We start from the raw sequence: 56,628 nt of genomic DNA on the forward strand, positions 1-56,628 counted from the left end.
ACCTCGGTCGCACCCGGCGGAGGAGGATCCGTGTCGATCGCGCGGCTGAGCTGCCACTGTCCGAGCCAGGCGAACACGCCGGCGACGACGAGGCACAGCAGCAGCATCGCGATCCACCGCGGACGCAGCATGACCTCGCGCAGCGTCGGAGGAAAGACCTCGGAGGCTTCCGGAGCGGCAGACGGGCTGGTCATCCGCCGTTGTAGGGCGCGACGACGACCTCTACCCGCTGGAACTCCTTGAGGTCGGAGTAGCCGGTCGTGGCCATCGACTTCTTCAGCGCGCCGATGAGGTTGGCCGTGCCGTCTGCGACGGGTGCGGGGCCGTAGAGCACCTCTTCGAGGGGCGCCACCTGCTGCACCCCGACACGACGGCCGCGCGGCAGCTTGGGGTGGTGCGCCTCAGGGCCCCAGTGGAAGCCGCGACCCGGAGCATCCGTCGCCCGTGCGAGCGCGACGCCGAGCATGACGGCATCCGCCCCCATCGCCAGCGCCTTCACGATGTCGCCCGACGTGCCCACGCCGCCGTCGGCGATGACGTGCACGTAGCGCCCGCCCGACTCGTCGAGGTAGTCGCGGCGCGCGCCCGCGACATCGGCGACCGCCGTCGCCATGGGAGCGTGGATGCCGAGGGTCGCGCGGGTCGTGGATGCCGCTCCCCCGCCGAACCCGACGAGCACGCCCGCGGCACCCGTGCGCATGAGGTGCAGCGCCGCCGTGTAGGTCGCCGCTCCGCCGACGATCACCGGCACGTCGAGGTCGTAGATGAACTTCTTGAGGTTCAGCGGCTGCTCGCCCGACGACACGTGCTCGGCCGACACCGTCGTACCGCGGATGACGAAGAGGTCGACACCCGCCGCGACGACGGTCTCGTACAGCTCCTGCGTGCGCTGCGGCGTCAGCGATCCGGCGACCGTGACACCCGCCGCGCGGACCTCGGCCAGGCGATCGCGCACGAGCTCCGGCTTCACGGGCTCGGCGTAGAGCTCCTGCATGCGCCGCGTGGCGGCGGTGTCGGACAGCGAGGCGATCTCGGCGAGCAGCGGATCGGGGTCGTCGTAACGCGTCCACAGACCCTCGAGGTCGATGACCCCGAGACCGCCGAGCTGACCGAGCATGATGGCCGTCCGCGGGCTCATGACCGAATCCATCGGTGCACCCAGCACGGGGATCGCGAACGAGAACGCGTCGATCGTCCACGACGTCGAGACGTCTTCGGGGTTGCGGGTGCGCCGGGACGGCACGACCGCGATGTCGTCGAACGCATACGCCCGGCGGGCGCGCTTCGCGCGACCGAGCTCCATGTCCATGCTCACCTCTCCAGCCTACTCGGGGCCTGTTGATCACCCGATCCGGCGACCTCAGCGTGCGCGGGCGACCCGCGTCTCATCCCAGACCGGCTCGTCGGCCTCGTAGACCTGCCCGTCGCCGCCGAACACCACGAACCGATCGAAGGAACGCGCGAACCATCGGTCGTGGGTCACCGCGAGCACCGTGCCCTCGAAGCGCGTGAGGGCGTCTTCGAGTGCCTCCGCCGACACGAGATCGAGATTATCCGTCGGCTCGTCCAGGAGCAGCAGCGTCGCCCCGGACAGCTCGAGCAGGAGGACCTGGAATCGCGCCTGCTGGCCGCCGGAGAGGCTGTCGAAGACCTGCTCGGCCTGCTTCACGAGTCCGTACCGGTCGAGCGCGGAGCTCGCGGCATCCCGCGGCAGCCCCGTCCGCCGGTCATCGCCGCGGTGCAGGATGTCGAGCAGGGTGCGGCCGGTGAATTCGGGATGCCGGTGCGTCTGCGCGAACCAGCCCGGCACGACGCGAGCGCCGAGGATCCCGCGCCCGGTGTGCGCGACCGGCTCGAGCTCGGACCCGACCGCGGTGACGTGGCCGAGGAGGGCGTCCGGGTCGGTGCCGCCTCGGGCGAGCAGGCGCAGGAAGTGGGACTTGCCCGAGCCGTTCGAGCCGAGCACCGCGATGCGGTCCCCGAACCACACCTCGAGGTCGAACGGCTTCATGAGGCCCGTGAGCTCGAGCTTCTCGGCGACGACGGCGCGCTTGCCCGTGCGGGCCCCCCGGAGCCGCACATCGAGCTCCTGGGCGGGAGGACGCTCCTCGGGCGGACCCGCGTCTTCGAAGCGGCGCAGACGTGTCTGCGCCGCGCGGTATCGCGAGGCGAACTCGTCGCTGGCGCCCGCCTTGACCTTCATGTCCGCGACGAAGCGCTTGAGCTTGGCGTGCTGCTCGTCCCAGCGGCGGCGCAGTTCGTCGAGCCGGTCCATGCGCTCTTCTCGCGCCCGGTGATACGTGCCGAACCCGCCGCCGTGCACCCATGCGGTGCTTCCCGCGCCACCCGCTTCGAGCGTCACGATGCGATCGGCGCCGCGCGCGAGCAGCTCGCGGTCGTGCGAGACGAGGAGCACGGTCTTGGACGTCTCGCGCAGCCGCTCCTCGAGCCATCGCTTGCCGGGCACGTCGAGGTAGTTGTCGGGCTCGTCGAGCAGGAGGACCTGATCGGGTCCGCGCAGCAGCGCCTCGAGAGCGAGCCGCTTCTGCTCGCCGCCCGAGAGCGTCGTGAGCTCGCGGAACCGCGCGCGCGAGAACGGGATGCCGAGAGCCGCAGTCGTGCAGGTGTCCCACACCGTCTCGTACTCGTAGCCGCCGGCCTCGGCGTAGTCGGCGAGCGCGCCGGCGTATCGCATCTGCGTGTCGAGGTCGTCGTGCTCGATGATGGCGGCTTCGGAGTCTTCGAGTTCGCGCGCTGCGCGCCGCACCCGGTCGGGCGCGACGGAGATCAGCAGGTCGTGGACCGTCTGCCCGGCCGTGCCGTGGCCGACGAACTGGTCCATGACGCCGAGGCCGCCGTCGATCGTGACCGCGCCGCCGTGCGCTGCGAGCTCGCCCCGCACGATGCGCAGGAGGGTCGTCTTGCCCGCGCCGTTCTGGCCGATGAGGGCCGTCGTCGACCCCTCGCCGACGCGGAACGACACCTCGTCGAGGAGCGGCCTGCCGTCGGGCAGCGTGAACGAGACGCTGTTGATGTCGATGTAGCCCACGGATCGGTCCTGTCTGCCCGGGCGACTGCCGAGCCGATCAGGATATCCCGGGTTCGCATCCGGCGCGCGCTGAGCTGCGTCTCATCCTTACCCCGCGCAAGGAGTTTGCGCCGAGGTAAGGAGAACTTCAGCCTTGCAGTCCCTATCTCATCGCAGAGTCCTTTTCTCGCGACGGGACGTCGCGTCGCTCCGCGCTGCGACCATCAGACGGAACGCACCTCGCCGAGGTGCGCCCCGGCCGCGATGGCTCGGAGGAGCGTCCGCTCGACGAAACGCCAGTCATGAAGCACCTGGGAGTAGCTGAAGCGGAGGACGGTGTAGCCGCGCAGACGGAGCTCGGCGTCGTGCGCGAGGTCTCGAGTGCGATCGGCCGACGAGGAGTGGTGCGCGAACCCGTCGAGCTGCACCACGAGGAGTTCGGCGATCAGGGCGTCGACCGGTCGACCCGCCAGAACCACCTGCTGACGCAAGGGCAGCCCCCACGGACGCATGCGATCGACGAAGATCGTCTCGAGTCCTGAATCGGACAGTCCCTGCGCCTGCTCCGCGCAGCGCTGTGCGGTCGCCGACCGCCAGGGCACGCGACGGATCGCGTCCGAGTGCAGCCCCTCTTTCCTCATCGCCGACTCCCACAGGATGAGCGCAGCCTCGTGAGGGAGGCACTCCGCCACGTGCGCCAAGGTGTCTTCCACCGACTCCACCAGTCGATGCGCGGCCACCGGGACGAGCGGGACATTCCAGTGACGGACGGCCCGGTCGGGCAGGATCCCCGAGACCCCGTTGGGCGGGAAGTGGAGGTGCATCGAGGCATCCACTCTGTCCGGGATCCACCATCCGCGTCGCCGCGCCGCCGAGACGCAGGCGACACGACCGCCGGCACGTGCAGCGGCGACGAGGTCGGCGCTCGCGCTGGGCGTCGCCAGCCACCGTCGGCGGATCAGCTCGACACGTCCCGTACGAGTGTGCGCGCGCAGGACCGCTTCCGGGAATCCCGCGTCGCGTGCTTTGGCACGCAGCACGATGCCGCTTCTGCCGTCGAGCCAGTCAGTGAGATCCACACGTCAACCGTGGACGATCCTGCGTCGCGATCCCCGCCACGACAGATGCATAGGTGGACGACGCGTCGTGCATGCCCTCTGATGAGGAATCGACGTCCTCCATCCACCGGGGTCGCGCTGCCGCAGAAGGACAATCCCGCGAGACAAGGACGCCGAAGGGCGATCACTCCTTGCCTCGGTCTCATCTCCTTCCGCGAGGGATGGAACGGACGCGCGGAAGTCGAGACGCTCCCGCGACGGAAGGGCCGGATGCTCGCAGGAAACGGGGATGACGCCGTTCGGCGGACGGGGCCGCGCGCTCAGGCGGCGGAGTAGCGCCCCGACGCGATGGCGCGCGCGCGAGCCTTGGCGGCCTCCTCCTCGCGATTCTTCGGCGGCGCGACGGCGACGAGATCGTCGAGGAGGTGCTGCGTGATGTGCGCGATCTCGTGGACGGCGCGGTCGAAGGCCTCCTGATTGGCCTTGGACGGCTTCGTCGACCCGCTGATCTTGCGCACGTACTGGAGCGCGGCGGCGTGGATCTCATCCGAGGTCGCCGACGGCTCGAAGTTGTGGAGGGTGTGGATGCTGCGGCACATGCGATCGACGATACGCCGAGGCATCCGCGGCTCACCAGGGTTCGTGCGCGCGCGGAGCCTCTTCGAGGACGAGGCCGATGCTGACGGGGAAGCACTCGTCGAACAGCTCGGTCATGCCGGCATCCCGTCCGTACTCCTCCGTGAGGCGCAGCCCCAGCATCGTGTTGATGAGCATGCCCATCGCGAGGAACTTCTGCGCCTCTTCGGACGTGAACCCCGCTTCGTCGCGCAGGTAGCGCCAGACGCGCGCGAAGCCGTCGCGCGCGGCGGGCCCGATGACGGGGTGCGCGCCGAGGAGGAAGGCGTGGGAGAGCAGCTGATGCAGCCCGCGGACCTCCAGCAGACGGAGGTACGCCTGCCCCATGAGCTCGCCCCGCGCGTGCAGGTCCGGCACGGAGGGCACCGTCGCGAACGCGGCCAGCAGCTCTTCGAGTGCGCTGTCGAGCGCGGCGAGGAAGAGGTTCTCCTTCGTGCCGAAGAGCCGCACCACGTAGGGCTGCGAGACGGATGCCGCTTTCGCGACGTCGTCGGTCGTCGTGCCCACGTAGCCCTTGGCGCCGAAGACGGCGATGGCGGCTTCGATGATCTGCTCGCGACGCTCCTCGGAGCTCATGCGGCTTGGTCTGGACGTCACGGTTGACATGTTATCAGTCGATTACTACAGTGGCCCTCATCGAAGTAATCATCCGATTACAAACACGCGTGAGGAATCGCCATGAGCTCATCCACCACCCGACGACGGCCCTTCGGGCTCGTCGTGGCCGCGGCATCCGTCCCCATGTTCATGGCGACGCTCGACAACCTCGTCATGACCAACGCGCTCCCGGTGCTCCACACCGAGCTCGGGGCCACCGTCGAAGAGCTGCAGTGGTTCGTCAACGCCTACACGCTCGCCTTCGCCGGCTTCATCCTGGTCGCGGCTGCGCTCGGCGACCGCTTCGGCCGGCGCTCGGTGTTCATCGCCGGAATCGCGATCTTCGGCATCGGGTCGGTGCTCGCGGCGCTCGCGACCGACCCCGCGTCCCTCATCGCCGCCCGCGCACTTCAGGGCTTCGGGGCGGCGGGCGTCCTTCCGCTCTCGCTCGCTCTGATCTCGGGCGGCGTCACCCCCGAGCGACGACCGCTCGCGATCGGCATCTGGGGCGGCATCTCGGGCCTCGGCGTCGCGGTCGGTCCCCTGGTCGGCGGCGCCGTCATGGAGGGCTGGAGCTGGCAGGCGATCTTCTGGATCAACGTGCCGGTGGCGATCGTCGCGATCCCCCTCGCCCTCTTCGCACTCGACAACGACTTCGGCCTCAAGGCGCGTATCGACGTCGTCGGCGCGGCGCTCGCGGGCGTCGGCGTGCTCGCCCTGGTCCACGCGATCGTGCGCGGCAACGACGACGGCTGGGACTCGCTCGGAGTCATCGCCGAGATCGTCGCCGGAGTGCTCCTGCTCGTGGGGTTCGTGTGGTGGCAGTCGCGCGCGAAGGCTCCCCTGGTGCCTCTGCGGCTCTTCCGCGATCGCTCGTTCTCGGTCACGAACATCGTCGGCTTCGCGTTCAGCTTCGGCACGTTCGGCGCGGTGTTCATCCTCATCCAGTACATGCAGGTCGTGCAGGGCTCCACGCCGCTCCAAGCGGCGGTGCAGACGACGCCCTGGACGCTCGCGCCGATGTTCGTCGCGCCGCTCGCCGGGCTCATCGCGCCCCGGGTCGGCACCCGCGTCCTCATGGTGACCGGCCTCGCCCTGCAGGGCAGCGCCCTGCTGTGGCTGGGGCTCATGCTCTCGCAGACTCTCGACTACGCGCTGCTGGTCGCCCCGTTCATCATGGCGGGCGTCGGCATGGGCCTCGTCTTCGCCCCCTCGGCGACGGCGCTGCTCGCGACCCTGGGGCCGATCGACCACGCCAAGGCATCCGGCGTCAACTCCACCGTGCGTGAGATCGGCATCGCTCTGGGCACCGCCGTCATGACCGCGGTCTTCGTGGGCGCGGGCGGCGCACTGCTTCCCGATCAGTACGTCGACGCGGCGCGTCCGGCGGTCCTGGTCGGCGCAGCCGTGCTGTTCGCCGCCATGATCGCGGCGCTGTGGCTTCCGTCGGGCCGGTCGCAGACGACGATGGATGCCGCGGCCGCCGCGGACAGGCAGCTCGAACGCGTCTGAGAGCGGTCAGGCGTTCGCCCTCGCCTTTCGGCGTCGTTCGAGCACCGCCTGCATCGGCCCGTTCAATACGTAGGCGAGGAACGCCCACGATCCGAGCCACGGCGACAGCGCGACCGTCAACGCGCCGCAGAAGAGGGCGACGAGACCCCCGAGCCGCTGTTCCGCGACGTCGTCCTTCACCTCCGCCTTGAGCAGGTGGCCGCCGCGGGCCGCGGCCCAGAAGTACGTCAGCACTCCGAACAGCGCGGCGAAGAAGAAGTTGATCGGCAGCAGCATCCGCCCCGCGTAGAACTCCGAGTAGTCGCCGACCAGTGTCGTCGTGAACGGGATGAGCACGATGAAGAGCAGCCGCGCGTTGTTCAGCCAGAGCAGGGTGAGATCGGCGCGGGCGATGTCGCGGAACTGCCGCATGTGGATGACCCAGAGACCGCTCAGCAGCGCGAAGCTGATGCCGAAGGCCATGAAGGTCTCCCATTGCTCGCCGAGAGCGGCCCACAGCTGCGCATCGGTCTTGATCGCCCCGAACGCCGTCGCCGACAGATCGAGCACGAGCAGCGTCGCCGCGATCGCGAAGACGGCGTCCGTGTACGCCTCGAGTCGGGGCACGGAGTAGTAGGTCGCCGGCCGAGCGGTAGTGTGTGGCATACGCACAGGCTAGCGAGGCCTGCGCCGCGCGCTACTTCTTGTAGTTGGGCGCCTCGACGACGATCTGGACGTCGTGCGGGTGCGACTCCTTGAGCCCCGCGGCGGTGATGCGCACGAACTTGCCCTTGGCCTTGAGCTCGTCGATCGTGCGCGCGCCGACGTAGAACATCGACTGACGCAGGCCGCCGACGAGCTGATAGGCCACCGCGGCGACGGGGCCGCGGTAGGCGACCTGACCCTCGATGCCCTCGGGGATCAGCTTGTCGTCGTTGGGCACATCCGCCTGGAAGTAGCGGTCCTTCGAGTAGGAGGTCTTCTTGCCGCGCGTCTGCAGGGCGCCGAGCGACCCCATGCCGCGGTACTGCTTGAACTGCTTGCCGCCCTGGAAGACGATCTCGCCCGGAGACTCGTCCGTGCCGGCGAGGAGCGAGCCGAGCATGACGGTGTCGGCGCCCGCGACGAGGGCCTTGGCGATGTCGCCGGAGTACTGCAGACCGCCGTCGGCGATGACGGGCACGCCCGCCTCGCGCGCGGCGAGGGATGCCTCGTACACGGCGGTGACCTGGGGCACTCCGACACCGGCGACGACACGCGTCGTGCAGATCGAGCCGGGGCCGACGCCGACCTTCACGGCATCCACCCCCGCGTCGATCAGGGCCTGCGCGCCCTCGCGCGTTGCGACGTTGCCGCCGATCACGTCGATGTGGTCGAAGCTCGCGTCGGCCTTGATGCGGCGGACGATGTCGATGACGCCGGCGGACTGGCCGTTCGCGGTGTCGACGACGAGCACGTCGACACCCGCGTCGCGGAGCGCCTCGGCGCGCTGCCAGGCGTCGCCGAAGAAGCCGATGGCCGCGCCGACACGCAGTCGGCCCTGGTCGTCCTTCGTCGCGAGCGGGTACTTCTCGCTCTTGTCGAAGTCCTTGATCGTGATGAGTCCGGCGAGCTTGCCGTCGTCGTCGATGAGGGGGAGCTTCTCGACGCGGTGCTGGGCGAACAGCGCGATGACCTCGTTCGCGCCGATGCCGACCCGGCCTGTGACCAGGCCCTCGCGGGTCATGACGTCGCGCACGTGGGTCGTCTGACGCTCGAAGCCCGAGACGAATCGCATGTCGCGGTTGGTGATGATGCCGATGAGGCGTCCGTCGTCGTCGATGACGGGCAGACCCGAGATGCGGTACTCGGCGCAGAGCTTGTCGACCTCGTCGATGGTGGCATCGGCGGTCGTGGTGATCGGATCGGTGATCATGCCCGACTCGCTGCGCTTGACGCGGTCGACCATCGAGGCCTGATCTTCGATCGAGAGGTTGCGGTGCACGATCCCGAGGCCGCCCTCGCGCGCGATCGCGATGGCCATCCTCGCCTCCGTCACGGTGTCCATCGCGCTCGAGACGAGCGGGGTCGCGACCGTGATGCGACGCGTCACGCGGGAGGACGTGTCGGCCTCGCTCGGGATGACATCGGTGTGACCCGGCAGCAGAAGGACGTCGTCGTACGTCAGTCCGACGAAGCCGAAGGGGTCGTTGTGCTCCATGGGTTCTCCTGCGCGGCCCGGCGAGGGCATCGGCGCGTTGCTCGAAGTGGACGTCGACGGCCGGTGCGCGGATGACCCGCCGTACTCGATTCTAAGCGGCGACGGCCCCGAATTGTTCCCGTGCGGCCCGGTGGCAGTGCAGAGCGCATCAGTAGCGATTCGGTCACACCTGCCCCTGGAGTTGTAGGTGAAACACGGACGACACATTAGGGTCGTACCGTCGTTCATCACGGCCGATGCGACCCGAAGCTTCGGTGTCTGCGTTGTGCTGGACTGGGAGGTTTCGTGAGTCCTACGACTTTGACAGCGAGGCGATCGCTGCGGTGGCTGGTGATGCTCGCCGGCGCTCTGCTGGCGAGTGCGCTGGTGCTGCTCGCCGCCCCGACGGGTGCGCACGCCGCGGTGACGGCACCCGACACACCCGGCGGCGATCAGGAGGCGACCGAGTTCTACTTCGGCGGCCTGATCACGTTCGACGGCGAGGCGGTGCCGGATGTCGGCATGAAGGTGTCGGGCAACGGCTTCGAGGCCGAGACGGTCACCGACGCCGAGGGCAAGTGGCGCCTCTACGTCCCCGAGAAGGAGGAGTACCGGATCACGGTCGACGAGTCGACGCTGCCGGACGGCGTCATCGTCGATCCCGAGCAGCTCCCCGCGGGCGTGACCGCCGTGCAGGGCACGTCCGGCGCCTTCGACGTCGGCTTCGGTGCGACCGGGACCAAGATCGTCAACCTCTTCCTCGGAGAGGGCGAGCGCGTCACGACGTCCTTCCTCGACCAGTTCATGGAGCGCTTCGTCAACGGCCTCAACTTCGGCCTGCTGCTCGCGCTCGCCGCCGTCGGCGTCTCGCTCATCTTCGGAACGACGGGGCTGACGAACTTCGCGCACGCCGAGATGCTCACGTTCGGCGCGATCATCGCCCTCATCTTCGGCGTCAACTTCGCGCTGCCGATGTGGCTCGTGATCCCGATCGTCATCCTCTTCGGCGCCGCGCTCGGCTGGTCGCTCGACGCCGGGCTGTGGAAGCCGCTCCGGCGACGCGGGATCGGTCTCGTCCAGCTCATGATCGTGAGCATCGGCCTGTCGCTCGCCCTGCGCTACGTGTACCAGTTCTTCATCGGCGGCTCGACCTACCAGCTGCCCGGGGCCGGTGCCGGCCGCGACATCCGGCTCGGACCCATCGCGGTGTCGTGGATCGACCTGCTCTCGATGGGCACCTCGATCGTGCTGCTGCTCGCCGTCGCGTTCTGGCTGCTGCGCACCCGCATCGGCAAGGCGACCCGCGCCATCAGCGACAACCCCGGACTCGCCGCGGCATCCGGAATCAACGTCGACCGCGTCATCCGGATCGTGTGGATCCTCGCCGCGGCGCTCGCCGCCGTCGCCGGCGTGCTCTGGGCCTACTTCCGCCCCGGCGTCAAGTGGGACATGGGCGTGCAGGTGCTGCTGCTGGTGTTCGCCGCCGTCACCCTCGGCGGGCTCGGCACCGCGTTCGGCGCCCTCATCGGATCGATCATCGTCGGCATCCTCGTCGAGATGTCGACCCTGCTGGGCATCCCGCCCGACATGAAGTACGTGGGTGCGCTGGCCGTCCTCATCATCATCCTCCTCGTGAGACCACAAGGCCTGCTGGGTCGAAAAGAGAGGCTGGGCTAGGCCATGGATTGGGGACAGATTCTCAACAACACGGCGTACTGGGTCTTCAGCCCGGAGACGATCGCCTACGCGCTCGCCGCGACCGGCCTGGCCGTGCACTTCGGCTACGCAGGGCTCCTCAACTTCGGTATGGCGGGCTTCATGGCGCTCGGCGCCTACGGCTACGCCATCTCGATCCTGAGCTTCGGATGGCCCTGGTGGGTCGGCATCATCGTGGGATGCCTGGCGGCCGTGGTGTTCGCCTTCATCCTCGGCATCCCGACGCTGCGATTGCGAGCCGACTACCTCGCCATCGTGACGATCGCCGCGGCCGAGATCGTACGACTCGCGCTGACGACACAGCTCTTCGACGAGTGGACGAACTCCGCCGACGGTCTGGGCGGCTATCACGCGGGCTTCCGCGCGGCGAACCCCTTCCCCAAGGAGGCCGCCGACGGATCCGTCATGACCTACGGATTCGGTCCGTGGACGTGGACCGCCGACCAGCTCTGGGTGCGCGTCTTCGGCCTCATCCTGCTGGCGATCGCGGTCTATCTCGTCTGGGCGCTCATGCGCAGCCCGTGGGGCCGCGTGCTCAAGGGCATCCGCGAGGATGAGGACGCGGTGCGCTCGCTCGGCAAGAACGTCTTCGCGTACAAGATGCAGGCGCTCATCATCGGCGGCGTGTTCGGTGCCCTCGGCGGTGTGGTGTTCGCGCTGCCGTCCGCGGTGGTGCCGGCCACGTACACGACGAGCCTGACGTTCTTCATCTGGACGATCCTGCTGCTCGGCGGCGCCGCGACGGTCTTCGGACCGGTCGTGGGATCGCTGATCTTCTGGGTCATCATGGGCTTCCTCGGCAACGTGCTGCCCGCCCTCGCGAACTCCGGCATCCTCCCGATGTCGAGCCAGCAGGCGGCCACGCTCCGCTTCATCCTGGTGGGTGTCGCGCTGATGCTCATCGTGATCTTCCGCCCACAGGGCATCTTCGGAAACAAGAGGGAGCTGACCTTTGTCAAGTAACCCGCCCAATGAGCCGGCCGTGCCCGCAGAGCCGGTCGCACCCGCCACGGGAGCCGTCTCGACGGCGACCGGCAGCATCCGTCGCCCCAAGACGACGGGCCTCGCCAAGGGCGACAACGTGCCCGGCGTGCCGAAGGTCGATCCGATCCTCGTGATCGATCACGTGACGCGGCGCTTCGGCGGCCTCACCGCCGTCGACGTCGACCACATCGAGGTTCCGAGAGGCGTCATCACGGCGCTCATCGGTCCGAACGGCGCCGGCAAGACGACGCTGTTCAACCTCATCTGCGGCTTCGACAAGCCCAACTCGGGCACGTGGAGCTTCGACGGGAAGAACCTGTCGGGCATCCCGTCGTTCAAGGTGGCCCGCATGGGTCAGGTGCGCACGTTCCAGCTGACGAAGGCGCTCTCGCTCCTGACGGTGCTCGAGAACATGAAGCTCGGCGCGACCGCCCAGAAGGGCGAGAGCCTGTGGGCCAGCATCATCCCCGCGATCTGGCGCAAGCAGGACGACGAGATCGAGGACAAGGCGATGGAGCTGCTCGCGCGCTTCAAGCTCGACGCGAAGGCCGAGGACTACGCGGCGTCGCTCTCGGGCGGCCAGCGCAAGCTCCTCGAGATGGCCCGTGCCCTCATGAGCGACCCGACCCTGGTGATGCTCGACGAGCCGATGGCCGGTGTCAACCCGGCGCTCACCGAGTCGCTGCTCGACCACATCCTCGATCTCAAGGATCTCGGGATGTCGGTGCTGTTCGTCGAGCACGACATGCACATGGTGCGCCACATCGCCGACTGGGTGATCGTGATGGCCGAGGGTCGCGTCGTGGCCGAAGGTCCGCCCGAGACCGTCATGAACGACAAGGCCGTCATCGACGCGTATCTCGGCAGCCACCAGGATGTCGACCTCGGCGTCGTCACGGGCCGCGTCGAGGGCGAACTCGACCCGGAGGCGACAGAGCTCCTCGAGGAGATCAAAGAGGCGGAAGAGGCATCCATCGCCGACGCCGAGGAGGAGAACAAGTGAGCAGCACGTCGACAGGATCGACCGGCGCCTCCGCGCTCGCCGAGGGCAAGACCGACCGCGTCGTCGTCGAGGTCAAGGACCTCTACGCCGGCTACCTCCCCGGCATCAACATCATCAACGGGGCAAACCTGATCGCGCACAAGGGCGAGCTCATCGGCATCATCGGCCCGAACGGCGCCGGCAAGTCGACGCTGCTCAAGTCGATCTTCGGCATGGTCAAGGTGCGCGAGGGAGCGATCGCCGTCAACGGCGAGAGCGTCGTCGGGCTCAAATCCGACAAGCTCGTTCAGCGCGGCGTGGGCTTCGTTCCGCAGACGAACAACGTCTTCCCGTCGCTGACGATCGAAGAGAATCTGCAGATGGGCCTCTACCAGGCGCCCAAGACCTACAACGAGCGCCTCGAGTTCGTCACCGGGATCTTCGCCGAGCTGGGCAAGCGGCTCAAGCAGCGTGCGGGATCGCTCTCGGGCGGCGAGCGCCAGATGGTCGCGATGTCGCGTGCACTCATGATGGATCCGGCCGTGCTGCTCCTCGACGAGCCCTCTGCCGGCCTCTCCCCCGTGCGGCAGGACGATGCGTTCATCCGCGTCTCCGACATCAACAAGGCGGGCGTGACGACGATCATGGTCGAGCAGAACGCACGCCGCTGCCTGCAGATCTGCGACCGCGGCTACGTCCTCGACCAGGGCCGTGACGCCTACGAGGGCACGGGACGCGATCTGCTGAACGACCCGAAGGTCATCGGCCTCTACCTCGGAACCCTGGGCGCCGACGGGGTCTGAGCACGACCTGAGACGACGAAGACGCGGATGCCTCGGCATCCGCGTCGTCGTCGTCTCAGCGGTCAGTCCTTCGGCGCGCTCGCATCCGTGGACTGACCCGTGGTCGGCGTCCCCGTCATCTTGAACGGGTTGGGCTGTTCCGGAGCGGGCGCGGGCGCGGGCTTCGGGGTCGCTGCGGTGATCTTCTTGTCCGTGCCCACTGCGGGGACCTCCGTCGGTCGAGGGGTGTGATCAGAGCCGAGGCTACTCGCGTCGCGACACGGCCGCGAGGGTGCCAGCGTGCGAAAGAGGAAGGGCCCCGGATCGCTCCGGGGCCCTTCGACTGCGTCAGCTGGGATCAGCCGATACGGGTGTTGAGGTTGTCGGCACCGTACTGGAAGATGCCGATCGTGGCCTCGGTCGGGTCGCCGTTCTCGTCGAACGTGATCGGGCCCGAGTGACCGTCGTAGTCCGCGACGTTGCCCGCGAGGATGATGTCGGCGCACGCCTCGTAGGTGTCGCACTTCTCACCGTCGCCGCTGCCGCCCGAGACCTCCTGGAGCTTGGCCGCGACGTCGGCCGCGTCCGTCGAGTTGGCCGCGAGCGAAGCGAGGGCGAGGAGGATGACCGCGTCGTACGACTCGTTGGCGTACGAGAAGTCGGTCAGCTCGGTGTTGCCGTCGGCGACCCACCACTCGTTGAGGCGGTCCTGGAACCCGGCGTCGGCCTCGAGCGGGCCCGCGGGCGTGGTGCCCTTCGCGCCTTCCATGCTCACGTCTGCCGGCCACTTGTCGTCCGAACCGAAGTTCTTCAGGTTGCCGTCGACGAGGTACAGCTGGTCGGCGGGGTAGCCCGCGGCGATCAGAGCCGGACCGATCGTGTAGATCTCGTCGAACGTGATCAGCACGATGGCGTCGGGGTTCGACGCGATGAGCGCGCTGATCTGCGCGTCGAACGACGTGTCACCGGTGTTGTAGGACTGCTCGGCGACGATCGTGCCGCCCGCACCCGTGAACGTCTCCTGGAAGACGTCGTTGAGGCCCGTGCCGTACGAGTCGTTGAGGTAGAGGACGGCGACGTTCTCCTTGCCGTCTTCGGCGACCAGGTTGCCCAGCACCTCGCCCTGGAGCGTGTCGGAGGGAGCCGTGCGCCAGTACAGGCCGTTGTCGTCCCACGACGTGAAGTCGAGCGACGTGTTGGCCGGCGAGAAGGTGATGATGCCGGCCGCGACGGCGTCATCGAGGAAGAGCTTCGTCACACCGGACGATGCGGCGCCGATCGCGGCGGTCACACCCTCGGAGATCAGGGTCTGGATCGTCGTGGCGTACGCCTTGTTGTCGGTGTCACCCGAGTCGCCCCAGACGATGTCGTCGATCGTGAGGCCCGAGGTCTCGGCGTACGCGTTCACGTCCGCGGCCGCGAGTCCGACACCGGCCTCCTCGGGCGGGCCGAGGAACGACAGGCTGCCGGTCTGCGGCAGGATCGTGCCGATCTTGAGGCTGAGGTCGCGCGACTCCGTCGGAGGGGTCGTGGCCTCGCCGCCTGTTCCACCGGAGCACCCGGCGAGAACGAGGGCGCTGGCGCCGGCGAGCGCGATGGCACCGAGGACGGTGGCCTTGCGCGAGCGGGTGAAGACGCTCATGTTGCTCCTTGCTGTGTGATGAACATGCGGGCAGGCTCGGGCGCCTGCCCAGTTCGTCTAACCTAACGGCGGTGGCGTCTCGCCAATGTTGCCGTTCGTTAACGATGTGTAACGCGACGCAATCGTTACCAACGGCGATCTGAGTGATCGGGAATACCCCTCCGTGGTATCGGGTTAGGCTGGACGTACCCCAGTGGGGTATCCGTTCACCGAAAGGACCCTCCATGGCTGTCACGACCGAGTACCGCGTCACCGGAATGAGCTGCGGACACTGCGAGGCGAGCGTGCGCGGCGAGATCGCCAAGCTCGGCGGCATCCGGAGCATCGACGTGAGCGCCGCGAGCGGCACGCTCGTCATCGAATCCGCAGCCCCGCTGGACGACGACACCGTGGTCGCCGCCGTCGACGAGGCGGGCTACGCGGCGACCCGCGCCTGATGTCCTCTCCGGCAGCGTCGTCCCGCATCGAGCTCGAGATCGGCGGCATGACGTGTGCGTCGTGCGCCGCGCGCATCGAGAAGCGCCTCAACCGGATCGACGGGGTCGAGGCATCCGTCAACTACGCGACGGAGAAGGCGGTCGTCCACGCGTCGCACGACGTCGATCCCGCGACCTTGATCGCCGAAGTCGAGAAGACCGGCTACACCGCGGCCGTGCCGGCTCCCCCGGCACACGACGCGCATGATCACGACCTGACCGACGTCGAGCTCAGCGGTCTGCGCCAGAGACTCATCGGCGCGGTCGTGCTGTCGGTGCCCGTCATCCTGCTCTCGATGATCCCGGCGCTGCAGTTCACCTACTGGCAGTGGGCATCGCTCGCTCTCGCGGCTCCCGTCGTCGTCTGGGGAGCCTGGCCGTTCCACCGCGCCGCATGGATCAATCTGCGCCACGGCGCCGCGACCATGGACACGCTCATCTCTCTCGGGGTGTCGGCCGCGTTCCTGTGGTCGCTCTACGCCCTCTTCTTCGGTCACGCCGGTATGCCCGGCATGACCCACGGGTTCGAGTGGACCGTGCAGCCCGGCGACGGCGCCGGACAGATCTATCTCGAGGTCGCCGCCGGTGTCACGATGTTCGTGCTCGCCGGACGCTACTTCGAAGTGCGCTCGAAGCGCCGCGCGGGAGCCGCCCTGCACGCCCTGCTCGAACTCGGGGCGAAGGATGTCGCGGTGCTCCGCGACGGTGCCGAGGTGCGCGTTCCGGTGGCCGAGCTGCGCGTGGGTGACGAGTTCGTCGTGCGCCCGGGCGAGAAGATCGCGACCGACGGCGTCGTGGTGGGCGGCACCTCCGCGATCGACACGTCGCTCGTGACGGGTGAGCCCGTGCCCGTCGAGGTGGTGCCCGGCGACCCCGTCGTGGGCGCGACCGTCAACGCGGGCGGGCGCCTCGTCGTGCGCGCGACACGCGTCGGCACCGACACGCAGCTGGCCCAGATGGCCCGGCTCGTCGACGAAGCCCAGTCGGGCAAGGCCGAGGTGCAGCGTCTCGCGGACCGCATCTCGGGCGTCTTCGTGCCGATCGTCCTGGGCATCGCCGTCGTGACGCTCGGCGTCTGGCTCCTGCTGGGCTTCGATGCGGCCGCGGCGTTCACCGCCGCCGTCGCCGTGCTGATCATCGCCTGCCCCTGTGCGCTCGGGCTCGCCACGCCGACGGCCCTGCTCGTCGGGACGGGGCGCGGCGCGCAGCTGGGCATCCTGATCAGAGGACCGGAAGTCCTCGAGTCGACCCGTCGCGTCGACACGATCGTGCTCGACAAGACCGGCACCGTCACGACCGGGCGCATGGCGCTCGTCGATGTCGTCGTCGCAGCCGACGTGCCGGCCGGAGAGCCTCTCCCGGCCCGCACGACCGAACGCGCGGCATCCGTCGCCGATGTCCGGGACGCGGATGCCGTAGCCGAGCTCCTGCGTATCGCGGGCGCCCTCGAGCACGCGTCCGAGCACCCGATCGCGCGAGCGATCGCCCAGGCCGCGGCCCAGACCGGCCCTCTCGACGAGGTGGACGGCTTCCAGAACGTGCCCGGGCTCGGCGTGTCGGGCATGGTCGACGGACGTGCCGTCATCGTCGGGCGAGCCGCGCTGCTGCGCGAATGGGCGGTTCCGATCCCCGATGCCCTCGAACGGAGCGCGCGCGCGGCGGAGGCCGATGGTCGCACGGTGGTGTGGGTGGCGTGGGATGCCGCGGCCCGTGGCCTGCTGGTGGTGTCGGACCAGGTGAAGCCCACGAGCGCCGAGGCCGTCTCGCTCCTCCGCGGCCTCGGCCTCACCCCCGTCCTGCTGACGGGCGACAACGAGGCCGCTGCGCGCGCGGTCGCAGCCCAGGTGGGCATCGACCGCATCCACGCCGAGGTGCTCCCCGCCGACAAGGTCGCCGTCGTGAAGGCGCTGCAGGCGGAAGGCCGCGTCGTGGCGATGGTGGGCGATGGCGTCAACGACGCCGCGGCGCTGGCGCAGGCGGATCTCGGGCTCGCGATGGGCACGGGGACGGATGCCGCGATCGAGGCCTCCGACATCACGCTCGTCCGCGGCGATCTGCGCAGCGCGGTCGACGCGATCCGACTGTCTCGCGCGACTCTCAACACGATCAAGGTGAATCTGTTCTGGGCCTTCGCCTACAACGTCGCGGCGATCCCGCTCGCGGCGCTCGGTCTGCTCAACCCCATGATCGCGGGCGCGGCGATGGCCCTCTCGAGCGTCTTCGTCGTGGGCAACAGCCTGCTGCTGCGGCGCTTCCGCTCGATCTCACAGTGAACGAGGAACACGATGGACTCCGCACCTGACGCACCGGCCACCGACGTGACGGCAGAACACGCCCACCACGGGTACATCACCGACAAGGAGAAGTACCTCAATCGCCTCAGGCGGATCGAGGGCCAGGCCCGCGGCATCCACAAGATGGTCGACGACGAGAAGTACTGCATCGACATCCTGACCCAGATCAGCGCGCTGACCTCGGCCCTCGAGGCCGTCGCGGTCGGACTGCTCGACGACCATCTGCGTCACTGCGTCGTCGATGCCGCCCGCCTCGGCGGCCCGGAGGCCGACGCCAAGATCACCGAGGCGACGCAGGCGATCGCGCGGCTCGTGCGCTGACGCTCAGGCGCGACGCGCGCGTCGCGCGTGGATGATCGAGTCGCTCGCGAGCACGATGAGTGCGACCCAGACCAGGCTGAAGCCGATCCACCGCTCGAGGGGCATCGGCTCCCCGAGGAGGAAGTACCCCGTCGCGAACTGCATGATCGGCGTGAGGAACTGCAGCAGTCCGATCACGGTGAGCGGAACGCGGCGGGCGCCCGCGGCGAAGAAGAGCAGCGGAACCGCCGTCGCCACGCCGACGCCGCAGAGGAAGAAGGTGTGCCAGCCGTCCTGCGTGCCCATCGTGATGCCCGTCGTGGCAGAGACGATGACGAGCAGGACGACGGCCACCGGCACGAGCCAGAGCGACTCGAGCGTGAGGCCGCTGACGGCGTCCACCGCGGGGCCGACGCGCTTCTTGACGAGGCCGTAGAGGCTGAAGGAGGCGGCGAGCGTCAGGGCGATCCACGGGAACGAGCCGTAGCCCACGACGATGACGCCCACCGCGATCGCGGCGACCCCGACGGCGATCCACTGCGAGAGGCGCAGGCGCTCGTGCAGCACGAAGACCCCGAGGACGATCGTCGCGAGCGGGTTGATGAAGTAGCCGAGGCTCGTCTCGATCACGTGGCCCGTGAGGGTGCCGTAGATGAAGACCTGCCAGTTGATGTAGATGAGGATGCCCGCGACGGCCGTGAGCGCGAGAAGACGCGGCTGCTTCATGATCGCGAAGAGGCGCTTCCACTTCCGGGTCACGGCGATCAGCAACACGCAGAATGCGAGGGCCAGCAGGATGCGCCACGCCACGAGCTCCCACGGCCCGGTGGGATCCAGCAGCAGGAAGTAGAGCGACAGGAAGCCCCACAGGAGGTACGACGAGAACGCGTAGATCCCGCCGAGCACACGCTCACGGCGCTCCTGCACGATGGCGATGCCCGCCGTCGACAGGGCGGCTTCGCCGAGCACCTCGCCGTGGGCGGGATGCTCGGGGCCGGACGTCACCGCTTCAGCCTACGACCGCGGGCGACGAGCGATGGCGGCTGCGGCATCCATCGCCTGCCGATCATCCCGCGATCCCTGCCACGCACATGCCGAAGGGGCCCGGATGCCGAAGCACCCGGACCCCTTCGGATCGCGATGACGTGAGGTCAGCGGACGACGACCGCCAGGACGTCGCGGGCCGACAGGACGAGGAACTCGTCCGCACCGAACTTGACCTCGGTGCCGCCGTACTTGCTGTAGAGCACGCGGTCGCCGACGGCGACGTCGAGCGGAACGCGGTTGCCGTTGTCGTCGATGCGACCGGGGCCGACAGCCACGACCTCGCCCTCCTGGGGCTTCTCCTTGGCGGTGTCGGGGATGACGAGACCACTCGCGGTGGTCTGCTCAGCCTCGACCTGCTTGATGACGATGCGGTCCTCGAGCGGCTTGATGGAAACCGACACGGTCTACCTCTTCTTTCTTGAGACGGACATTCCTGAGCGGAAGACTCGTTAGCACTCTGACGGTGAGAGTGCTGAAACAAGTCTAGGGATGCGCTGGCACTCACGCAATGCGAGTGCCAATTCGCGGCCCGGGCAATCCGATCACGACGGCGTCGCGAATCGAAAGTGCATGACGCGGAACCCGACGCTCTCGCCCCAGTGCGCCACCGTGTCGCTTGGAGATGCACAATGTCAGCGCGTTTCACTCTTGCCGTCGATGTCGGGATGAGCCGCACCGCCGCGGCGATCGCGAGGATCGCCGGCGACCGTGTCGAGACCGAGCCCTTCCGACTCGGGCGGCACACCGACACCGCCCCGAGCGCCGCGTTCGTCGCCGATGGGGAGCTGCTCTTCGGCGACGCCGCGGAGCGCCGTGGCATCTGGCAGCCGGACCGGCTCATCCGCGACGTCAAGCGCCGGATCGGCGACGGCGTGCCGATCCTCGTCGCCGATCAGCGGTTCTCTCCCGAGAAGCTGTTCGCCGCGACCGTCGCGTGGGTCATCGACACGGTCGTCGAGCGCGAGGGCGCCTCGCCCGCCGCCGTGTGCGTCACGGTCCCGGTGACGTGGGGCGCTCACCGCACGTCGCTCGTCCGAGCAGCCCTCGCTCGCGAGGGCTGGAGCGACGTCGACGTGCTGAGCGAACCGGAAGCCGCTGTCCGGCATTACGTGAGCGAGCATCCGCTCGCCCCCGGCAGCGCCATCGGCGTGTACGACCTGGGTGGGGGGACCTTCGACGCCGCCATCATGCGCAGACGCGACGACGGCGATCTGGACGTGCTCGGCACGCCTCGCGGACTCGACGACTTCGGCGGCGCGGACATCGACGATCTCGTCTTCCGCCACGTGCTGGCTTCCGCCGACGCGGCGGGCGAGGGACGAAGCGGCAGCGAGAGCGAGCGGCTCGCGCTGTCGACGCTCCGACGGGACTGCGTCGACGCGAAGGAGGCGCTCTCCTTCGACTCCGAAGCCGTCGTGCCCGTGCTCCTCGGCTCCCGCCGGCACACGGTGCGCATCGTGCGCTCCGAGTTCGAATCGCTCGTCGGGGAGCACATCGCTCGGACGATCGCGGTCTTCGCGGATGCGCTCACCGACCCCGATCTCACCGCGACCGGCATCGAGGCGATCCTCCTGACAGGCGGCTCCTCCCGCATCCCGCGCATCGCTCAAATGCTCTCGGAGGCCTTCGAACGCCCGACGCTCGTGGACACCGACCCGAAGGCGACCGTCGCACGCGGCGCGGCACGCCTCACGGCCCAGCGCCATCTCGTGGAGGAGACCGTGGAACCGGAGACGGATGCCGCGCCCGCGGCCGCTGCGGCGTCATTCCCCGTCGCACGCGCCCCACGGCGACGACGGTTCGCAGTCGGACCGGCCCTCGCCGTCGCGGGCGGTGCGCTCGTCCTCGTCGCGGGCATCGGCCTGTCGCTCGGGCTGCCGACACTGAGCTCGCCGCCGGAAGGCAGCGAGCCGTCGCCCACCCCGGCGAGCACGTCATCGCAGCCGACAGCGGACAACGTCGAACTCCGACTGCGCGAAGCGGACGTCGCTTCGTCCTCCGGAGCAGAGGCGCCGTCCGCACCTGTCGCACAGACGGAGCCGCTCCCGGTCGAGACACCGCTGCTGACACCGGCGCCCGCGTCCGACCGCATCCAGAACCTTCAGGACCCGCTCGACGAAGGTCCGAACCCGACGGAGGCCCAGCCGTGAGCAGCGCCCGAGGGACGACGACGTCCCATCCCATCCCCGTCACCGCGGCTGCGCGTCTGGCTTCGATGCCGGCGCCGTCGACGCGCTTCTCGCGCGTGCACATCGACGCGATGATCGCCGATGAGGCGCCGCTGCGCACAATCGTGGTCGGTCCCGCCGGTGCCGGCAAGTCCCGCATTCTCCGCTACCTCCGTCGCGCGCTCGCCGAGCGCGGCGTGACGGTGGTGACGAGCGCCTCCGCAGCCGACATCCGCGCGCTCGACCCCGCGCACGTCCTGCTCGTCGACGACGCTCATCTGCTCGACGACGATCGGCTCGCGGCCGTCGCGCAGCGCGCCGACGACGAACGTGCGTCGCTCATCGTCGCCGCCCGGCCGTGGCCGCTCTCGGACCCGCTCTCGGCGATCACCGGTCGACTCGAGCGGACGCAGCCCGCGATCGTGCTCGGCCACCTCAGCCGATCCGATCTGTCGGGCGATGCGGGACTGCCCGCCGGGTGCGCCGACGACATCCTCATCCGCACGGGCGGCAGCGCGTGGCTCGTCGCCGAGTCGCTCGAGATCCACGCCGCGACCGAATGCTCGCAGCCGCCCGACCACGCGTTCCTGCAGGACGCCCTGCAGGACGTCATCGCGCACCGCCTGCACGCGAGTGCTCCGCGCGTGCGCGCCCTCCTGGAATCGCTCAGCCTCCCGCCGCATGCGGGCGCGTCAGCCGTCGCCGATCACGATGCGCTCGAAGAGGCGTACTCGGACGGGCTGCTGCAGCGCAACGGGCAGATCGCGCCGATCGTGCGCGCAGCGGTGCGCTCGGCCATGCCCGTCGAACGCCTCGTCGAGGCCTTCGTGCAGGAGGACGCCGACGAGTCGATCGCCGCCCTATTGAGAGGCATACGCGACCCCCGCGCCGTGGATGCCCTGATCCACCACGCCGACGCCGTCGCGGCCCACGAGCCGCGGCGCGCCGCCCAGCTGCTCGAGGCCGCCGCCGAGGCTGGTGCCGACACGACGATGATCGCCATCCGCCGCGCTCGCGTCGACTGGACGCTCGGCGACGTCGAGGCGGCGAGCGCGCAGCTCGACGCCGTGTCGATCGACGTCTCGGATCCGGATGCCGCGGTCGCAGCCGACACCGCCGCGGCGATCTGGTCCGCACGAGGGCTCGCGCAGCTCGCCGATCAGGTCTACCGCACGCATCCGCCGGCGACGCCGGAGGCTGCCGCGCGCGCGGCGATCGCCGCCCTCGCCGCCGCCGATCGCGAACGCGCACTCGCCCTCACGAGCGGCGCACGCTCCGACGCGATGCCCTCGACGCTCGGGGTGTCACTCGAACTGCTCGCGCAGGGAGTGCGTGAGAGTCTCGCAGGCACCCCCCAGGTGGCGCTGTCGGAGCTCGTGCACGCGAGCGAGATGTACACGGCTGCGGACGAGTCCGGCCCCGTCCCGGAGCTCCCCGCCGTCGCCGCCGCGCTCGCCGCGATCCACGTCGGCGAGCTCGACGTCGCGCAGTCGGTCCTCGACGCGGCACTGCGGGGCGGTCACGGCGGGGCCTGGGCACACGATCGCCTCGTGCTGTGGAGCGCGTGGGTCGCGCTCCAGCAGGAACGCGCGCCCGAGGTCGAGACGGCCGTGCAGTCGATCGTCGCCCGCGCGCGCAGCCTGAATCCGCGCGACAAGCTCCTCTTCGACGCCCTCTCGCTCGCGATCGCCCGGCGCTACCACGACACCCCTGCACTCGAGACGGCGTGGCGCGCGACACGCGAGAGCCTGCTGCGCGCGCGCTTCGACCTGTTCAGCTTCCTGCCGCTGTGCGAGTTCATCGCGACCGCGGCGAGGATCGGCGAGTCCGAGCGACTGGCGCCCCATTTCGCCGACGCCCTCGCGAAGATGGAGGCGCTCGGCGCTCCCCCGCTCTGGTCGCCCCACCTGCACTGGGCGGGCATCCAGCAGGGGATTCTGCTCGGCAGGCCCGACGATCTCGCGCCGCACGCTCGCGCGCTCGTCGAGGCGGCGCCGCACAGCCGGCTCGCCGCCGTGATGGCGCAGGCTGGACGCGTCTGGACGAAGGTGCTCTCGGGCACCGTCGACGCCGACCTCGTCGAGAAGGCCGCAACGGGGCTCGCCTCGGTCGGCCTCGCGTGGGACGGCGCGCGCCTCGCCGGCCACGGGGCGAGCCGGGCGAAGGACCGCAAGGTCGTCTCGCAGCTGCTCGCGTGCGCGCGGCGCCTGCACCCGCGCGAGGAGGTGCGGCCGGCGAGCATCGACACCGACCTGGGGGTACCGGCATCCCGACCTCGCTCGCACGCCGACCTCAGTCCTCGCGAGCGCGAGGTCGCGGCCCTCGTCGTCGAGGGCAAGACCTACGCCGAGATCGGCTCGACGATCTTCATCTCGCCGCGCACCGCCGAGCACCACATCGCCCGGATCCGTCGTCGCCTGGAGGCGACGACCCGGTCGGACCTCATCGCCAAGCTCCGGGTCGTGCTCGAGGACGAGCCCGACTCCGCCGGCGACGAGCGGGCGACGGCATGAACCCCTGGGGTGTTTCCCCCTATGCCTCGCGCGCGGACTGCGGGCATTACCCCGACGCGCGCGAGCACCACGACCTCTACCGTCGAAGCAGGATCCCCACCAGAAGGAGCCGACCATGAGCCTCACGCTCACCACGATCGCTGATGCCCTCATCGAGTTCATCCTCAGTCTGCTGCGGGACCCCGCCGCCGCCGCGGAGTTCGACGACGATCCAGAAGGCATGCTCGCGCAGCGCGGCCTGAATCACGCGAACGCGTCGGATGTGGCATCCGTCGCGCCCATCGTCATCGAGCGCACGCAGGTCATCCAGGTCGTCAAGCCGGTCGCCGTGGAGCATCACGCCAACCCCGTCGTGCGCGAGATCAAGCAGATCACCACCCACGTGCAGTGGGTGGATGACCGCGACACGATCGTGGACCAGTCGGTGAACCAGAACATCTGGGCCGAGGGCGACGTGACGCAGACCTTCGACCAGGAGGCCGTCGTGGCCTCGGGCGACGACGCCATGGCGGCCGGCGAGAACCTCGACAACGAGGAGTCGCTCGACCAGTCCACGACGATCGAGGCCGGCGGGGACGCGAACATCGGAAACGAGACCGATGTCACCGTGATCGAGGACTCGATGAATGAGGACTCGGACACGTCGACGACGACGGACGAGTCCACGGTCGTGGTCGTCGAGGACTCCGGCAACGACGAGTCGACGGATGTCACCCTCGACGATTCGGCCAACACGACGACCGAGGAGTCCACCGAGACGGACATCGACGCCTCGACCGCCGTCGTCGAAGAGGCGCCCACCGAGACCGTGGTCACGGAAGAGGCGCCCGCCGAGGAGCCTGCCACCGAAGCACCCGACCCGTACGCCGAGTACACCGACGCGAGCGTCGAAAGCGACCTGACCGGGGCGTTCGACGAACTCGACACGGCCCTCACGAGCGAGATCCCCGCCGATGACGATCTCTGAGACATCGCGCGACGATCGCGGCGAGACGACTCCCGAGGCCCCCGCGCGCGTGAGTCCCGCAGATGCGCACCTCGAGCGTCGGGCCGCCGTACCCGAGCGTCCGCCGCTCGCGGGAAAGGACGCGGCGCCGGTGCTGGTCAAGGCGCCACCGCCCATCGTCGTGCGGATCGCGCAGCTGCTCTGGGTCACGAGCCTGCTCGCCGGCGCCGTCGGCGTCGTCTATCTGATGATCATCCGCCAGGCGCAGCTGCCCGAGATCGCCGACCTCGTGCGCGGCGTCGACGGCAGCCGGGCCGAGGCGACGTACACCTCGGCCGCCGACATCGTGTTCTGGTCGGTGTTCTCGCCGCTGGTAGCGATCATCCTGCTGCAGATCGTGCTGCTGGTGTCGTTCGCGAACCGCCGACCGAAGGTGCGGTGGTGGCAGTTCGGCTCCGTGCTGTTCTCGGCGGGCGTCGTGCTCATCGCGGGTGAGCTGGTCGCATTCGGCGACCGCGGGCTCCCGCTCGAGAGGATCCTGCAGGCTCAGGTCGCGCTCGCGGCTCTCGGACTGCTCGTGAGCGTCCTTCCCCCGTCGCTACGCTGGAGCGCTCGCCGGCACGACATCCGGCGCGGACCCCAAGCGCCCGTCGGCGACTCCCAGCTCTGACGCGGCCCCCTCGACGCTGCGGATCACGACACGTGCGAGATCGGCGGCGCTGCGGTCGGACGACGGCGACTCTGCCCGCGCATGCCAGTGCGCGAGGACGTCACGGACCCGGGATGCCACGGCTCGATCGCTCGCCGAGACCGCGAGCCCGAGGCGAGCGGACGGAGTGGTGCCCTCCCCGCCGATGAGGCGCTCCGCGTCGGCGTGATCCTCGGCATCCAGACCGAGGTCGGCCGAGCGCAGGGCGGCGAGCACCTCGAGCTCACGCAGGTCGTGGTCACCGGCACGCAGGCGTTCGATGGCAGCGTGCAGCTCCTGCGACCCTTCGACCGGACGCTCGCGCACGAGCGTCTCGATGGCCTGGAGGGCACCGCGCGCCTTGAGCGTCGCCGTGCGCGAGCGGAACTGATCGGCGATGAAGCGCTGCACGTCGACGAGTCCGCTCTGCTGCACCATCCGGTCGCGCAGCTCGGACGACGAGGTAGCGCCGCCGCGCACGAGCGCAGCGCCCAGTCGCACGCCGAAGAGCCCGAACCGGTCCAGAAGAGCCACGCGGGTGTCGACCTCGGGCGTCACGCCCTCGATCGGTCGGACGAATCGATCCACCGAGATCAGCATCCGGTCGCGGATCTCCCGATCGAGACCTGCGAGGTCCTGGAACGCCCCGAACTCGCTCTCGCGCAGCGTGCGGGCCGCCTCGGCCAGCAGGCCCGCGACAGGGATGCAGTCGAGCGCGAGAGTGCGCAGCTCTCCGTCGCGGCGATATCGTCCGGCGATCTGCGCCGCCGACAGCAGGGAGTCGATGCGCCCCGAGCCGATCTCGTCGGCACGCGAGAGGAGGGCGACGGCGTTGACGGCATGTGACGACCCCGCCGCGCTGTCGCGGAACGCCTCCAGGAAGCCGACGTCCGTCGAGTGGACGTGACGCAGGAGGTAGAGGATCGCGTCGGCCTCCGACGCGGAGTCCTCGGGTGTGAGGAAGCGGAAGGAGCGCGCCGACACGGCCTCGGACAGCGAGCCGATGCCGGGCGTGTCGATGAGGATCAGGGAGCGCAGGCTCTCCGACGGCCACTCGACGTCGATCCGCAGGACATCGTCGGCCGTGCGGCCCTCGAGGTCGAGGACGAGCTGTCCGTCGACACGGCGCACGGGGAGCGGAGCCTCGGTGCCGTCGGCGAGATGCAGCGTGATCCTCGCCGTCGCACCGTAGCGGTACCACGTGATGGTGCGCGTGCATTCCCCCGCGTCGGTGGGCGCGATCCTCTCGCCGATGAGCGCATTCAGAAGCGTCGACTTGCCCGCCTTGACCATGCCCGCCACGGCGAGCCGCAGCGGTTCGTGGATCCGTCGATCCCAGTCGTCGAGCCGCGCGAGGGCATCCGCGTCGTCGCGGTAGAGATCTCGCGCGTCGTCGACGAGCGCCGACAGTTCGCGCAGCCCGTCCGGCATCAGCGCTCCGCGCGATCGGCGGCCAGCGCGGGCAGGTCGGAGCGCAGCGCCTCGATGCGCGCCAGCTGCGCCTGCAGCTCCCGGACACGGCCGTCGCGGTCGGCGGTGTACATGGTCGCCGCCTGCTTGGCGGCCAGCACCGATTCGGACAGCGAGCGGTGCAGCTCGTCCGCGATGGAGCCGAAGTGATCGCGTGCGACGCGCTGCACGAGACGGAGGCGGTCCTTCAGCTGCTTGCCCACCTGGAACACGACGTCCTCGATGTGCCGTCGGGTGAGGTTCTTCGCCTCCGCCTGGCGACGTGACAGGCGCGACGTCATGTCTTCGCGATAGGCACGGCGCCCGACCAGCACGCCCACGAGCAGCGACAGCGGATTGATCAGAGACATGCCGATGAGACTCGTCGCGAGTCCGGCCATCAGGACACCGCCGTACGATCCGCGCACGCCGATGTAGATCTTCTCGGCCGCGCCAAGGCGACCTTCGTCCATACCTTGGAGCGGCTCGACCGGATCGAGCACCCCGACCGTGTCGCCGACGTCGAGGTAGGGGATCTCCGCCTGATCCGCCATGAACTCCTCAGCCACCTGCTCCGACAGCCACCGCGAGCGGTCGTTGGTCCACACGAAGGTCTCGGAGACGGCATCTGACACCCGCAGGTTCAGCCACTCGACGATCTGATCCCAGATCGGTCCGGGGTCGCCTTCGTCGATGGATGTCTCGGCCTCGCGCTGCACCTTGCGCAGGCGATCGCGCAGATCGTGCTCGGTGTCGGCGACGAGATCCGAGATGCCGTCGCTCAGCGTGACCTGCCACCGGGACGACCGGCTGCGGAACTCGTCGGCCCGGTTCTTCGCCTCTTCGAGCTGGGCGATCATGCGGGGGGTGTCCTGCGGGTTGGTGAGGGCGGTGAGCTCGGCCTTGGTGGTCATCGAGAGCTGCTCGACGACCGAGACCAGATCGTGCACGGCCGCCCGCTGGTGGACGACCTCGGCGCGACCGAGAACGTCGGTGCGCAGATGCGCGACGAGGGCGGGGAAGCCCGATTCGTCGTTGAGGTCGCGATCCTGCTCCCTCGCCGCGAGCAGGCGCAGGTCGCTGGACACGGCGAACATCGGGATCCGCCCGACATCGCCGAGGTGGGAGCGGTCGGCCTGCTCGATCTCGCGCCACTCGGGATACATGTCGGTCTTCGACAGCACGGCGGCGACATTGGGCGAGACCCGCAGAGCGTGGCGCAGGAACTGCATCTCCGGCTCGGTGTACTCCTGCGAGGCGTCGGACACGAGGAGCACGGCGTGGGCCGTCGACAGAGCGGCGAGGGTGCTCACCGAACGGGTCGACTCGATGCCGCCCACGCCCGGCGAGTCGACCAGCCGCAGTCCGCCGCGGAGGATCGCTCGGGGCAGCAGCACCTCGGCGCCCACGATGTCCTGCTTGATCTCGCTCGTGCCGCGCTCCGAGACGAACTCGGCAAGGTCGTCGAGCGGGATCGACATGCGCCCGATCCTCGGCTCCGCGGCGGACTCGTCGCGCACCAGCGCGAACGCGGCGGGCTCGTCGGCGAACGAGACGGAGGTCGGCACGCTCGTGGCGATGTCGTCGTCGACGGGACACGCGGGGGCGTTCACGAGGGCGTTGACGAGCTTGCTCTTGCCCTGCTTGAACTGGCCGACCACGATGACGCGGACGAACGGGTCGAGCAGGCGGGCCCGGGTCTGCTCGAGCCGGTCGACCAGATCCGCCCGCCCGACCGCCTTCGAGTACTCCGCCGCCCGGTCGACGAGCGGAACGAGCTCCGCCGTGACCCGGTCGGCGCCGGTCGTAGCGGCATCCGCCTTCGCGGCTGTCTGGACTGCCTGCGTCATCGTCGACTTCTCTCGTTCGGGCGTGAGGTCCTGACGACGATGACCCCCGGATGCGCGTCCGAGGGTCATCGCGGTCCTGATCGCTATTCGGAGCGATCGAGGCAGCGGATCGTCAGGAGTCGAAGTCCATGTCCGGCGTCTCCGTCGCGCCGATCGAGGCGTCCTCGCTGCCCCAGATCACGTCCGCGTCGACATCCCACGTGCTCTCGGTGGACGAGGTGAGCTCCTCGTTGAAGGAGCCGTCCGCCATCCAGCTCTGCGAGCCGTCGTTGAACGAATCGTCGGTCGTCTCGTGCGTCGAGCTGTCGGTCCACGACGAGCTGTCGACCTCGGAGTTGTACGAGCCCTCGATGGTGACGACGTCGGTCGTGTTGTTCAGGTTGATGTCGCCACCGGCGTTGAAGTCCGTCGAGCGGTCCACCGACTGGCTCAGGTTGACATCGCCGCCTGCGGCGAACGATCCGTTGCCGGATGCCACGATCGCGGTGTTCCCGCCGACTCCCTCGACCTCGCCGCCGGCCCCCACGTTGCCGTTGAAGGACTGGTCGACGATCGTGTTCTGGTTGTTGACCCACACGTCGCCGCTGCCGCCGCCCGCGCCGCCGAGCGACACGTCGCCGAAGCCCGTGTCGTAGCTGCGCGAGCCGACCTCGATCGAGTGGTCGGTCATCGACTCGTCCATGTAGGAGTTGTACGAGCCCGCGACATGCTCGAACGAGTACGCGTTGCCGGATCCGTTCGTCGAGTTGTCGGAGTGGTCGTCGGTCGAGTTGTCGGAGCCGTCGTTGTACGACCCCTCGATGCCGGTCGTCATGTCGTGCGAGTCGACGTTGCCGACGCCGTCGAGCGAGACATCGGCGTTGCCGCTGCCGTTGACCGAGTTGTCGGTGTTGCCGCTGCCGCTGATGTCGGTCATCGAGTTGCCGCTGCCGTTGACCGAGTCGTCGGAGTTGCCCACGCCGTTGAGGTCGGCCGCGAAGCTCGTGTTGTTGGTGGTGTTGGTGGTGTTGTTCGAGTCCCGCACCTTCGTGTTGAACGAGTCGTCGAAGTCCTCGAGGTCGTAGTCGGCCATGATCTTCTGCTTCCTGTCGTGAAGTGGTCAGTGTCTGGGGCCCGGCCGCCGGCACGGAGCACCGGCGGCCGGGGATCGGTTCAGCCCGCGAAGTCGATCGACGCGTCGGAGCTGTCGATGATCGCGCTGATGTCGGTGGTGACGTCGGTGCTCTCGAAGAGGTCGTTCGTCTCGTTGAACGAGTCGGTGGCGGTGTAGTCCTCGGAGTAGTCGTTGAACGACCCGCTGACGTCGCTGTGGGTGGAGCTGTCCTCCCAGCTGGAGTTGTCCTCCCAGCTGTTGTAGGAGTCCGTGATGTTCACCACCGACGTCTCGTTGCCGATGTTGATGTCGCCCTCGGCTGCCGAGAAGCTCGTTGAGTTGTCGACGTTCGTGGTGAGGTTGACGTCTCCCGCTGCGGCGATCGAGTCATCCCCCGAGGCGACGACGGCGTGGCTGCCGCCCGCGCCCCACGCCCCGCCGGCCACGTTCGCGTTGAACGACTGGTCGATGATCGTGTTCTGGTTGTTGACCATCGTGTCGCCGTCGCCGCCGGCGCCCGAGCCGCCACCGAGGCTGACACTGCCGAAGCCGGTGCTGTAGTCGCGGTTGCCCACGTGGATCGAGTTGTCCGTCGTCGAGGCGTCGGTCCAGGAGTTGTACGAGTCCTCGGTCACCATCTCGGACCACGAGTTGTTCGAGTCGTTCGTCGAGTTGTCGCTGTTGTCGTCGACCGAGTTGTCGGAGTTGTCGTTGTACGAGTCCGTGGTCTGCATCCAGCTGTCGTTCGAGTCCTCGTTGAACGAGTCCGACACGTCGACGGCGAGGTTGCCGCTGTCGTTGATGGAGTTGTCCTCGTTCCACGAGTCGGCGATGCCGAGGTCCGTGTTGCCGCTGTCGTTCGTGGAGCTGTCCTCGTTGTATGAGTCGTCCACGGCGACGCCGAGGTTGGCGTTGTTGGTGGTGTTCTCGGTGTTGCCCGAGTTCCAGGTCCCCGTGTTGAAGGAGCTGTCGTACTCGGTGGTGTCGATGTCGTCCATGGGTTCCATCCCTTTTCCGGGGCAGTGCCCCACGTGCGGTTGATCGTGGTCTCACGCTACGAGCGGGCCCCGCGGGGGCACATCGGGGATGCATACGGGGCATCCGCACACGCGGGACGGGGATTCGGGGGGACCTCCAGGGATCGCGAGGGGGGATCCCCCGTCGGCCATAGGGTGAGGGGATGGATGCTGCGGAGCTCACGGCGCTGCTCACCCCGGAGGGCCTGCGCCTTCTCGATGCGCTGCCGCCGATCGAGTCCGCTGACGACGTCGCCCGGGTTGTCACGCGACTGCGCAAGGACGGCCACTCACCCGATCTCGTCTCGGCGGTCGTCGGGCAGGCGCGACTGCGGGTCAAGGCTCGCGCGAAGTTCGGCGAATTCGCGCAGCGCATGCTCTTCACACGCGCGGGGCTCGAGCAGGCGACCCGCCTGCCGGTCGCGGCTCGGCACGCCGCCCGCTTCCGCGATGCCGGCATGACCGACGTCGCAGACCTCGGGTGCGGGATCGGCGGCGATGCCCTCGGCCTGGCGGGGCTCGGCCTGCGCTTGCGGGCGGTCGACGCCGACGAGACCACCGCCGCGATCGCGGCCTACAACCTCGCGCCGTTCGCCGACGCGGTCTCCGTCACCCACGGCACGGCCGAGACATCCGATCTCTCCGGAATCGACGCCGTCTGGCTCGACCCCGCCCGGCGTACGTCGGGCCATACCGAGACGACGCGCACACGGCCGGAGGACTGGTCGCCGTCGCTGGACTGGGTGTTCGCCCTCGCGGCACGCGTGCCGGCCGGGGTCAAGCTCGGTCCGGGCCTCGACCGCGACCTCATCCCCGACGACGTCGAGGCGCAGTGGGTGAGTGCAGACGGCTCGACGATCGAGCTCGTGCTCTGGTCACGGCCGCTCGCCCGCCCGGGCGTGCGGCGCGCCGCCCTCGTCGTGCGCGGCGACGCGGCGCACGAGCTGACGTCGGCGACGGATGCGGCGGACGAGCCCGTCCGCGAGCTCGGCGCCTACCTGCACGAGCCCGACGGCGCCGTCATCCGCGCGCGTCTCATCGGCGATGTCGCCCGGGCTCTGCAGGCGGGGATGCTCGACGAGCGCATCGCCTACCTGACGTCGGATGCCGCGCTGACCAGTCCCTTCGTCGCGAGCTTCCGCGTCCGCGAAGTCCTCCCCGCCGACCCGAAGGCGCTCTCTCGCGCACTGCGCGAGCGCGGCATCGGCCGGCTCGAGATCAAGAAGCGCGGCGTCGACATCGATCCGGCACGACTGCGGACGCAGCTCAAGCTCCGGGGCGACGCATCGGCGACGCTGTTCGTGACCCGCATCGGCAGCAAGCGCACGGCGATCCTCGCCGATCGCGTCTGAGCGACGGCGCGGTCCACCCGGCGTCAGCCGAACAGGTTGGCCCGGCTTGCCGCCCGCCACAGCCAGCCGGCGCTGTAGAGCACCGAGACCAGCCCGAGGATGAGCGCCCACACCGCGACCTGCCGGCTCTCGAAGGGTCGACGCAGGGCGACGATCGCCGTGATGGCCGCGACGAGACCGATCGGGAAGCCCCATCCGACGACGAGCGACACGACGAGACCGATGATCGAGATGCCCAGGGCCCATCCGGCGAGTCCGCGAGAGACGGGGACGGGCGGCGCCCACTCCAGCGGCGCATCGAGGGTCGGCGCCGACTGGGTCGTCACGTTCACCGGCGCGGTCGGGAGGCGCTGGAACCCGCCGCGGTGCATCCCCGGCAGCGCGGAGGAGCCCGCCGTGGCGTCGACGTCGGGCGATGCCGCGTCGACGATGGGCTTCGGACGCTCGTCACCATGAGGGATCGTCATGACGCCCCCTCCTCATCGACCTGGATCTCGGTGACCGGGAGCGTGGAATCGGCGCCGAACGCGAGCGTCGACGGGCGCCGACCCGACATGATCAGCTGCGACGCGAGGGCCGCGATCATCGCACCGTTGTCGGTGCACAGCGAAAGCGGCGGGATGCGCACGGCGACTCCCGCCGCCTCGCCGCGCGTGAGCGCGACCTCGCGCAGCCGGCGGTTGGCGATGACGCCGCCACCCAGCAGCAGACGGGGAACGTCGTGGTCCTTGCATGCCGCCAGCGCCTTGGTCACGAGCACGTCGACGACGGATTCCCGGAACGATGCCGCGACATCGGCGACGGGAACAGGCCGGCCCTCTGCCTGGCGCTGCTCGATCCAGCGCGCGACGGCGGTCTTCAGGCCGGAGAACGAGAAGTCGTAGCGGTGCTTCGCCATGTCCGACGCGCGGGACAGTCCGCGCGGGAAGCGGATCGCGTCGGGGTCGCCGGATGCGGCGGCACGATCGATCTCGGGGCCGCCCGGGTAGGGCAGGCCGAGGATGCGGGCGATCTTGTCGAACGCCTCGCCGGCCGCGTCATCCATCGTCTCGCCGAGCATCTCGACATCGCTCGTGAGATCGCGCACGAGCAGCAGCGACGTGTGCCCGCCGCTCACGAGCAGCGCGACGGTCGGGTACTCCACCTCGTCGCCGGTGAGGAGATCCGCCGCGATGTGGCCGACGAGGTGGTTCACGGCGTAGAGGGGCTTGCCGAGCGAGACGGCGAGCGCCTTGGCGGCGCCGACGCCCACCATGAGCGCACCGGCGAGCCCCGGACCGGATGTGACGGCGATCGCATCGAGGTCGTCGAGGCGGACGGATGCTTCGGCCAGCGCGGTCTCGATCGCGGGCTGCAGCGCCTCGAGATGCGCTCGGGCTGCGACTTCGGGCACGACTCCGCCGTAGCGCGCATGCTCGTCCATCGAGCTCGCGATCGTGTTCGACAGCAGCGTGCGACCCCGCACGATGCCGATGCCGGTCTCGTCGCAGCTCGTCTCGATGCCGAGGACCAACGGCTCCGCGCGGTTCACGTGCACGCCCCCGCATCGGCCGGCTGTGCCGCGCGACCGCGAAGCCAGCCGACGACATCGAGCTTCATCACCACGGCGTCGACATCGTCGGGCTGGTAGTAGCGAGGCCGACGGGCGATCTCGAGGAAGCCCTCCGAGGCGTAGAGGCGCTGGGCGACGGGGTTGTCGGCGCGCACCTCGAGGAACACCTCGCGCACACTCCGCCGCGCGGCTTCGTCGAGGAGCGCCTCGAGCAGCGCGCGGCCGCGACCGCGACCGCGGGAGGCCTCGGCGATCGTGATCGTCTGGACGTCGGCATCCTTCGCCCCCGCCACCGCACGCAGGCCCGCGTAGCCGACGAGTCGGCCCGCGAGCTCGTCGACGATATACCAGCCGTGGCGCGACGCGAGCTCCTCGCGCATCATCGCCTCGGACCACGCATCGGTCGGGAAGGACGTCCGCTCGAGATCCATGATTCCCGCGAGGTCGTCGGGTCCGGCGCGGCGGATCATGCCGTCACCCGCTTCGGCCCGGAGGGCGGCGTCACGTCGGGAGCGCGCAGGTAGAGCGGCTCGCTCGAAGCGAGCTCGCGCCCGGCAGCGAGAGCGCGCGCGGCGACGAGTGCGAGCATGGATGCCGAGACGGATGCCGCATCCCTCCGCTGCGCGCGGAGCTCCGCGAGCACCGCGTCGAGGTCGTCTCGCGGCACGAGGGCGGAGTCGGTCACGCGCACGGGCAGGCCGTCGTCGTCGAGTCCGTCGTAAACGGTGTAGGCGAACTCCTTGCGCCGCGCGTCGGTGACGACGGCGAAGCGCGCGCCCGCGGCATCCGTCATCGCCTCCTCGAGCAGGATGCCGAGAGCGACAGCGTCGTGACTCGGCACCGGAACGACAGCGGCGCCGCGGCCGAGCGCGAAAGCGCGCGCCGCGGCGATCCCGACGCGCAGGCCCGTGAACGGCCCCGGGCCCATGCCCGAGGCGACATGCGTCACATCGACGACATCGGGAGTGAGGGTCGTGCCGATCGGTCCGAAGGCCGCGTCGGCGAGCGCGCGCTGCAGCAGCTGCCCGATCACCTCGGCGTGAGAGAGCGGATCGTCGCTGGATGCCTCGGCCCGCACGACCCCGTCGTCCTCGACGACGGCGACGGCCGTGCCGAGCGAAGTGTCGATGCCGAGGATCACCCTTCCAGGTTAGCCGGGCCCCGTCGGCAATCCGCCGCGCACGGTCGCACCGAACTCCCTGCATGGACGGCATGCGCACGCGATTCCTCGCGCTCGTCACCCGAGAGGGCGATGTGGGACTTCGACGGCAGGCCGTCGGCACGAGCGTCGGACGCGTCGTCGTTCGCGCGGGGCGCCGAAGGACGGCGACCGCGACGATCCTGCTCCATGGCGCTGCCGGCTCCTGGACCACGTGGACGCCGCTCATCGTCGCCTCCGACCGCTCCGGACGACCGCTGCAGGATCTGGTCGTACCCGATCTGCGGGGATGGGGCGAGAGCGGTGCGCTCGATGAGGACACGGACGTCGCGAAGATGGCGGCATCGGTCGCGGAGGTCGCGCGCTCGCTCGGCTACTCGCGGTGGAACGTGGTGGGCCACTCGCTCGGCGGGTTCGTCGCGCTCGAGCTCGCGGCCCGCGAGCCCGCGGCGACCCGGGGCGTCGTGCTCGTCTCGAGCACCGGCGCAGGGGTGATGGATGCCGTCCGCCACCCCTGGCGTGCAGTGGGCCTCCTTCCGGGCTTCGTGGGAATGCTCGTTGCGATGCGGTTGCTGGATGCCACGGGCGCCCTCGGCCGCACGCTCGTTCCCGCTCTGCGGCGGCTCCGCCTGCTGCGACTCGCCGCCGCACCGCTGTTCGCGCATCCGTTCGCGATCGACCGCAGTGTCGTCGACGCGCTGGGCGACGAGATCCGTCCGGGCTCCTTCCTCGCGGCCACGCGCGCGGCCGCCGCGTACGACGAGACGCGCTGGCGGGCCATCTCGGCTCCCGTGTTGTCGCTGCGCGGACGCACCGACGTGTTCGCAGGCCATCACGACGAGAAGATCTTCGCCGCGCTCATCCCCGGGTTCTCGGCGCATCTGATCGCCGGTGCCGGTCACTTCGCGCACATCGAACGACCCGACATCGTGCTCGAGGCGATCCGCTCCACCTTCGACGCGCGGATCGGCACGCGTCGGGCGCGGGCCGGCGTGGCCGCGTGAGCGTCAGGGACGCCGCGCGATCGTGACGCGGCGCGGGGCGTCGGCGTCGAGCTCGGCATCGGCGGCGACGACGCCCGACCCGCGCTCGAGCTCGACCTCCCACCAGACATCGGCGAGGTGCCCTGCCATGCCGCGCCCCCACTCGACGATGACGACCGAGCGGTCCACGTCGATGTCGAGGTCGTCGAGCTCCAGCGCGGAGCCGAGACGGTATGCGTCGACGTGCACGAGAGGAGCGCCCCCGATCAGCGACGGATGCGTGCGGGCGATGACGAAGGTCGGGCTCTGCACGGGCCCCCGCACGCCGAGGCCGGCTGCGATGCCGCGCGTCAAGGTCGTCTTGCCGGCGCCGAGCGCACCGGTCAGCACGACGACGTCGCCGGGTCGCAGCATCCGGCCCATCCGCTCCCCGAGCGCCTCCATCTCGTCGGGCGTCGCGATCTCGCTCTCGCCGACGAGCGGATCGAGACCGCTCACGACACCCACCGGCGCGGGACGCGGGGGCCGACGCGGGTCACGATCTCGTAGTTGACGGTGCTCGCGGCGGCGGCCCAGTCGTCGGCGGCCGGCGCGCCCAGTGTCGGGTCTCCGAAGAGCACGGCCTCGTCGCCGACGGCGACCGGGTGGTCTCCGACGTCGACGACGAACTGATCCATCGCGATGCGCCCCGCGACGCGGAAGTCGGCGTCGCCGATCCGCACGGGGCCGCGCCCCGATGCCTGCCGCGGCACGCCGTCGGCGTAACCCAGCGACACCAGGGCCAGCGTCGTCTCGCCCACGGTGCGGTGGTCGTAGCCGTAGGACACCCCCGTACCCTCGGGCACGCGGCGCACCGCGACGACCGAGCCCCGCAGCGTCATCGCCGGTCGCAGGCCGAGGTCGGCCGACGAGCGATCCGCGAACGGCGACAGACCGTAGATGCCGATTCCCACTCGCACGCAGCCGAGCCGTGCCTCCGGCAGGGCGATCGCGGCGTGCGTGGCCGCGATGTGCCGCAGCGGCGGCGCGAGCCCCGCGGTGGCGGCGACCTCGACGCCGTCGTGGAAGACCCGCAGCGCCGCACGGTCGTCCGCGTCCGAGGCGTTCGAGAGGTGACTGAACAGGCCGATGACCCGAAGACGGCCGATCCGCTCGAGGCGTGCGGCCTCGGCGAACACGATGCGGTAGTCGGCCGGGGCGATCCCGTTGCGGGAGAGACCTGTCTCGAGCTTGAGGTGCACGCCGACGGGGCGGTCGCCGGATGCCGCGGCCGCCGCGGCCTGCAGCTGGTCGTACGACGAGATGCCGAGCTCGATGCCGACCGACGCCGCTTCGCCGAACGAGGTGCCCGGCGCGTGAAGCCACGCGAGGACCGGAGCCATGATGCCGCCGCGACGCAGCGCCATCGCCTCGCCGATGTCCGCGACGCCCAGACGCGTGGCACCGCCCTCGAGCGCCGCCACGGCGGAGCGCACGGCACCGTGCCCGTACCCGTCGGCCTTGACGACGGCGATGACCTCGGACTCGGTGAGTCGGCGGAGGTGTCGCACGTTCGCCGTGATCGCGCCGACGTCGATCGTCGCCTCGCGCATGACCCCCGCGGGCAGCGCGCTCATCGCGGACCACCTGAGCCGGCCCCCGTGGCAGGATCCGGATCTTCCGCTGTCGCCCGCCCCGTTCCGGTGCGCTCCTGCGGATCCGACGACGACTCGGCGATGACGTACGCCGTGGCGAACCCGCCGTCGTGCGACATCGACAGGTGGAGGGTCGCGATGCCCTTCTCTGCGACGACGTCGGCGGTCGAGCCCGTGAGCGTGAACCACGGACGACCGGATGCCTCGGGCGTGATCTCGATCTCGGTCCAGTGCACGCCCTCGGAGCCGCCGAGGGCCTTGATGAGGGCCTCCTTCGCGGCGTAGCGCGCGGCGAGGGACCTCGGCGGGCGGAGCCGCTCGGCGTCGGTGAAGAGTCGCGCGGCCAGGCGCGGAGTGCGCTCCAGCGCACGCTCGAAGCGGCCGATGTCGACGAGGTCGACGCCGATCCCGACGATCATGTGGTTCCCTCCGCACGCCGCTTCGCGGCATCCGTCACACTATCGTCCGCGAGAAAGGGGACGGCCTACTCGACGGTGACGGACTTCGCGAGGTTGCGCGGCTGATCGACGTCGAGGCCCTTCGCGGTCGCGAGACCCATCGCGAAGATGTGCAGCGGCACGACGGCGAGGAGCGGCTCGAAGAGCGGACCGGCCAGCGGGATGCGCAGCACCTCGTCGGCGAAGGGCAGCACGGCGGCGTCGCCCTCTTCCGCGATGACGATCACGCGGGCCCCGCGCGCGCGGATCTCCTGGATGTTCGAGACGACCTTCTTGTGCAGCTCCGACGACTCGCGCGGCGACGGCACGATGACGAAGACGGGCTGGCCGGGCTCGATGAGCGCGATGGGGCCGTGCTTGAGCTCGCCCGCCGCGAAGCCCTCGGCGTGGATGTAGGAGATCTCCTTGAGCTTGAGCGCACCCTCGAGCGCGATCGGATAGCCCACGTGGCGACCGAGGAACAGCACCGATCGCGTGTCGGCCATCCAGTGCGCGAACTGCTCGATGCGGGACTGCTCGCGCTCGAGGATCTGCGAGATCTTGCCCGGGATGGCTTCGAGCTCGAGCACGTGCTGGGCGGCCTCGGTCGCCGAGATCGAGCCGCGCACCCGGGCGACGTGGAGCGCGAGCAGATAGAGCGCCGTGATCTGCGCGACGAACGCCTTGGTCGAGGCGACGGCGACCTCGGGGCCGGCGTGCGTGTAGATGATCGCGTCGGACTCGCGCGGGATGGTCGCTCCCTGCGTGTTGCAGATCGACAGCGTCTTGGCGCCGCGCTCGCGCGCGTACTTGACCGCCATGAGAGTGTCCATCGTCTCGCCGGACTGGCTGATCGACACGATGAGTGTGTTCGGGCCGATCACGGGGTCGCGGTAGCGGAACTCGTGTGCGAGCTCGACGTCGACCGGCACGCGGGTCCACTGCTCGAGTGCGTACTTGCCGACCTGGCCGGCGTACGCGGCGGTGCCGCAGGCGATGACGATGATGCGGTCGATGCCCACGAACAGCTCGTCGAGACCGTCCAGCTCGGGGATGACGATCTGGCCGTCGCGAACGCGACCGCGGAGCGTGTTGGCGACCGCCTCGGGCTCCTCCGACACCTCCTTGGCCATGAACGAGGACCAGCCGCCCTTGTCGGCGGCTGCGGCATCCCACATCACTTCGAACGGCTCGACCTCGACGGCCTGACCGGCGAAGTCGGTCACCTCGACACCGGACGGCGTGATGGCGACGATCTGGTCCTGCCCGATCGCGAGGGCGCGGCGGGTGTGCTCGACGAACGCGGCGACGTCGGAGCCGAGGAAGTTCTCGCCCTCGCCGAGCCCGATCACGAGCGGGGAGTTGCGCCGCGCGCCGACGACCAGGCCGGGGTGCTCTTCGTGCATGGCGAGGAGGGTGAAAGCGCCTTCGAGACGGGCGGCGATCGCGCGGAACGCCGCGATCAGGTCGCCGCCGTTCGCACGGTACTCGCGGCCCAGCAGCACCGCCGACACCTCGGTGTCGGTCTCGCTGCGGAAGGAGTAGCCCTCGCTCACGAGCTCGGCCTTGAGCTCGGCGAAGTTCTCGATGATCCCGTTGTGGATCACGGCGAGCTTGTCGTCGTCGGCGAGATGCGGGTGCGCGTTGGCGTCGGTCGGCCCGCCGTGGGTCGCCCAGCGCGTGTGGCCGATGCCCGTCGTGCCCTCGTCCATCGGGTGCGCTTCGAGGTCATCCCGCAACACCTGCAGCTTGCCCGCGCGCTTGCGCATCTCGAGGTCGCCGTCGCCGTCGATCACCGCGATGCCCGCGGAATCGTAGCCGCGGTACTCGAGGCGCGACAGGCCCGCGATGAGAATGGGCTGGCTGGGGCGGGGGCCCACATATCCGACGATTCCACACATGAGGTCAATGGTACGAGGCGGGATATGGGAGGACGCCGAACGAACCCGGAAATCCCAGGTCCGTCAGACTTTGCGCAGGAGCACCCGCTCGACGGTGTGATTCGCCGCCTTCTGCAGGACGAGGGTGGCGCGATGCTTGGTCGGCAGCACGTTCTCCAGGAGATTCGGCAGGTTGATGCTGTTCCAGTAACCGAGCGCCCGCTCGATCGCCTCTTCGTCCGACAGATGGGCGAACACATTGAAGAACGAGTTCGGGTTGCTGAACGCCGCGTTGCGCAGCGCGAGGAAGCGCTCGACGTACCACTGCGCGACATGATCGCTGTCGGCGTCGACATAGATCGAGAAGTCGAACAGCTCGCTCACGGCGACGTCGTTCGGCGACGGGGGCGGCTGGAGGACGTTGAGGCCCTCGACGATGACGACATCCGGTCGGCGGACCGTGACACGGGCGTCCGGCACGATGTCGTACTTCATGTGCGAGTAGAACGGAGCGCGCGCCTCGGGCGCACCGCTCTTGACGTTCGTCAGGAACTCCACGAGGGCGCGGCGATCGTAGGACTCGGGGAAGCCCTTGCGCTCCATGAGCCCCCGTCGCTCCAGCTCGGCGTTCGGGTACAGGAACCCGTCGGTCGTGACGAGCTCGACGCGAGGGGTGCCGGGCCAGCGGCTCATGAGCTCGCGCAGCAGGCGCGCGATGGTCGATTTTCCGACGGCGACCGACCCCGCCACCCCGACGACGAACGGGGTCGTCGTGTCGTCCTCGCGCAGGAACGAGCTCGTCTCGGCGCCCAGGCGCTTCGAGCTCGTCGCGTAGAGGCTCAGCAGTCCACTCAGCGGCAGGTAGACCTGCGCGACCTCCGCCATGTCGAGGCGATCGCCGATGCCGCGGATCTGCACGATCTCGGTCTCGGACAGAGGCTGCGTGATGCCGGCCGCCAATCGCGACCATTCCTCGCGGTCGATCTCACGGTAGAGCGAATCGGCGAGGGTGGGAGCCGTGACGGCTTCTTCGGCAGACATCGGGGCCATCGTAGCCGGTGGCGGGGGCCGGACCCGCTACCAGTAGCCTGAATCCGTGCGCCTGGGAGTCCTCGACATCGGCTCGAACACCGTCCATCTGCTCGTCGCCGATGTGCGTCCCGGTGGCAGGCCGCTCGCGACGACGAGCCGCCGGACGGTGCTGCGTCTCATGCGCTACCTCGCACCCGACGGATCGATCAGCGACGAGGGAGTCGCCGCCCTCGTCGCGGCGGTCTCCGAAGCCCGCGCGGTCGCCGCATCCGAGAAGGTGACCGAGCTGCTCGCGACGGCGACCTCGGCGGTGCGCGAGGCGACGAACGGCGCCGAGGTGATCGCCCGGATCGAAGCGGCTCTGGGCCAGCCGCTGCAGGTGCTCGGGGGCGAGACCGAGGCGCGGTTCACCTTCCTCGCCGTGCGCCGCTGGTTCGGATGGGCCGCCGGGCAGATCCTGCTCTTCGACATCGGGGGCGGCTCGCTCGAGCTCGCCGCGGGTGCCGACGAACTGCCGGAGGCCGCGGCATCCGTGCCCCTCGGCGCCGGGCGGATGACGGTGCAGTTCCTCCCCCATGACCCGCCGGGCGAAGCGGACGTCGAGCGACTCCGCGAGCACGCGCGCGCGACGCTCGCGCCGGTCGTCGACACGTTCGCCGCCCAGCCGCGACCCGACCATGTCGTGGGCTCGTCCAAGGCGATCCGCTCGCTCGCGAAGCTCGTCGGCTATCCCGTTCCCGGATGGTCGGGGATCGAGCGGATGCTGCTGCCCCGGGCCGCGCTCGGCTCGTGGATCCCGCGGCTCGCGCGCATCCCGGCCGAGGCGCGGCAGGAGCTTCCCGGCATCACCGCCGACCGGACGTTCCAGATCGTCGCGGCCGCCGTGGTGCTGCACACGGCGATGACCGCGATGGACGTCGACGAGCTCGAGGTCTCGCCGTGGGCGCTGCGCGAAGGAGTGCTGCTGCGCTACATCGAGTCGCTGTCCTGGAACGCCCCCGGCGCCTGAGCGTCAGACCGACAGACGCTCGCGCACGACATCGGCGAGACGCTCGGCGATCTGCTGCGCGACGAGCGCGTCGGATGCCTCGACCATGACCCGCACGAGCTGCTCGGTGCCCGACGCGCGCAGCAGCACGCGACCGGAATCGCCCAGCTCGGCCGTCGCGGCCGCGACGGCCTCCGCGACGCCGTCGTCGTCGACGCGGGTGCGATCGACGCCCTTGACGTTGATGAGCACCTGCGGATAGACGGTCATGACCGATGCGAGCTCGGCGAGGGTCTTGCCCGTGCGGGCCATCTCGCTGACGATGTGCAGGCCCGTGAGCAGGCCGTCGCCCGTCGTGGCGTACTCGCTCATGATGACGTGGCCCGACTGCTCGCCGCCGAGCGAGAAGCCGCCCTCGTTCATGCGCTCGAGGACATAGCGGTCGCCGACGGCGGTCTGCTCGACGCGGATGCCCTGGGCATCCATCGCGCGGTGGAGGCCGAGGTTGCTCATGACGGTCGCCACGAGCGTGTCGTCCTTCAGGTGGCCGCGCTCCTTCATCGAGACCGCGATGATCGCCATGATCTGGTCGCCGTCCACGATGCGGCCGGTCGCGTCGACGGCGAGGCAGCGGTCGGCGTCGCCGTCGTGCGCGATGCCGACGTCCGCGCCGACGCGGACGACGTGCTCCGCGAGCTGTTCGAGGTGGGTCGACCCGACGCCGTCGTTGATGTTGAGGCCGTCGGGGTCGGCTCCGATGACGGTGACCCGGGCGCCGGCATCCCGGAACGTCTCGGGAGAGACTCCGGATGCCGCGCCGTGCGCGCAGTCGAGCACGACGTGCAGGCCGTCGAGCCGGTGCGGCAGCGAGGCGAGCAGGTGGACGACGTAGCGGTCCTCCGCATCGGCGAAGCGGCTGATGCGGCCGACAGCGGCGCCCGTGGGCTGCAGCTTCGGCTGAGTGAGCGCGTGCTCGATCCGCTCTTCGACGACATCGGGCAGCTTGACGCCGCCGCGCGCGAAGATCTTGATGCCGTTGTCGGGCGCGGGATTGTGGGATGCCGACACCATGACGCCGAAGTCGGCGTCGCGGTCGGCGATGAGGAATGCGGCGGCCGGGGTGGGCAGGACGCCGGCGTCGAGGACGTCGACGCCGGATGAAGCGAGACCGGCGGAGACGGCGGCGGCGAGGAACTCACCCGAGATGCGCGGATCGCGGGCGACGACGGCGGTGAGTCGCTTGCCCGCGGCCTTGCGCGCCTCGGCGGTACGGCCCTGGCCCAGGACGACCGCGGTCGCCTGGGCCAGGGTGAGAGCGAGGTCGGCGGTGAGGGGGCCGTTGGCCAGCCCCCGCACGCCGTCCGTGCCGAACAGCGGCATCGGATCGGACTCGCTTTAGCGCTTCGAGTACTGAGGAGCCTTGCGAGCCTTCTTGAGACCCGCCTTCTTGCGCTCCTTGATGCGGGCGTCGCGCGAGAGGAAGCCGGCCTTCTTGAGGGTCGGGCGGTTGTTCTCCGCGTCGATCTCGTTGAGGGCGCGGGCGATGCCGAGGCGCAGGGCGCCGGCCTGACCCGAGGGGCCGCCACCGGAGATGCGCGCGACGACGTCGTACGCGTCGGTGAGGTTCAGCACCGTGAACGGGTCGGTGATGAGCTGCTGGTGGAGCTTGTTCGGGAAGTAGTCCTCGAACGTGCGGCCGTTGATGGTGATGACGCCGGAGCCCGGGACGATGCGCACGCGCGCGATCGCCTCCTTGCGACGGCCGACGGCTGCGCCGGGGACCGAGAGCACGGGGCGCTCGACCGCGACGGCGGTCTGGTCGACGGGGGTCTCCGTCGAGTAGTTGGAATCGGTGGTCTCTTCGATGTTCGCCACGAGGTTGTCCTTAGGTTTCGGTGCGGCGCTTACTGGGCGACCTGGTCGAGGGTGTACGTGGTCGGCTGCTGGGCACCGTGAGGGTGCTCGGCGCCGCGGTAGACCTTGAGCTTCTTCAGCTGGGCCGCACCCAGGCTGTTCTTGGGGAGCATGCCGCGGACGGCCTTCTCGACGGCGCGGACGGGGTTCTTCTCCATCAGCTCGCCGTAGGTGACCGACGACAGGCCGCCCGGGTAGCCCGAGTGGCGGTAGGCCTTCTTCTGCTCGAGCTTGTTGCCCGAGAGCGCCACCTTGTCGGCGTTGATGATGATGACGAAGTCACCCGAGTCGATGTGGTTCGCGAAGGTCGCCTTGTGCTTTCCGCGGAGGAGGGCGGCGGCGTGCGAGGCGAGACGACCGAGGATGACGTCGGTCGCGTCGATGACCAGCCAGTCGCGCTGGACTTCGGCGGCCTTGGGAGTGAAAGTGCGCGTCACAGTAGTGCTGCTTTCTTGATTCGAACGGAGAGGTTCGTGAATCCCACTCCGGGGTGCTTGCCGCCCGAGAGGGGGCAAGACGCCAGTGGAGGGCTCACGTTCGCGATGCCGGCCAGCAGGGCACGGACACCAAGGGTCAATACTACGGCATCGGGATGCTGCGCCCAAACCGCCCGTTCATCCGCCTCAGGCGGCGCCGTGCGCGAGAGCCGCCGACACCTCGGCGGTCACGAGGATGGGAAGGTGGTCGCTGAGACCCTGCGGGAGCGTGCGCACCTTGTCGATGTCGAATCCGATCGAGGTCGCGAAGTCGTAGTGGCCCCGGAAGAACCGGTAGCGCGTGTACGTGCGCGCGTCGCTCAGGGTGAGCTCGTAGCCCTGCTCGCGCACCTTCTGCCCGAGATTCTCCTTGAAGACCGGGTAGTTGTAGTCGCCCACCATGAGAGCGGGCAGCCCCTCGCCGAGCTGCCCGAGCTCGGTGAGCGCGGTGCGGATCTGGTGCCGCCGGAGCGAGTTGAGGGCCGTGAGCGGCGCGGCGTGGAACGACGCGACGATCACCTGTCGGTTGTCGTCGATGTCCTGCAGCCGCACGCCGAGCAGTCGCTCCTCTGCCGGCTTGAGCACGCGATCGTGCAGGGACTTCTTGAGCGCGAGGGCGCGCACCTCGAGTGCGCGGTACGTGTTCTCGCGATAGTAGACGGCCAGCCCCAGGCGATTGCGCGACGTGGCGTCGGCGAGCACGAGTCCGCCGATGCGGGTCGGGATGTCGGCGGTGTCGGCCTCCTGCAGGCACAGGACGTCGGCGCTGTAGCGCTCGACGAGCGCCTCGAGCTCGCCCGCAGCGCGGTGTTTGCGCAGGTTGTACGAAATCACCCTCATGACGAGTCCACCATACGGCGCGCACGTGGCCGACGGATGTCCCTTGACGAACACACAGAAGACCCGTAGCCGGCATTCCGTTGCCGCACAGCCCGCAGGAGAACGCCCGGGCCCGGCACTGCACGAGTTCTCGACGTTGGCCGCCGTCACTCCGCGTCGCGGCGCGCCCGCGTCTGCGCCGCCCGTGCCGCGAGCAGGTCGTCGGACGGATAGCCGACCTCCGTGAGGGTGAGGCCGCGCGCGGCGAGCACCTTGACCTCGGGCACGCGGTCGAGCCCGTCGCGGATCGCGGCGAGGTCGAGGGCGTCGAGCCTGCCCTCCCCGACGGCGACGCACGCGCCGACGAGCGCGCGCACCATGCTGTGGCAGAACGCGTCGGCTCGGACGTTCGCGACGAGGATGCCCGCGGCATCCCGATGCCAGTCGAACTCGAGGAGCGTGCGGATCGTCGTGGCCTCTTCGCGCGGCTTGCAGTACGCGGCGAAGTCGTGCAGTCCCAGCAGCGAGCGGGCCGCGGCATCCATCGCCCCTTCGTCCAGCGCGGGGCGCACCGTCGTCGTCCGCAGGCGCTCGAGGGGGTCGTAGCCGGCCGTGGCGTCGGCCAGGCGGTAGGAGTACCGGCGCCATACCGCCGAGAAGCGGGCGTCGAAGCCCTCGGGCGCCTCGACGGACCGCAGGACCGCGAGATCGGAGTAAGCGCCCAGCGCGCCCGTCAGGCGCCGCGCGAGGGCTTCCACGGGGGATGCGCCGCCGCGCCGCGCCTCGAGTCGCCGAGCCTGGCCCTCGTCGAGGTCGAGGTGCGCCACCTGCCCGGACGCGTGGACCCCGGCATCCGTCCTCCCCGCGACCACGAGACGGGGCTCGCCTCCGAGTACCCGGGCGAGGGCGTCCTCGAGGGTGCCCTGGACCGTCCGCAGGCCCGGCTGCTTCGCCCAGCCCCGGAAGTTCGTGCCGTCGTAGGCGATGTCGAGGCGGATGCGCACGGCACCGAGCCTACGCCGAGCGCTCTCAGCCGAAGACCGAGCGGCCCGGGCCGAGCGATTCGCCGACGGCCGAGAGCGCGGCCTGCGCGAGCCGCACGCGGTTCTCGGACTCGCGGACGATCTCGCGGGCGAGGACGGGGTGCGCGCGCACGACGTCGTCGAGCACCGTCACCGGCACGGACACGACCTCGAGCTCGGTCAGGGCGACGGCGCGCGAGATCGTCGGGGTGCGCGTGAGCGCGGTGAGACCCACGGCGTCGTCGCGCGCGAGCTCGGTGACCTGAACGAAACCCGCTTCGGTCGGGATGCCGAGCATCACGCGACCCGCGATGATGAAGCGCGTCGTCGTCGGGACGATGCCCGGGCGCAGCAGCACCTCCCCGACGCTGTAGCGCTCGAGCCGCGCCTCGGAGGCGAGCGCTTCGGCATCAGCCGGTCGCAGGCTCAGCAGCGGCGCGATCTGGTGCAGGGCGTCCTGGAGCCGGCTCGGGGTGTTCCAGTCGTCCGTCAGGTCGCCGTCCAGGTGCAGGTCGGCGCGGCGCGCGGCGTACCAGAGCCGCGTCGAGAACGCGTCCGCGACCGCCCCCTCATCCCCCGGACTCTGCAGCGGGATCGACACGCGGTACACGGAGCCGCCGAGAGTCGACGTCGTCGCGTCGCGGTCCGGCGACACGAGCGGGATGTCGCGGGCGACGTCGACGAGGAGTCCGCGCACACGCAGCGGCGCGTCGTCGGTGGCGAACGCGACATCCACGACGGCCGCGTAGGGATCACTCGACCGCGTGAGGTTGGTGAACGATCCGCCTGCGAGGTTCGCCGTGGGGATGATGACGATCCCGTTGCCCGTGTCGAGATGCACCGCCCGCCAGTTGACCTCGATGATCTGCCCCCGCACGCCGCCCGCATCGATCCAGTCGCCCAGTTCGAAGGGCGCCTCGAAGATGAGGAACAGCCCCGAGACGATCGAGCCGACCGCGTTCTGCAGCGCGAGACCGACCACGATCGACGTCACGCCGAGCGCGGCGAAGATGCCCGCCACGTCCGCGTTCCACAGCCACGCGAAGAGCACGGCGACGCCCACGATGATGAAGACGAAGCGGATGAGGTCGCTGAAGATCGTCGGGAATCGGTCGCGCCAGGATCCCTTCTCGGCGCGATGGAAGACGAGGTGATTGAGCGCGTTGATCGTCACGACGATCACGAGGAGCCCGAAGATCGTCCAGATCACGCGGGGCCAGGTGCCCTCGCCCTCCCACGCTCCCGGCTGGCTGATGAGCACCAGCACACCCGCCACGGGGACGAGATAGTTGCGCACCATCGCGACGATGGGCGCGGCCCGGCTCCCCCGCCGCGCCAGCATGTTGTGCAGCTCGGTCAGTCCGATCAGCGCGAGCGGGAGCCCCACCGAGACGATGACAGCCGGCCAGAACCACGGCTGCGAGACGATGTCGGCCACGGATGCCTCAGCCCTCGGCCACCGGCACGGGGGTCTCGATCCGCCACACGCGCTGAGTGCCGGTCTGGGTCTCGACTTCACCCGAAGGGACGATCCCGATGGTGTCGGGGATGCGGTCGGCGACGCGCTGCGTGATGAAGATGCCCGGCTCGGCCGAGTCCCCCTGCACCCGGAATGCGAGGTTCACGGCATCCCCCCACATGTCGTACACCACCCGCGCGCGACCGATGAGCCCGCTCGTGACCTTTCCGGAATCCAGGCCCGCCCGCAGGCCCAGCTCGACCCCCTGCTGCGCCGAGTAGCGCTCCAGGATGGCGTCGAGCTCCATCGCGAACTCGACGGCCCTGCGCGCGTTGTCGACGCGGGGCGTCGCCAGACCGCAGCTCGCGAGGTAGCTCTGCCGGGTCGTGCGCACGCGCTCGACCCCGTGCTTCTCGGCGGCTTCGTCGAACGTGCGGATGAGGTCGTTGAGCTTCGCGATGGACTCCTCCGACGACAGTGTGAGCGACAGCGCCTCGAAGCCCACGATGTCTGCGAAGACGACGGTGACGTCCTCGCTGTCCTGCGTGATGGCGTCGTCTCCGTGCTTGTAGCGGTCGGCCATGCCTTCGGGCATGAACGACAGGATGAGCCGCTCGTTCGCCTTCTCGTGCTCTTCGATGAGGTTCGACTTGACCTGCAGGCTGCGGCTCATGTCGTTGAACGCGGTCGCGACATCGGCGAGCTCGTCGCTGGATCCCGCGTCCACCTGCACGCCCTCCTCGCCCGCAGCGATGCGTCGCGCCGCCGTCTTGAGGCGACGCAGCGGGCGCACGAAGACCTGCGCCAGAACGAGCGAGAGCAGGCAGACGAAGATGATCATGCCCGCCGTCGAGAGGATGAGGTTGCGCGTGAAGTCCTCGACGGGCACGAGCGCTTCGGCCGACGTCTCCTGCGCCACGATCGCCCAGCCCAGGTCTCCGACGCCGAGCGGCGCATACGCGATCATGCTGTCGCGGCCGAGGTAGTCGCGCTCGAGCAGCGTGCCCGAGTCGCCCGCGAAGGCCTTCGTCATCGCACCCCCGGCCACGGTCTGCTGCAGCAGCGTGTCGCCGTTTCGCACGATGAGGGCCGCGGCTTCGGGCGAGAGTCCGGCTTCGCGCGCCGTCTTCTCGTAGGACTCGGGGTCGTCGTACAGCTCGCGCGAGATCGACCGCATCTTGCCGTCGCGGCCGACGAGGTAGGTCTCACCCGTCTCGCCGAGGCCGTTCTGCGCCCAGTCGCCGCCCACGGTCATGACGTCGTTGATGCGATCGATCGGCAGCTCGATCGCGAGTGCTCCGATCACCTCGCCGTCCGTGGCGATCGGCGTGACCGCCCAGCCCGCGGGACTGCCGAGGCTGGGGCTGTAGGCGGCGAAATCGGCGAGCACGACGTCGCCGACGATGTTCCCGCTCATCACCGTGCGATAGGCCTCGGCCAGATTGGACAGCGCGTATGGGCCCTCCAGCAGGTTGACGCCGAGATCGACCCCCTTGAAGGCGGAGTAGACGACGTTGCCCGTCGTGTCGATCATGAGCACGTCTTCGAAGTCGTTGAGCGCCGTCATCGCCCGGAAGTAGGGGTGGTACAGGGCATGCGCCGCCGACCACGCGCTGCCGTCGCCCGCGTCATCCGTCCGGATCGCGTCCTCCCACGAGTCGTACGGGATGACGTAGTTGTACTGGAGGTACTCAGCCGCCGCGTCTCGCGGCGCGAACGTCGAGCCGTCCACGGGCTCGCCCGTCGACGCGGAGAGCTTCGACGCGAAGACATCGCGATAGTACGCGCCGACGGCGTCGTCGATCGCGGGGTCCGTGCCCTGCTCCCGGAGCTGCTCGTACCCCTCGCTGAACGCGACAGCCGCCTGCCTGCTCGTCTCGTTGATCGCGCTCAGGCGCACCGAGTTCTCGATCGTCGTGAAGAGCTGGGCGACTTCGCGCGCGCGGTTCTCACGGATCTCGACGAGCTTCTCGTACGCGATCGCGCGCAGCGCCTCGGTGCCGTTGAGATATCCGATGACGCCGACGACGATGCTCGACAGCACGCTCACCGACAGGAGCATGATGAGCAGGATCGAGTAGATCGACAGGCCCGCGCGCGAGCGGACGCGCGGCGTCCCCACCCACGGGGTGGATGCCGCGGCAGGTGCGGTCTGCTCCGACACTCGCGCTCCTCGTCGTGCGCGTCGCGCACGACCGGTCCCCATCCTCGCCGGTGCCGAGGATGGGGACACCCTAGCGCTCGGCCCACCGCCACGGATAGAGTCCGCGTCCGCCGTCGCGGCGCGCCCGTGCGACCGGCGGACCGCGCGCACGCCCGACGTAGACTGTCCTCTCCCGATATGGAACCCGAGATGACGTCCCGCACGACCACGCCTGCGCCACTCCGCGAAGCGGATCGCAGAGGCGTACCCGGTCGCCGGTACGCCGGGCTCGACGGCCTGCGGGCCATCGCGGTCTCGCTCGTCGTGGCCTATCACCTGTTCCCGCCGTCGGTGTTCCCCGGTGGATTCATCGGCGTCGACGTCTTCTTCGTCATCAGCGGATTCCTCATCACGACCCTGCTGCTGCGCGAGCACGCGGCGACCGGCGGCATCCGACTGGGGGCCTTCTGGATCCGACGCGCCCGCCGGCTCCTCCCCGCACTGGCGCTGGTCGTCACGGTCTGCGCGACGGCCGCCTGGCTCATCGGCGGGGACGTTCTGCTGCGGGTCGGAGAGCAGGTCCTGGGCGCCTTCACGTTCAGCTACAACTGGATCTCGATCGCCGGGAACGCCGACTACTTCGGCCTCGCGGCCCCCGAGCTCTTCCGCAACTTCTGGTCGCTCGCCGTCGAAGAGCAGTTCTATGTGATCTGGCCCCTCGTCCTGCCGCTGTTCCTCCTGATCCCGCGCACGTGGGGGCGGGTCGGTGCGACACTCCTGCTCGCGGGGGCCTCCGCGGCGTGGATGGCGTCGGTCACGGCATCCGGCGCCGTCACCCGCGGCTACTTCGGCACCGACACGCACGCCTTCGGCATCCTGCTCGGTGTGGGTCTCGCATTCGCCCTCGAGCGGGTGCTGCGCGTCGCGGCGCTGCGCGCAGAGTCGCCGATCCTGCTCGCCGGCGGCTGGAGGGTCGTGACCCTCGTTCGCGACACGACGGCGCAGCTGCGCACCCGACGCGTCACCGGCGCGATCGGCACGGTGGCCCTCATCGGCCTCTTCGTCGTCGCCTTCGTGCCCGCGACGCCGACCGCGACGACGTTCCCCGGGATGCTCGTGGCCGCGAGCCTCCTGAGCGCCGTCGCGATCGCGGCGTCCGTCTGGCCGGGGTCGGGATTCGGTCCTGCCATCGATCGTCCATTGCTGCGGTGGATCGGCGACCGGTCGTACGGCATCTATCTGTGGCACTGGCCGCTCCTCGTGCTCGTCGTGGCCGCCGTGCAGGGGACCGGCCCCGAGGTCGGCTTCTCACCGTGGCTGGGCGCCGCGGTGCTCGCCCTGACACTCGTGATCGCCGAGCTCTCCTATCGAGGGGTCGAAGCCCCCATCCGTCGTCTCGGCTTCCGCGGCTCGGCGCGCGCCCTGGGCCGACGACTGAAAGGATCGCCCGACGCCCGCCTCGGGGCGCTCGCGACCGTCGCCGCGACGCTCATGGTGGCCGGCGGCACCTCGGCGGCCATCGCGTCGGCGCCGGAGATGGGTTCCGTCGAGGCGGCCGTGACGGCAGGCGCCGAGGCGCTCGAGTCGGCATCCCCGTCGACCGCGCCGACTCCGGCGCCGACCGAGCTTCCCGCGGCAGAGGAGGACGCCCCGGATCCCGTCGACGAGGTGACCCCGGCCGTCGTCACGGGCGACCAGATCACGGCGGTCGGGGACTCGGTCATGCTCGCGTCCGCACCGGCGCTGCTCGCGAGGTACCCGGGCATCCAGATCGACGCCGCCGTCTCGCGATCGACATATGCCGGTCCGGGAATCCTCGAGAACCTCGCCGCTGCGGGCGCCCTCCGCCCGTACGTCGTGCTCGCGCTCGGCACCAACGGGCCCGTGAACATCCCGTCTCTCGAGCGGATGGTCGCCGTCGCCGGGCCCGAGCGCACGGTCCTGCTCGTCAATGCGTATGCGCCCCGATCATGGATCCCGGGCGTCAACGCCGACCTCGCCGCCTTCGCGAAGAGCCACCCCCGCGTACGCGTCGTGGACTGGGCCGGTGCGATCGGATCGCAACCGCAGCTCCTCGCCGGAGACCAGATCCATCCCGGAGACGCGGGAGGCCGGGTGTTCGCCGACGCCGTCGCATCCACCATCGACGAGATCGAGCTGCAGCGCGCGCAGGTCCAGCACGACCTCGAGGAGCGGCTCTACCGCAGTGCGCGCGAGAAGGTCACGCAGATCCAGTAGCCGCGCTCAGTGGTGCGCGACGAGAGCGACCGAGCGCTCCGTGGGTTCGAAGCCGAGTCGGCCGTACAGGCTGTTCGCCCCGGTCGGGCTCTCGGTGTCGACGTCCAGCACCGCCTTCTCGAGACCTGCCGCGCGGGCGGCACGCAGCAGCGCCGTGATGACGACGGGCGCGAGTCGGCGTCCACGTCGATCCCGCGTCACTCCGATGAGGTCGATGTAGACGCTCGTGTACCCCTGCACGGCCCAGTCCTCCTCGTTGACGGAGCCCAGCGCGAAGGCGACGATGCGATCACCCTCGACCGCGAGCCACGAGAGATCGGGGCGCAGGAACGGACCCTCCACGAACTGCGACCAGCGTTCCGGCGGTGTCTCGAGGCTCCCCCAGTGATCGCGGAACGCGTCGTTGCGCGCGAGACGCGCAGCCTCTGTGCGCGAGGGGTCGTAGGCGACGATCTCGATCGCGGGGTCCCCGGCATGCATCGTCTGCTCGATCCTAGGGATGTCGAGCGCGAGATCGCGCACCATCGTCGAGAACCACCGCTCCTCCCGCAGCCCGCGTCTCTCCGCGAGATGCCGCGCGGCCGTGTCGGTCTCCTCCGCGTAGACGAAGATCGCCGCGGGAAGCGGGCTGTCGAGCTCGACGAGCGCCTGCAGCGTGCGCTCGTGCTCCCAGCGCAGCAGTTCGCGGCCGATCCCCCGGCCGCGGAAGTCCGGGTGGACGCGTCCGTTGAGGTAGGCGTGCAGGTGATGCTCTCGGGACGGGTGCACCACGACCGCCCCCAGCGCGACGGCTCGGCCGTCGGCGTCGAGCCCGAGGAGGGTGTCCCTCGCCGGGTCGATCCACGACGACTCGAAGGTCTCCTCCACGTCCTCGCGCGGTGTGAGCCACGACGGGTGATCGACCCGGTCGGCTGCTTGGGCGAGGTCCGTGATGGCGTCGACGTCGTCGTCCGTCGCGGGGCGCCACGTCGCGACAGCGGGATGCCGCGGCAGCTCGATCACCCCAGGGGCGTCGATGCGTTCGGCAGTGGACCTCTCGCTCATCTCTCCAGCGTACGCGCCGCGAAACGACGAGACCCGCTCGCCCTCAGGAGGGCGAGCGGGTCTCGGATGCTGCGACGATCAGGCCTTGTCGGCCTCGACGGCGTCTTCGGCAGCGGCCTCGGCGGCCGCGCCTTCCTCCGGCGACTCGGCGCCGGCGTCGGCGGTCTCCTCGACGGGAGCCTCCTCGGCGGCGGCCTCTTCGACCGGGGCCTCGACGGGCGCGGCCTTGGCGGCGGCGGCCTTCTTGGCGGACGGCTTCTTGACGACCGGCTCGAGCACGAGCTCGATGACCGCCATGGGCGCGTTGTCGCCCTTGCGGTTGCCGACCTTCGTGATGCGCGTGTAGCCGCCCTCACGGTCGGCGACGAGCGGCGCGATCTCGGTGAAGAGGACGTGCACGACTTCCTTGTCACCGATGACCGACAGCACGCGGCGGCGCGCGTGAAGGTCGCCGCGCTTGGCGAACGTCACCAGGCGCTCGGCGAGCGGACGCAGGCGCTTGGCCTTGGTCTCGGTCGTCTTGATCGACTTGTGCGTGAAGAGGGCCGCGGCGAGGTTGGCAAGCAGCAGGCGCTCGTGTGCGGGTCCGCCTCCGAGGCGGGGTCCCTTCGTGGGCTTGGGCATTCTCAATTACTCCAGATCAGAATTCGAGGGAACCGGGGGCTCAGACGGTCTCGTCGTCGTAGCCGCCGTAGAAGTGCGCGCCGTCGAACCCGGGCACCGAGTCCTTGAGCGACAGACCGAGCGAGATGAGCTTGTCGCGCACCTCGTCGACCGACTTCTGACCGAAGTTGCGGATGTTCATGAGCTGCGTCTCGCTGAGCGCGACCAGCTCGCTGACCGTGTTGATGCCCTCGCGCTTGAGGCAGTTGTACGAGCGCACCGACAGATCGAGGTCCTCGATCGGCATCGACAGCTCGTTGGAGAGGACGGTCTCGACCGGCGCGGGGCCGATCTCGATGCCCTCGGCCTCGACGTTGAGCTCACGGGCCAGGCCGAACAGCTCGGTCAGCGTGCGACCGGCCGACGCGACGGCATCGCGCGGGGCGATCGAGTTCTTCGTCTCGACGTCCAGCACGAGCTTGTCGAAGTCGGTGCGCTCACCGGCACGCGTCGCCTCGACGCGGTACGAGACCTTGAGCACGGGCGAGTAGATCGAGTCGATCGGGATCTGACCGGCCTCGGCGTACTCGTTGCGGTTCTGCGTCGCCGAGACGTAGCCGCGGCCACGCTCGATCGTGAGCTCGAGCTCGAACTTCGCGGTGTCGTTGAGCGTCGCGATGACGAGCTCGGGGTTGTGCACCTCGACACCGGCAGGAGCCGAGATGTCGGCGGCGGTGACCTCGCCCGAACCGGTCTTGCGCAGGTAGGCCGTGATGGGCTCGTCGCGCTCGGACGAGACGACGAGCTGCTTGATGTTGAGGATGATCTCGGTGACATCCTCCTTGACACCGGGGATGGTGCTGAACTCGTGGAGGACGCCGTCGATGCGGATCGACGTCACTGCGGCGCCGGGGATCGACGACAGGAGGCTGCGACGCAGCGCGTTGCCGATCGTGTAGCCGAAGCCGGGCTCGAGCGGCTCGATGATGAAGCGGCTGCGGAACTCCCCGACCTTTTCCTCGGTCAGGGTGGGACGCTGTGCGATGAGCACTATGTGTTCCTTTCGATCACGTGCCCGCTATATGACACGTGCGGTTTTGTGAGGTGTTGAGTTTTACTCGAGGGATGCCTGAGTCCAGGCATCCGGAAGCGTGCGGACGCCGGAGCCTCGCGAAGAGGCTCCGGCTCCGGAATCAGACGCGGCGGCGCTTCGGCGGACGGCAGCCGTTGTGGGCCTGCGGCGTCACGTCGTTGATCGACCCGACCTCGAGGCCGGCGGCCTGCAGCGAGCGGATCGCGGTCTCGCGGCCCGAGCCCGGGCCCTTCACGAAGACGTCGACCTTCTTGACGCCGTGCTCCTGCGCCTGACGGGCGGCCGACTCGGCGGCCATGCCTGCGGCGTACGGGGTCGACTTGCGCGAGCCCTTGAAGCCCACGCCGCCCGACGACGCCCAGCTGATGACGGCGCCGGTGGGGTCGGTGATCGAGACGATCGTGTTGTTGAACGTCGACTTGATGTGGGCGTGGCCCAGCGCGATGTTCTTCTTCTCCTTGCGGCGCGGCTTGCGCGCGGCGGTCTTGGCCTGTGCCATGTGCGTGTTCTCCTAAACCCTGGGGCCGCGCCTTAGCGCGCCTTCTTCTTGCCGGCGACGGTGCGCTTGGGGCCCTTGCGGGTGCGCGCGTTGGTCTTCGTGCGCTGACCGCGCACCGGGAGGCCACGACGGTGGCGGATGCCCTCGTACGAGCCGATCTCGACCTTGCGGCGGATGTCGGCGGCGACCTCGCGGCGAAGGTCTCCCTCCACCTTGTAGTTGCCCTCGATGTAGTCGCGAAGGGCGATGAGCTGGTCGTCGCTGAGGTCCTTGACGCGGATGCTCTCATCGATGTCGGTCGCGGTGAGGATCTCACGCGAACGGGTGCTGCCCACACCGTAGATGTAGGTCAGTGCGATCACCACGCGCTTGTCGCGCGGGATGTCAACGCCGGCAAGACGTGCCATGCGATTCTCCTAGGAGTCGTGGGGGTGTGGAGCAGGATCGGTGCCCGGGCCCCCGCCCGAGGTGTCCCCTCCGAAGAGGTTCTGATCCTGCCGTTGTTCTTCAGTTGTGAGTCACGGGGCCGTGGCGCTGCCACGGCGTCCGATCAGCCCTGGCGCTGCTTGTGACGCGGGTTGCTCTTGCAGATGACCATGACGCGACCGTGGCGACGGATGACCTTGCAGTGGTCGCAGATGGGCTTGACGGAGGGGTTGACCTTCATGATTTCTTCTCTTCGCTGTCTTCACCGGGCAGGACGGAGCCTGGGGTGTTACTTCTCGACCGGTCTAGCGGTAGCGGTAGACGATGCGTCCGCGCGTGAGGTCGTAGGGCGAGAGCTCGACGACGACACGGTCTTCGGGGATGATGCGGATGTAGTTCTGCCGCATCTTGCCCGAGATCGTGGCCAGCACCTTGTGTCCGTTGGTCAGCTCGACGCGGAACATCGCGTTGGGCAGCGCCTCGGAGATGACGCCCTCGATCTCGATGACACCGTCTTTCTTCGCCATACACTCGCTCACATAAAGCAGACCGGTCGGTCTGCGGGTTGGATGGGATTTTCGGTGCCCCGACACGCCAATGACGGCGCAAGGCACCAAAGATCAATAGTACGTGATATCGGATGCCTCGGCAAATGCGCCGCCTCGGCATCCGATCGTCACTTCATACGGTCGACCAGATCCGCCTGCGGGTCACCGGTGAGCGTGATGAACTCGTCGTTGATGATGACCGTCGGGGTGCCGGCGCCGCCGGTCTCGGGGTTCGTGGGGAGCTTCTTGGTCTGGTCCTCGACGAACGAGATGTAGGTGCCGTCGTTCACGCAGGAGTCGATTCCGGATGCCCCGGCATCCGCCGCCATGGCGATGAGCTCTTCATCGGTCTGGCCGGGACCCGACGGATGCGTGGCGAACAGCGCCTGCAT

General features: G+C 69.6%; 56 protein-coding genes (2 of these 56 only partly in view). 16 read left to right on the forward strand and 40 right to left on the reverse strand.

Annotation, left to right across the window (positions count from 1 at the left end; genetic code table 11):
- From ACTIFV_RS05405 to ACTIFV_RS05430, 6 genes are all read right to left on the reverse strand, one after another.
- On the reverse strand, positions 1-194 hold the 5' end (the start) of the coding sequence (locus ACTIFV_RS05405; RefSeq protein ID WP_439591750.1) for an SURF1 family protein. The gene continues 628 nt to the left of window position 1, outside the view; only the first 194 of its 822 coding nucleotides appear in the window; it begins with the start codon at positions 192-194; its stop codon lies beyond the left edge, outside the window.
- Complete coding sequence (locus ACTIFV_RS05410; protein WP_439591846.1) at positions 191-1,309, reverse strand: GuaB3 family IMP dehydrogenase-related protein; 1,119 nt, start codon at positions 1,307-1,309, stop codon at positions 191-193. The genes ACTIFV_RS05405 and ACTIFV_RS05410 overlap by 4 nt, the downstream gene beginning before the upstream one ends.
- A gap of 51 nt (positions 1,310-1,360) precedes the next feature.
- Entirely contained in the window at positions 1,361-3,049 is a 1,689-nt protein-coding gene (locus ACTIFV_RS05415) for an ABC-F family ATP-binding cassette domain-containing protein (protein ID WP_439591751.1), read from the reverse strand.
- Positions 3,050-3,252: 203 nt separating this feature from the next.
- A complete protein-coding gene (locus tag ACTIFV_RS05420) occupies positions 3,253-4,107 on the reverse strand; it encodes an endonuclease domain-containing protein (protein WP_439591752.1) in 855 nt (284 codons plus the stop codon).
- 299 nt (positions 4,108-4,406) lie between these two features.
- Complete coding sequence (locus ACTIFV_RS05425) at positions 4,407-4,685, reverse strand: DUF2277 domain-containing protein (RefSeq protein WP_439591753.1); 279 nt, start codon at positions 4,683-4,685, stop codon at positions 4,407-4,409.
- Positions 4,686-4,716: 31 nt separating this feature from the next.
- A complete protein-coding gene (locus ACTIFV_RS05430; RefSeq protein WP_439591754.1) occupies positions 4,717-5,319 on the reverse strand; it encodes a TetR/AcrR family transcriptional regulator in 603 nt (200 codons plus the stop codon).
- A gap of 81 nt (positions 5,320-5,400) precedes the next feature.
- Here ACTIFV_RS05430 and ACTIFV_RS05435 point away from each other — a divergent pair, with 81 nt between their 5' ends.
- Positions 5,401-6,831 carry an MFS transporter gene (locus ACTIFV_RS05435; RefSeq protein ID WP_439591755.1) on the forward strand — a complete coding sequence of 477 codons (1,431 nt, stop codon included), beginning with the start codon at positions 5,401-5,403 and terminating at the stop codon, positions 6,829-6,831.
- A gap of 6 nt (positions 6,832-6,837) precedes the next feature.
- Here the strand turns inward: ACTIFV_RS05435 and ACTIFV_RS05440 are convergent, their stop codons facing one another.
- Positions 6,838-7,476 (reverse strand): TMEM175 family protein, encoded by a 639-nt coding sequence (locus ACTIFV_RS05440; RefSeq protein ID WP_439591756.1) that lies wholly within the window; start codon positions 7,474-7,476, stop codon positions 6,838-6,840.
- Positions 7,477-7,507: 31 nt separating this feature from the next.
- The gene (gene guaB / locus ACTIFV_RS05445) at positions 7,508-9,010 is read right to left on the reverse strand and encodes an IMP dehydrogenase (protein ID WP_439591757.1); all 1,503 of its coding nucleotides are present in this window, start codon (positions 9,008-9,010) and stop codon (positions 7,508-7,510) included.
- Positions 9,011-9,343: 333 nt separating this feature from the next.
- On the opposite strand from guaB, the gene ACTIFV_RS05450 reads away from it, so the two are divergent.
- From ACTIFV_RS05450 to ACTIFV_RS05465, 4 genes are all read left to right on the forward strand, one after another.
- The gene (locus ACTIFV_RS05450; protein WP_439591847.1) at positions 9,344-10,666 is read left to right on the forward strand and encodes a branched-chain amino acid ABC transporter permease; all 1,323 of its coding nucleotides are present in this window, start codon (positions 9,344-9,346) and stop codon (positions 10,664-10,666) included.
- 3 nt (positions 10,667-10,669) lie between these two features.
- Positions 10,670-11,668, forward strand: coding sequence for a branched-chain amino acid ABC transporter permease (locus ACTIFV_RS05455; RefSeq protein ID WP_439591758.1), 999 nt, complete (start codon positions 10,670-10,672; stop codon positions 11,666-11,668).
- Positions 11,669-11,744: 76 nt separating this feature from the next.
- Positions 11,745-12,692 carry an ABC transporter ATP-binding protein gene (locus tag ACTIFV_RS05460; protein ID WP_439591848.1) on the forward strand — a complete coding sequence of 316 codons (948 nt, stop codon included), beginning with the start codon at positions 11,745-11,747 and terminating at the stop codon, positions 12,690-12,692.
- On the forward strand, positions 12,689-13,474 hold the full coding sequence (locus ACTIFV_RS05465) for an ABC transporter ATP-binding protein (RefSeq protein ID WP_439591759.1): 786 nt from the start codon (positions 12,689-12,691) through the stop codon (positions 13,472-13,474). The genes ACTIFV_RS05460 and ACTIFV_RS05465 overlap by 4 nt, the downstream gene beginning before the upstream one ends.
- A gap of 62 nt (positions 13,475-13,536) precedes the next feature.
- Here ACTIFV_RS05465 and ACTIFV_RS05470 read toward each other — a convergent pair whose 3' ends face one another.
- Together ACTIFV_RS05470 and ACTIFV_RS05475 are read right to left on the reverse strand one after the other, a co-directional pair.
- Entirely contained in the window at positions 13,537-13,674 is a 138-nt protein-coding gene (locus tag ACTIFV_RS05470; RefSeq protein ID WP_439591760.1) for a hypothetical protein, read from the reverse strand.
- 137 nt (positions 13,675-13,811) lie between these two features.
- On the reverse strand, positions 13,812-15,095 hold the full coding sequence (locus ACTIFV_RS05475) for an ABC transporter substrate-binding protein (protein ID WP_439591761.1): 1,284 nt from the start codon (positions 15,093-15,095) through the stop codon (positions 13,812-13,814).
- Between the two features lie 224 nt (positions 15,096-15,319).
- Here ACTIFV_RS05475 and ACTIFV_RS05480 point away from each other — a divergent pair, with 224 nt between their 5' ends.
- Genes ACTIFV_RS05480 through ACTIFV_RS05490 form a run of 3 tightly spaced genes read left to right on the forward strand, consistent with a single transcriptional unit; the run spans position 15,320 to position 18,186 of the window.
- Positions 15,320-15,532 (forward strand): heavy-metal-associated domain-containing protein, encoded by a 213-nt coding sequence (locus ACTIFV_RS05480; RefSeq protein ID WP_439591762.1) that lies wholly within the window; start codon positions 15,320-15,322, stop codon positions 15,530-15,532.
- Positions 15,532-17,844 carry a heavy metal translocating P-type ATPase gene (locus ACTIFV_RS05485; protein WP_439591763.1) on the forward strand — a complete coding sequence of 771 codons (2,313 nt, stop codon included), beginning with the start codon at positions 15,532-15,534 and terminating at the stop codon, positions 17,842-17,844. The genes ACTIFV_RS05480 and ACTIFV_RS05485 overlap by 1 nt, the downstream gene beginning before the upstream one ends.
- A gap of 12 nt (positions 17,845-17,856) precedes the next feature.
- Positions 17,857-18,186, forward strand: coding sequence for a metal-sensitive transcriptional regulator (locus ACTIFV_RS05490; protein ID WP_439591764.1), 330 nt, complete (start codon positions 17,857-17,859; stop codon positions 18,184-18,186).
- Between the two features lie 3 nt (positions 18,187-18,189).
- Here the strand turns inward: ACTIFV_RS05490 and rarD are convergent, their stop codons facing one another.
- Complete coding sequence (rarD, locus tag ACTIFV_RS05495) at positions 18,190-19,101, reverse strand: EamA family transporter RarD (RefSeq protein WP_439591849.1); 912 nt, start codon at positions 19,099-19,101, stop codon at positions 18,190-18,192.
- A gap of 215 nt (positions 19,102-19,316) precedes the next feature.
- Positions 19,317-19,613, reverse strand: coding sequence for a co-chaperone GroES (gene groES, locus ACTIFV_RS05500; protein WP_017203655.1), 297 nt, complete (start codon positions 19,611-19,613; stop codon positions 19,317-19,319).
- A gap of 264 nt (positions 19,614-19,877) precedes the next feature.
- On the opposite strand from groES, the gene ACTIFV_RS05505 reads away from it, so the two are divergent.
- The 4 genes from ACTIFV_RS05505 to ACTIFV_RS05520 all read left to right on the forward strand — a co-directional run bounded on the left by ACTIFV_RS05505 (position 19,878) and on the right by ACTIFV_RS05520 (position 25,509).
- Entirely contained in the window at positions 19,878-21,362 is a 1,485-nt protein-coding gene (locus ACTIFV_RS05505; RefSeq protein ID WP_439591765.1) for an Hsp70 family protein, read from the forward strand.
- Positions 21,359-23,893 (forward strand): LuxR C-terminal-related transcriptional regulator, encoded by a 2,535-nt coding sequence (locus ACTIFV_RS05510; RefSeq protein WP_439591766.1) that lies wholly within the window; start codon positions 21,359-21,361, stop codon positions 23,891-23,893. Before ACTIFV_RS05505 ends, ACTIFV_RS05510 begins: the two co-directional genes overlap by 4 nt.
- Positions 23,894-24,008: 115 nt before the next feature.
- Entirely contained in the window at positions 24,009-24,860 is an 852-nt protein-coding gene (locus ACTIFV_RS05515) for an IniB N-terminal domain-containing protein (protein WP_439591767.1), read from the forward strand.
- Positions 24,847-25,509, forward strand: coding sequence for a hypothetical protein (locus ACTIFV_RS05520; protein ID WP_439591768.1), 663 nt, complete (start codon positions 24,847-24,849; stop codon positions 25,507-25,509). The genes ACTIFV_RS05515 and ACTIFV_RS05520 overlap by 14 nt, the downstream gene beginning before the upstream one ends.
- Here ACTIFV_RS05520 and ACTIFV_RS05525 read toward each other — a convergent pair.
- From ACTIFV_RS05525 to ACTIFV_RS05540, 4 genes are all read right to left on the reverse strand, one after another.
- Positions 25,438-26,958, reverse strand: coding sequence for a dynamin family protein (locus ACTIFV_RS05525; RefSeq protein WP_439591769.1), 1,521 nt, complete (start codon positions 26,956-26,958; stop codon positions 25,438-25,440). The genes ACTIFV_RS05520 and ACTIFV_RS05525 overlap by 72 nt on opposite strands.
- Entirely contained in the window at positions 26,958-28,826 is a 1,869-nt protein-coding gene (locus ACTIFV_RS05530; protein ID WP_439591770.1) for a dynamin family protein, read from the reverse strand. Before ACTIFV_RS05530 ends, ACTIFV_RS05525 begins: the two co-directional genes overlap by 1 nt.
- Positions 28,827-28,938: 112 nt before the next feature.
- Positions 28,939-29,898: a hypothetical protein gene (locus ACTIFV_RS05535; RefSeq protein WP_439591771.1), complete on the reverse strand. Its 960-nt coding sequence runs from the start codon at positions 29,896-29,898 to the stop codon at positions 28,939-28,941.
- Between the two features lie 80 nt (positions 29,899-29,978).
- Positions 29,979-30,917, reverse strand: coding sequence for a hypothetical protein (locus ACTIFV_RS05540; RefSeq protein ID WP_439591772.1), 939 nt, complete (start codon positions 30,915-30,917; stop codon positions 29,979-29,981).
- 182 nt (positions 30,918-31,099) lie between these two features.
- Here ACTIFV_RS05540 and ACTIFV_RS05545 point away from each other — a divergent pair, with 182 nt between their 5' ends.
- On the forward strand, positions 31,100-32,287 hold the full coding sequence (locus ACTIFV_RS05545) for a THUMP-like domain-containing protein (protein ID WP_439591773.1): 1,188 nt from the start codon (positions 31,100-31,102) through the stop codon (positions 32,285-32,287).
- A gap of 23 nt (positions 32,288-32,310) precedes the next feature.
- Here ACTIFV_RS05545 and ACTIFV_RS05550 read toward each other — a convergent pair whose 3' ends face one another.
- The 4 genes from ACTIFV_RS05550 to tsaB are packed head-to-tail and all read right to left on the reverse strand — an operon-like array spanning position 32,311 to position 34,980.
- Positions 32,311-32,754, reverse strand: coding sequence for a hypothetical protein (locus ACTIFV_RS05550; protein WP_439591774.1), 444 nt, complete (start codon positions 32,752-32,754; stop codon positions 32,311-32,313).
- Positions 32,751-33,818 (reverse strand): tRNA (adenosine(37)-N6)-threonylcarbamoyltransferase complex transferase subunit TsaD, encoded by a 1,068-nt coding sequence (tsaD, locus tag ACTIFV_RS05555; RefSeq protein WP_439591775.1) that lies wholly within the window; start codon positions 33,816-33,818, stop codon positions 32,751-32,753. Before tsaD ends, ACTIFV_RS05550 begins: the two co-directional genes overlap by 4 nt.
- Complete coding sequence (gene rimI / locus ACTIFV_RS05560; RefSeq protein WP_439591776.1) at positions 33,815-34,309, reverse strand: ribosomal protein S18-alanine N-acetyltransferase; 495 nt, start codon at positions 34,307-34,309, stop codon at positions 33,815-33,817. Before rimI ends, tsaD begins: the two co-directional genes overlap by 4 nt.
- Positions 34,306-34,980, reverse strand: a complete 675-nt coding sequence (gene tsaB, locus ACTIFV_RS05565) for a tRNA (adenosine(37)-N6)-threonylcarbamoyltransferase complex dimerization subunit type 1 TsaB (RefSeq protein ID WP_439591777.1) — start codon at positions 34,978-34,980, stop codon at positions 34,306-34,308. Before tsaB ends, rimI begins: the two co-directional genes overlap by 4 nt.
- 71 nt (positions 34,981-35,051) lie before the next feature.
- On the opposite strand from tsaB, the gene ACTIFV_RS05570 reads away from it, so the two are divergent.
- Positions 35,052-36,002, forward strand: coding sequence for an alpha/beta fold hydrolase (locus tag ACTIFV_RS05570; protein WP_439591778.1), 951 nt, complete (start codon positions 35,052-35,054; stop codon positions 36,000-36,002).
- Positions 36,003-36,005: 3 nt separating this feature from the next.
- On the opposite strand, the gene tsaE is transcribed toward ACTIFV_RS05570, so the two are convergent.
- The 5 genes from tsaE to coaA form a co-directional block, all read right to left on the reverse strand.
- On the reverse strand, positions 36,006-36,479 hold the full coding sequence (gene tsaE, locus ACTIFV_RS05575; RefSeq protein ID WP_439591779.1) for a tRNA (adenosine(37)-N6)-threonylcarbamoyltransferase complex ATPase subunit type 1 TsaE: 474 nt from the start codon (positions 36,477-36,479) through the stop codon (positions 36,006-36,008).
- Positions 36,476-37,597 carry an alanine racemase gene (alr, locus tag ACTIFV_RS05580; protein ID WP_439591780.1) on the reverse strand — a complete coding sequence of 374 codons (1,122 nt, stop codon included), beginning with the start codon at positions 37,595-37,597 and terminating at the stop codon, positions 36,476-36,478. The genes tsaE and alr overlap by 4 nt, the downstream gene beginning before the upstream one ends.
- Positions 37,594-38,034: a holo-ACP synthase gene (locus tag ACTIFV_RS05585; protein WP_439591781.1), complete on the reverse strand. Its 441-nt coding sequence runs from the start codon at positions 38,032-38,034 to the stop codon at positions 37,594-37,596. The genes alr and ACTIFV_RS05585 overlap by 4 nt, the downstream gene beginning before the upstream one ends.
- A 65-nt stretch (positions 38,035-38,099) precedes the next feature.
- A complete protein-coding gene (glmS, locus tag ACTIFV_RS05590) occupies positions 38,100-39,953 on the reverse strand; it encodes a glutamine--fructose-6-phosphate transaminase (isomerizing) (RefSeq protein WP_439591782.1) in 1,854 nt (617 codons plus the stop codon).
- 63 nt (positions 39,954-40,016) lie between these two features.
- Complete coding sequence (gene coaA / locus ACTIFV_RS05595; protein ID WP_439591783.1) at positions 40,017-40,982, reverse strand: type I pantothenate kinase; 966 nt, start codon at positions 40,980-40,982, stop codon at positions 40,017-40,019.
- Positions 40,983-41,028: 46 nt separating this feature from the next.
- On the opposite strand from coaA, the gene ACTIFV_RS05600 reads away from it, so the two are divergent.
- On the forward strand, positions 41,029-41,973 hold the full coding sequence (locus tag ACTIFV_RS05600) for a Ppx/GppA phosphatase family protein (protein WP_439591784.1): 945 nt from the start codon (positions 41,029-41,031) through the stop codon (positions 41,971-41,973).
- Between the two features lie 3 nt (positions 41,974-41,976).
- On the opposite strand, the gene glmM is transcribed toward ACTIFV_RS05600, so the two are convergent.
- From glmM to ACTIFV_RS05635, 7 genes are all read right to left on the reverse strand, one after another.
- Positions 41,977-43,332 (reverse strand): phosphoglucosamine mutase, encoded by a 1,356-nt coding sequence (glmM, locus tag ACTIFV_RS05605; protein ID WP_439591785.1) that lies wholly within the window; start codon positions 43,330-43,332, stop codon positions 41,977-41,979.
- Positions 43,333-43,347: 15 nt separating this feature from the next.
- Complete coding sequence (rpsI, locus tag ACTIFV_RS05610; protein ID WP_439591786.1) at positions 43,348-43,827, reverse strand: 30S ribosomal protein S9; 480 nt, start codon at positions 43,825-43,827, stop codon at positions 43,348-43,350.
- 29 nt (positions 43,828-43,856) lie between these two features.
- Entirely contained in the window at positions 43,857-44,303 is a 447-nt protein-coding gene (rplM, locus tag ACTIFV_RS05615) for a 50S ribosomal protein L13 (RefSeq protein ID WP_439591787.1), read from the reverse strand.
- Positions 44,304-44,489: 186 nt separating this feature from the next.
- A complete protein-coding gene (locus ACTIFV_RS05620) occupies positions 44,490-45,182 on the reverse strand; it encodes an endonuclease/exonuclease/phosphatase family protein (RefSeq protein ID WP_439591788.1) in 693 nt (230 codons plus the stop codon).
- A 146-nt stretch (positions 45,183-45,328) separates the two neighbouring features.
- Positions 45,329-46,165, reverse strand: coding sequence for a tRNA pseudouridine synthase A (locus tag ACTIFV_RS05625; protein WP_439591789.1), 837 nt, complete (start codon positions 46,163-46,165; stop codon positions 45,329-45,331).
- Positions 46,166-46,190: 25 nt separating this feature from the next.
- On the reverse strand, positions 46,191-47,621 hold the full coding sequence (locus ACTIFV_RS05630) for a mechanosensitive ion channel domain-containing protein (protein WP_439591790.1): 1,431 nt from the start codon (positions 47,619-47,621) through the stop codon (positions 46,191-46,193).
- 7 nt (positions 47,622-47,628) lie between these two features.
- On the reverse strand, positions 47,629-49,806 hold the full coding sequence (locus ACTIFV_RS05635) for an adenylate/guanylate cyclase domain-containing protein (RefSeq protein WP_439591791.1): 2,178 nt from the start codon (positions 49,804-49,806) through the stop codon (positions 47,629-47,631).
- A 189-nt stretch (positions 49,807-49,995) separates the two neighbouring features.
- Between ACTIFV_RS05635 and ACTIFV_RS05640 the strand changes: the two genes are divergently transcribed.
- Positions 49,996-52,023, forward strand: coding sequence for an acyltransferase family protein (locus ACTIFV_RS05640; protein WP_439591792.1), 2,028 nt, complete (start codon positions 49,996-49,998; stop codon positions 52,021-52,023).
- 6 nt (positions 52,024-52,029) lie between these two features.
- Here the strand turns inward: ACTIFV_RS05640 and ACTIFV_RS05645 are convergent, their stop codons facing one another.
- From ACTIFV_RS05645 to ACTIFV_RS05680, 8 genes are all read right to left on the reverse strand, one after another.
- Positions 52,030-53,067: a GNAT family N-acetyltransferase gene (locus ACTIFV_RS05645; RefSeq protein WP_439591793.1), complete on the reverse strand. Its 1,038-nt coding sequence runs from the start codon at positions 53,065-53,067 to the stop codon at positions 52,030-52,032.
- A gap of 78 nt (positions 53,068-53,145) precedes the next feature.
- Positions 53,146-53,691: a 50S ribosomal protein L17 gene (rplQ, locus tag ACTIFV_RS05650; RefSeq protein WP_439591794.1), complete on the reverse strand. Its 546-nt coding sequence runs from the start codon at positions 53,689-53,691 to the stop codon at positions 53,146-53,148.
- A gap of 40 nt (positions 53,692-53,731) precedes the next feature.
- Positions 53,732-54,721, reverse strand: a complete 990-nt coding sequence (locus ACTIFV_RS05655; protein ID WP_248148552.1) for a DNA-directed RNA polymerase subunit alpha — start codon at positions 54,719-54,721, stop codon at positions 53,732-53,734.
- Between the two features lie 142 nt (positions 54,722-54,863).
- Positions 54,864-55,262, reverse strand: a complete 399-nt coding sequence (rpsK, locus tag ACTIFV_RS05660; RefSeq protein WP_248148550.1) for a 30S ribosomal protein S11 — start codon at positions 55,260-55,262, stop codon at positions 54,864-54,866.
- 32 nt (positions 55,263-55,294) lie between these two features.
- Positions 55,295-55,669 (reverse strand): 30S ribosomal protein S13, encoded by a 375-nt coding sequence (rpsM, locus tag ACTIFV_RS05665; protein ID WP_439591795.1) that lies wholly within the window; start codon positions 55,667-55,669, stop codon positions 55,295-55,297.
- 143 nt (positions 55,670-55,812) lie between these two features.
- Positions 55,813-55,929 carry a 50S ribosomal protein L36 gene (gene rpmJ, locus ACTIFV_RS05670; protein WP_005050492.1) on the reverse strand — a complete coding sequence of 39 codons (117 nt, stop codon included), beginning with the start codon at positions 55,927-55,929 and terminating at the stop codon, positions 55,813-55,815.
- 64 nt (positions 55,930-55,993) lie between these two features.
- Positions 55,994-56,215: a translation initiation factor IF-1 gene (gene infA / locus ACTIFV_RS05675; RefSeq protein ID WP_028496510.1), complete on the reverse strand. Its 222-nt coding sequence runs from the start codon at positions 56,213-56,215 to the stop codon at positions 55,994-55,996.
- 149 nt (positions 56,216-56,364) lie between these two features.
- Positions 56,365-56,628 carry the end of a DsbA family protein gene (locus ACTIFV_RS05680; protein ID WP_439591796.1) on the reverse strand. Its footprint extends 414 nt past the window's final position, so only the last 264 of its 678 coding nucleotides appear in the window; its start codon lies beyond the right edge, outside the window; it ends in the stop codon at positions 56,365-56,367.

The organism is Microbacterium sp., assembly GCF_051860965.1.
Taxonomy (GTDB): Bacteria; Actinomycetota; Actinomycetes; order Actinomycetales; family Microbacteriaceae; genus Microbacterium.

Coding starts and splice junctions, on each gene's coding strand:
- ACTIFV_RS05410 (WP_439591846.1), bottom strand. CDS start 1,309: ATGGACATGGAGCTCGGTCGCGCGAAGCGCGCCCGCCGGGCGTATGCG.
- ACTIFV_RS05425 (WP_439591753.1), bottom strand. CDS start 4,685: ATGTGCCGCAGCATCCACACCCTCCACAACTTCGAGCCGTCGGCGACC.
- ACTIFV_RS05435 (WP_439591755.1), top strand. CDS start 5,401: ATGAGCTCATCCACCACCCGACGACGGCCCTTCGGGCTCGTCGTGGCC.
- ACTIFV_RS05440 (WP_439591756.1), bottom strand. CDS start 7,476: ATGCCACACACTACCGCTCGGCCGGCGACCTACTACTCCGTGCCCCGA.
- guaB (WP_439591757.1), bottom strand. CDS start 9,010: ATGGAGCACAACGACCCCTTCGGCTTCGTCGGACTGACGTACGACGAC.
- ACTIFV_RS05450 (WP_439591847.1), top strand. CDS start 9,344: ATGCTCGCCGGCGCTCTGCTGGCGAGTGCGCTGGTGCTGCTCGCCGCC.
- ACTIFV_RS05455 (WP_439591758.1), top strand. CDS start 10,670: ATGGATTGGGGACAGATTCTCAACAACACGGCGTACTGGGTCTTCAGC.
- ACTIFV_RS05475 (WP_439591761.1), bottom strand. CDS start 15,095: ATGAGCGTCTTCACCCGCTCGCGCAAGGCCACCGTCCTCGGTGCCATC.
- ACTIFV_RS05480 (WP_439591762.1), top strand. CDS start 15,320: ATGGCTGTCACGACCGAGTACCGCGTCACCGGAATGAGCTGCGGACAC.
- ACTIFV_RS05485 (WP_439591763.1), top strand. CDS start 15,532: ATGTCCTCTCCGGCAGCGTCGTCCCGCATCGAGCTCGAGATCGGCGGC.
- ACTIFV_RS05490 (WP_439591764.1), top strand. CDS start 17,857: ATGGACTCCGCACCTGACGCACCGGCCACCGACGTGACGGCAGAACAC.
- ACTIFV_RS05505 (WP_439591765.1), top strand. CDS start 19,878: ATGAGCCGCACCGCCGCGGCGATCGCGAGGATCGCCGGCGACCGTGTC.
- ACTIFV_RS05515 (WP_439591767.1), top strand. CDS start 24,009: ATGAGCCTCACGCTCACCACGATCGCTGATGCCCTCATCGAGTTCATC.
- ACTIFV_RS05520 (WP_439591768.1), top strand. CDS start 24,847: ATGACGATCTCTGAGACATCGCGCGACGATCGCGGCGAGACGACTCCC.
- ACTIFV_RS05525 (WP_439591769.1), bottom strand. CDS start 26,958: ATGCCGGACGGGCTGCGCGAACTGTCGGCGCTCGTCGACGACGCGCGA.
- ACTIFV_RS05530 (WP_439591770.1), bottom strand. CDS start 28,826: ATGACGCAGGCAGTCCAGACAGCCGCGAAGGCGGATGCCGCTACGACC.
- ACTIFV_RS05535 (WP_439591771.1), bottom strand. CDS start 29,898: ATGGCCGACTACGACCTCGAGGACTTCGACGACTCGTTCAACACGAAG.
- ACTIFV_RS05540 (WP_439591772.1), bottom strand. CDS start 30,917: ATGGACGACATCGACACCACCGAGTACGACAGCTCCTTCAACACGGGG.
- ACTIFV_RS05545 (WP_439591773.1), top strand. CDS start 31,100: ATGGATGCTGCGGAGCTCACGGCGCTGCTCACCCCGGAGGGCCTGCGC.
- ACTIFV_RS05550 (WP_439591774.1), bottom strand. CDS start 32,754: ATGACGATCCCTCATGGTGACGAGCGTCCGAAGCCCATCGTCGACGCG.
- rimI (WP_439591776.1), bottom strand. CDS start 34,309: ATGATCCGCCGCGCCGGACCCGACGACCTCGCGGGAATCATGGATCTC.
- ACTIFV_RS05570 (WP_439591778.1), top strand. CDS start 35,052: ATGCGCACGCGATTCCTCGCGCTCGTCACCCGAGAGGGCGATGTGGGA.
- alr (WP_439591780.1), bottom strand. CDS start 37,597: ATGAGCGCGCTGCCCGCGGGGGTCATGCGCGAGGCGACGATCGACGTC.
- ACTIFV_RS05585 (WP_439591781.1), bottom strand. CDS start 38,034: ATGATCGTCGGGATCGGCGTCGACCTCGTCGACATCGGCCGCTTCGAG.
- glmS (WP_439591782.1), bottom strand. CDS start 39,953: ATGTGTGGAATCGTCGGATATGTGGGCCCCCGCCCCAGCCAGCCCATT.
- coaA (WP_439591783.1), bottom strand. CDS start 40,982: ATGGCCCCGATGTCTGCCGAAGAAGCCGTCACGGCTCCCACCCTCGCC.
- glmM (WP_439591785.1), bottom strand. CDS start 43,332: ATGCCGCTGTTCGGCACGGACGGCGTGCGGGGGCTGGCCAACGGCCCC.
- ACTIFV_RS05620 (WP_439591788.1), bottom strand. CDS start 45,182: ATGAGGGTGATTTCGTACAACCTGCGCAAACACCGCGCTGCGGGCGAG.
- ACTIFV_RS05640 (WP_439591792.1), top strand. CDS start 49,996: ATGACGTCCCGCACGACCACGCCTGCGCCACTCCGCGAAGCGGATCGC.
- ACTIFV_RS05645 (WP_439591793.1), bottom strand. CDS start 53,067: ATGAGCGAGAGGTCCACTGCCGAACGCATCGACGCCCCTGGGGTGATC.
- rplQ (WP_439591794.1), bottom strand. CDS start 53,691: ATGCCCAAGCCCACGAAGGGACCCCGCCTCGGAGGCGGACCCGCACAC.
- rpsK (WP_248148550.1), bottom strand. CDS start 55,262: ATGGCACAGGCCAAGACCGCCGCGCGCAAGCCGCGCCGCAAGGAGAAG.
- rpsM (WP_439591795.1), bottom strand. CDS start 55,669: ATGGCACGTCTTGCCGGCGTTGACATCCCGCGCGACAAGCGCGTGGTG.
- rpmJ (WP_005050492.1), bottom strand. CDS start 55,929: ATGAAGGTCAACCCCTCCGTCAAGCCCATCTGCGACCACTGCAAGGTC.
- infA (WP_028496510.1), bottom strand. CDS start 56,215: ATGGCGAAGAAAGACGGTGTCATCGAGATCGAGGGCGTCATCTCCGAG.